Genomic DNA, 57,671 nt, shown 5'->3' on the forward strand with positions numbered 1-57,671 from the left:
ACCGTTTGCACTAAGAAGGGATTCACCTGTAAAAAGTGACGGCACAGCCTTGACTGCGGATGGTAGTTACGGTGCCAATCCTGAAGCGGCATATCAGGTGACCGGTCGCTTTGGACACAAACCGGACGGCTTTGTTTGGAGAAACATGGTCGCCGGGTATACGCATTTGCACTTTGCATCGAACCCGCGTATGGCCCGCCGTTTTGTTGCGTCTTGCCGGGATTACCGAGAGAATGGTGGCTCAGTCCCGTCGACACCCGGGAACGAAGGGAACGAGGTCTCAGACCGACACGGAGGTACGTATGATTAAACGGTTCAGTTTCTTTAGGCAGAGCAAGATGATTGGCGTCTTTGGATTTCTATTGCTTATGAACCTTCTGGCTTGGGTGTTCGTGATACGGGCTGGACATCGGGATTCCCTCCTCGTCTCTCTAGGTACATTGGCGTATGTGTTTGGCCTGCGCCACGCAGTCGATGCGGACCATATTGCCGCGATTGATAATACGACGCGTAAACTCATGCAGACAGGCAAACGCTCATTAACGGTTGGATTGTACTTCTCGCTCGGGCACTCTTCCATTGTTTTTCTGCTTACGCTGTTGGTGGTACTGTCCGTACATTCGGTGCAAGCCACTTTACCGCAATTGGAACACGTGGGCAGTGTGCTCGGCAACACCATCTCTGGAGGTTTTCTCTATCTGATGGCTACCCTGAATTTCGTTATTTTTCTGCAGATGTTTCGCGGGCGACATGAAGAGGTCAGTCTTGATGGATTGGTCGCGAAGCGGGGACTGCTCAATCGACTGTTCCGTCGCGTATTTCGTTTGATCGAGCACAGTTGGCAGATGTATTTTGTCGGTCTGTTGTTTGGACTGGGTTTTGAAACGGCCTCGGAGGTCACGCTGCTCGGGGTCTCTTCGAGTGCGAGCGCTCATGGTACCCCCATGGCAGAGGTTCTGTTGCTGCCACTGTTATTTGCCGCCGGTATGAGTTTGATAGATACACTGGACGGCGTATTTATGACTTACGCATACGGTTGGGCCTTTCAGAATCCGGTTCGAAAACTTTCGTACAATTTATGGGTGACGGGTGTATCCGTGTTGCTCGCGTTTGGTATCGGTTCGATGGAATGGCTCCAGGTATTCGGGCACCTGTCGCAGCAGAACGGAGGACTATGGTCCTGGCTCGATGGAGTGGACTTTGGAACACTTGGCTATGGCATGATCGCACTACTCTCACTGATTTGGGGTGGGGCGATTCTGTGGGCGTTTCTTCGCCGCGGACACAACGGCACTCCGGTGTCCATCGATTTTGGAGACAAAGAGGTGTAGCGATGACTGAACCAAAAAATCGAGAGGAGCAGTGGACGGAGGGAAACTGCTGGCGAGAGCCCGCGGGGCATCACGGACCCAGCCGCAATCCTGACGGAGCGTCAGGACGTGAAGATAAGCAGGGGTTCGGGAATGACCCGTCCATCTACCCGGCTTCGCTGCGTCTTCGGGGACGTCCATGCACCGTGATTGGCGGAGGTGTGGTCGCGGTTCGGAAAGTCGAGTCCCTGCTCGCCGCCGGGGCGAGAGTCCGGGTGATTAGTCCGGTCGCACAAGAGCGGCTGCTCGAACTGGCGGAACGTGGCGCGATTGATTACGAAGCACGGTCCTATTTGCCGGGTGATGCCGCCCGCGGTTTCTTGGTGGTGGCGGCCACGAATCAACGGGAGGTAAACCGACAAATCACGGCGGAGGCAGAGCGGCACGAGCGATTTGTGAATGTGGTGGATGACCCGGACGGTTGTTCCTTGCAGGTACCGGCCAGTTTCACCATGGGGCATCTGAGTGTTGCCGTTTCCACGCATGGCCGGGACCCCAAGGCCGCCAAGCGCTTAAGAGATGTTTTGGCGCAAGACCTCACGCAAGGGTCTAGCGTCTTTCCAAAGGCCGTTCGAGCGTGGCTTGAGTCACAACCAGACATAGGGAGTGGGAGATTTACGTCGTCCGCATGGGGTGACGAGGAACACGAAACGGTTCCCCCGAAGGAGCGTTTACGTATGTTTAGCCCGAATGTGCTGGGACAGCGCCCGGCTGTCCGTGCATTCCGGGATTTAACCTGCGTCAGTTTGACCTCTCACCATACGTTGGTTGCGGCCTGTGAGGCGTTGGCGGGAATTGGGCAACTGCCCATGGATACTGTACGTGCCAGACCAGAGGTGGTCGGGCACTTTGCACTCAGGGTCCCCTTGTTGGAAGTGATCGCGGCGGGGGCGACACCGTTTTTGATGATCCATAATCTTGGAGTTCCTCGCGGCGCATATAGTGACGCCATCTTGGTAGGGATGTATGACTTGGCCGCCACCGTCGGGCTCACAAACCCCGATTCCTTTAATGGCAGCACAGAAGACAATGTCACAGTCGAGCAGACGGGAGTAGGGGTCACGGTCATTGGCAGCACAACGAACCCGCGGTTACAATTGGCAACCTCGCAACCGGGACACCTCCTGGTGTTGGCGGGGTTGCCGAAAAGTGCCCCCAAAGTGGATGTCCGAATGGATGATCCAGAGATTGTGAGTGTTGCAGATGTACAATGGCTGCGCCGACAGCCGGGTGTATTCGATATCGTCCCGGTAGGTTCCCGCGGCATTCGCTATGAGGGAAAGGAAGTGGCCAAGAGCGCCCGACTTTCAGTGGAATGGGCTTCAGTCCCCATCGATCTCGATGTCTCTGGCGGTCCAAGCACATGTGTGCTTTTTGCCGTCCTGCCTGACAGACTACTTGATATTGCACAAACCATGCAGGCGCCAGTCACGGTAATTGGGTGTCTTCGTGGGGAACCGAGGGGGAGACATGGATGACGAGCGAACGGAACGGAAATGCACCTTGGCGCATCGAACGAAATGGGATGAACCCCATTCCGGTTGACGAGCAAACTGGGCGACCCAGTGAGTTGTTTTGGATTTGGTTTGCGGCGAATCTTGGACTTTTAGGACTATTGTATGGAGCGATTTTAGTCAACTATCATTTAAATTTTATCCAGGCGTTGCTAGCCGCTGTTCTGTCGGCGCTATCGTTTTTGATTGTGGGCGTGCTGAGTGTTTCTGGCCGTAACAGTGGGCTGCCCATGTTCGCCGTATCTCGACGGGTATTTGGGCGTTTGGGTAATCTGCCTTTGGTCTTCATCAGTTGGGTGAACCTATTGGGGTGGGAATCCGTCACGGCCATCACGGCAACCTTGTCACTGACGGCGTTGCTGCAGACATGGTTCGGGTTTCCTTCTGGGATATTGGCGACGAGTGTCAGTTTGCTGATGTTCCTGTTGCTGACGGGGTCATTTGGTTTGCTGGGACACGCGACGCTCGTCATCGTGCAGCGTTTGGCGGCTTGGGTACTCGGGGGATTTACCGCGGTAATCGGGGTGTTTTTGTTAGCCGCGTCGAATTGGTCTACCGTATTTCAACAACCTCCCTCTGACTGGATAGGGAATTTCCTCCCTGCAGTTTCGATTTTGGTGGCCGGGACAGGGATCAGTTGGGTGAACGTGGCGGCAGATTACAGTCGCTATCAGTCACGTAGATACTCGAGATCTGCACTCATCTCCGCCGTGACGCTCGGAGCCGGGATCCCATTAGTAAGCCTGATTCTGATAGGTTTTTTAGTATCGGTTGGGCATCCCAAGATTGCATCATCGGCGAATCCGGTCCTGGCCTTGGGGCAGAGACTGCCACCGTGGCTGATGGTCCCATATTTAGTGACAGTGGTTGGAGGCTTGGCTGCGGAGACGGATCTTAGTCTGTATTCATCCGGTCTGAATCTGCTCGTGCTTGGTGTGCGCGTAGCCAGGTACAAGACGATTTTCATGGATGCCCTCGTCATGCTGGGTGTGACGAGCTATTTTCTGTTCGGACATGCCTCTTTGCTGGGGGCTCTCGAGTCCTTTTTAACCGCCATGGGCCTCGCTCTGGCGGCCTGGGCGGGTGTTTTCGTGGTGGCCCCATTATATAGACATGCAAACGAGCAGGCTTCGAAAGAGAAACAGGCGTTTCTTGCAGGCACGCCATTTTTTCACTGGCAGTCCGTCGCAAGTTGGATTGTGGGAGTGATGACAGGCATGCTTTTCTCAAATTTTGGCGTCTATGTGGGTCCATTGGCGAAAGGTCCGTTTTATCAATCCGGGCTGGGTGTCTGTCTTGCATTCTTGGTGAGTCTGATGTCGAATTGGGTTTTGTCTCTTCGGCCAAAGCGACAAGCTCTCTTCGATAACGATTTGTAGGACATCGCCGGACTCCGATTCGAACAGACCGCGCTGTGATGGACGCAGGTCCGCGAGTATACGGAACCTCAGCATCATGGAAAAGGGTGAGTGGCATGCGAAGTTTGATGATTGTGGGGACTGCATCGAGCGTCGGCAAGAGCATTGTGTGCACGGGGCTCTGTCGAATATTTTACCAGGACGGAGTTTCGGTGGCCCCTTTTAAAGCGCAGAACATGTCTCTGAATTCTGCGGTGACTCCGTCGGGGTGTGAAATTGGGAGAGCCCAGGCGGCACAGGCAGAGGCGGCAGGGATCCGACCGAATGAACACATGAATCCCGTTCTTCTAAAACCTACTGGAAATCAGCGAACTCAGATTGTGCTTCAAGGACGTGTTCACGATACCGTATCGGCCCGACACTATTTTCGGAGTTATAAAGAAACCTTATGGCAGGCGGTGGTCGAGTCGTATCAATTTCTCGCGACACGTCATGACGTAATTGTGATGGAGGGGGCGGGAAGTCCCGTTGAAATGAACTTGAAGGAAAGGGATATTGCAAACCTGCGGGCAGCCGAAATGGCGGACGCAGTGGTGGTTCTCGTGGCCGACGTGGATCGTGGGGGTGTCTTTGCTTCGGTCGTGGGTACGCTGCAGTTAATGACCTCGGAAGAACGAAGGCGGTTAAAGGGGATTCTTATCAACCGTTTTCGAGGCGATCCTGAACTGTTTCAAGATGGAGAGCAATGGCTGGAACAATATACTGGCCTCCCGGTTCTTGGCGTCATTCCTTACATTTCAAATATCGGCATTGACGAGGAAGATTCGATGGCCTTTGAATCGGAGCGCTATCGAGGAGCGCATTCAAACTTGCGAAAAGATTCCACTTTTGTCGGGCCACCACAGATCCGGGTGGCCGTCGTAAGACTCCCGCATATTGCAAATTTTACAGATTTTGATCCCCTGTTTCTTGAGCCCGATGTGGAGGCGTTTTTTACAACGGAGCCAGTAGCTTTACAGAGGGCCGACGCGATCATCCTGCCGGGAACGAAGAGTACCATGTCGGACCTCATTTGGCTATTCGAGTACGGGCTTGCTGCCGTGATTCAGCAAGTAAGCCAGATGGGGCGGACGATTCTCGGAATCTGCGGAGGTTATCAAATGCTGGGCCAGCGTGTTTTCGATCCATGGCATCAGGAAGACGAAAGGCACAGTGAATGTGAAGGCATTGGAATATTTTCCTACGAGACTACCATTGCACAAGAAAAGGAAACGATCTTGGTTGAAGGGGATCTGCTGGCTCCTTTCACGGGCGTAAGCGTAAGCGGGTATGAGATCCACATGGGGAAAACAACAGGACTCGAACAGGGTCACGCTTTTGCACGTGTCAGTGCATCCATTGGGGGACCATCTCAAGATCATGCACGGATAGAAGGTGCCGTCTCGGATGATGGACGTATCGTCGGAACGTATCTACACGGCATTTTTCACAACGATGAGTTTCGGACCCGTTGGCTCAATCAAATACGACAGAGCAAAGGCTTGCCACCCAAGGACGATAAGGTCGTCATCCAGAATTCGCGAGAGGACGCGTATGATCGTCTGGCGGATGTAGTTCGAAGCCATTTGAATTTAGCTCGCGTTTACGAATTACTCACTCGTGAAGAGTGAATCGAGTGCCCTTGATTAGACAATGTTGCGGTGAATAACGGAGGACAGATATGAAAATTCACCTTCTACGTCATGGTGAAACGAATTGGAATCGCAATAAACGCCTGCAAGGCCAGAGAGATGTACCCATAAACGATACAGGGAAGCGACAAATTGAGCAGTTTTGCCAACAAACCCGCCAGGATTACACGTTGATTGTCACCAGCCCGCTACGGAGAGCGGTTGAGTCCGCTGAGATTTGTTCCAGGTGGTTTGCACTTCCGAGCGTTGTGGAACCTGCCTTTGCAGAGAGGACTTTTGGGGACCTTGAGGGGATGTGCAAGGATGACATCTGTCGGAAGTTTCTCATTGAGGATGTAGAGGCACTCGAAGCGACTCATAGCGTCGAATCACGAACCGATTTTCAAGCCCGGCTCGAGCTTGGGTTGGAGCGGCTTCGTAGCCATTACCCGAGTGAACGTATTTTACTCGTCACACATGGAAGCGTGATTCGCCTACTTCTGGACAGGATGTCCCCGAATTATAGAGGGCCATGTGCAGGGAAGACAAGGTTGAGTCCATCTTTCGGAGTCGTATCGAATGGGTGCGAGGTAGTGATGGATATATCCTGAGGAACAAGAGGTTTTTAACGTTTGGTCCGACACAGAGGTCGTCTCGACGGAAAACGATAACCACGAGAGAGGGATCAAAGAGACGTTTGGGCGCCAGGGTCGTTCGATTCAGACATTGGATTGCAGGTTCGGATGAGAAGGTCATTTCGATTCTGATTCCATCACCGTATCCTTGCCTCCATCATCGACCAAATCCTTCACTTAGACTGGCGTGACCGTGATGACTAAAGTTTTCCAGATGGTGTCGCGAGTTGCCCAAATTTGAGGATGCATGCGGGGTATGTCGGAAAACGAGGTAAGGAATTGTCCACGATGGGAGGAATGAAAAATGAGAATTTATACGCGCGGTGGGGATAAAGGCAAGACAGCCTTGATTGGTGGAAAGCGAAGATTCAAACACGACACACGCATTGAAGCCTATGGATCGATTGACGAAGCAGGAGCATTTGTAGGCTTAGCGATTGCGGAGTTGGACACACACCGTGACGCAGACATCATGGATCTGCTTTTCCGTGTTCAACAGACGTTGTGGGACGTAGGCGCAGATGTGGCCGCCGCACCCGGAGCGATCCATGCGTTTCGCACCCCTGAGACTGCTGCAGGGGATCTTGAGCCAGAAATTGATAGGTACAAAGAAGAATCGGATGTCATCAAAAAGTTTATATTGCGGGGCGGCTGTCGAGCGTCTGCAAACCTACATGTGGCCTGTACGGTAGTCCGAAGAGCGGAACGCCGACTGGTGGAATTGATGCAGGTTGAGGAGATCCATCTGCCAACACTCAAATACCTCAATCGATTGTCTGACCTACTTTTTGTACTTGCCCGGGCGGTAAACACTCGAAATCATAGGAGCGACGTCTTCTATGAGCACAGTCCAAATGTTTTTCGAGAGTAAGGAGGGATGGATTCGGGGGCTTTGTCCGATGGTTCCATCCATAGTTTGACTGAGCAAGGTCCGGTGCAGTTCGGTGAGAGAACGACCTGGGGACCGAATCGGATCGCAAAAAGCGTACGAGACAATGAAACTTTCGCATTCGTTGCACGAAACTGAAACAGAGAGGGAAGATGAGTTTGGCGATTACGTTCGTGCTTGGCGGCGCGCGTAGCGGCAAGAGTGCCTTTGCCGAGCACTTCGCGTCGAAAGTCTCGAAAAGCTCCGTTGGTGAACCACGTTCCGTCGTCTACCTGGCTACTGCAAAGGTACTCGATGATGAAATGAAAGAACGCATTGCTATCCATCAGGCCGACCGGCCCCGCGATTGGACGACCATCGAAGAGGCGCTAGACCCGCAAAACATATTGCAAAAACTGAGCCAACGGCCGGTGCCGCCCGTTATTCTGATCGATTGTCTGTCCCTGTTATTGAGTAACTGGATGTTTGCACATTGTGACGTTCAGGCTCAAATCGAGTCGTTTCTTGCAGCGTCACTAGAATACCCTGCGCCGCTTATTGTCGTCAGCAATGAGGTGGGGTCTGGTATTGTCCCGGCCGATGCTCTGACGCGAAAGTATCGGGACTGGCTGGGGTGGTTCAATCAGTCTGTGGCCAGAGTAGCAAAGTCTGTTTTGCTCGTGGTGGCCGGGGTTCCAGTCGACTTGCGAAAGCTGGAAGCCAAGTGGTGAGCCACGTCGTGGTCGTCATCCTGGCCCTGGTCGTCGATACAGCAGTTGGCGACCCACAGTGGCTCCCGCATCCAGTCATCTTCATGGGCCGCTGGACTTCCTTCTGGGAGAAGAAGTGGAACCGCCCGCCGTATCAGGAACGTTCAAGCCGCCGCCTGTTCCTGGGTCTTGCCTTGGCTGCATCTACGGTCGGGTTGTCCTGGTTGATTCCGTTCGCACTGTTGCTGTGGTTCTATCACTGGCTGCCGGTCATCGCAGTCCTTCTGAATATCTGGTTCATCTCGACCACGATTGCGTGGAAGAGTCTTATGGACGCTGGTCGTACCGTTCATACAGCTTTAACCAAGCAAGGGCTTCTCGCGGCCCGACGGGAGGTGGGTAAGATTGTGGGTCGGGATACCGACCACCTGAATGACGTAGAAGTGGTACGGGCGACGGTAGAGACCTTGGCTGAAAATATCGTCGATGCGATTGTCTCTCCCGTTCTCTTTGGGCTCATCGGTGGTGCACCGCTTGCGATGGCTTATCGCGCTGTGAATACACTGGATTCGATGGTTGGCTACAAAAATGAACGCTATCAGTTTTTTGGCCGAGTTTCAGCAAGACTGGACGATGTTGTCAACTACCTGCCAGCCAGGCTGACGGTGCTCTTACTATTTGCTGCAATTGGGCTGGCTCACCTTTCCGTTCGACAGGCTTGGTTGGCCCTCCGCCGCGACGCAAGGCATCACCCGAGTCCGAACTCTGGAATTCCGGAAGCCATGGTAGCAGGAGCATTGTCGGTACAACTCGGGGGTACGAATGTGTATCACGGGGTGGCATCGCAACGAGCAACCATGGGTGAAGCTCGACGCCCGCTCGTTTTGAACGATATTTTGCTGGCACTCCGGCTGGTGAACCTTGTGTCGTTATCCATGTTGGTCATTTTGTGTGTGATGGCGGGAGGACTGGTTCTGTGGCAGGATGGATTCAGGTTGTAAACGACAGGATTACAGCCGTGCTGAGGCAAGCGCTTCTCGCGGCACAGTTTTTAACCACCTTTCCACTCCCAAATCTTTCGTACGTCTCTGAAGCGGAGATTCGTCTCAGCAGCATGTTCTTTCCGTTGGTTGGAGTCGTCCTTGGCATCATCTTATGGGCAATGGAGTTTCTTTTGCGCCTGGTGTTCCCCAACCTCGTCAGCACCAGTATTGCACTCACCCTCTATACCCTCCTGACGGGTGCATTGCATTTGGATGGGCTAATGGATACGGCGGACGCGCTTGGCAGTCGAAAGCCTCGAGAACGTGCGCTTGAGATTATGAAGGACAGTCGCGTCGGTGCCATGGGAGTCGTGGCGGCCGTCATCGTTTACAGTGGGAAACTGGCCGTCTTAAGTGCGCTTCCCGTGAGCGCCGTCGGAGTCATTGTCATTCCTCCTGTACTCTCGCGGTTCACGATGGTGCTGGCGATGAGGCTGTCACCGTCTGCGCGAGGAAAGGAAGGATTAGCGGGTCTGTTTGCGCAAAGAATCCCGCGCTCGGCCCTATGGACAGCAGCCATGGTCTCGATTATTTTTTCGCTCGCCTGGAGCCCTGTTTGGCTAGGAGTTGTGATGTGGGTGGGGAGTGTTCTGGTGGCCATTCTCACAACGATCTTTTTCAGTCGGCGGTTCGGAGGCATGACCGGGGATACTTATGGGGCGTTGAACGAGATTATGGAGTGGTTCGGGTGGATACTGGGATTCGGGCTATTCCTGCATCCATGAAACGGGGGATCTCATCGTGGAGGACTTGCACCCAACGGGGACGAGAAATAAAAGAAATTCATCGGCTCCTGATTCACACAGGTTCGATCACGGAGGGCAGGTTCACCGCTACGCCGCCTTACATGGGAGGAATTGGAATGACGTGATTGATTTTAGTGCCAATATTAACCCGCTCGGCCCACCTGTTTCTGTGATGAACGCTCTACAAGGCAGCTTGGCCTTGATTCGTCACTACCCAGACCCGAATCATACCGAGGTAAGGGAAGTTTTGGCACAGCACTTTGGGGTCCATCCTTCACAGGTTTTATGCGGCAACGGCGCGAGTGAGGTGATTGACCTTCTCTTGCAGTCCTTGAAACCGACACGGGTCGTGGTTCTCGAACCGGCGTTTTCGGAGTACCGGAGAGCGGCAGAGCGCCACGGCATACAGGTTCTCTCCATGTCTCTCCTTGGTCCGTGGAATTCGTCCGCTCCATCGTTCCAACTCCCGCTTGATGAGTTGGAACTCGTTTTGCACAGTGGTGACCTTGTCTTCCTGAATAATCCACACAACCCGACCGGTACCTGTGTGAAAGCCCGCGATTGGATAACCCAAGCACATGCGTGGCAGGAGCGGGGAGTCCAAGTGGTTGTCGATGAGTCGTTTCTGGACTTCGTGCCCGATGAGACCGACTATACAGTGATTCCTCACGCGGTGCAGTCTGAATCCTTATTCATCATTCGTTCGGCAACCAAGTTCTACGCCTTGCCCGGATTACGCTTTGGTTTTGCAATTGGCTCTTCTTCGCATTTTCATCGGATTGAACGCCTTCGTGATGGTTGGAGTGTCAATCAACTCGCTCAGATTGCCGCTGCAGAGGCTTACAAGGACAACGGGTTCCAAAAAGATACCTGGGGGTGGCTACATGCGGAGCAGGAGCACGTACGGCGACTCTGGACGAAAGTCCCAGCCGGACGCCCTGCGGTCGCAACGGTTACGTTGCATATGGGACAGGTAAACTTTTTCTTACTTCAATTTCATCATCCTGAAATAGGGCATCTTGTCGAACAACACCTGCAGGGTCGAGGCATGTTGATTCGCCATTGTGCCAGCTTTGTCGGTCTGGAGTCAGGGTTTTATCGGCTTGCCATCCGTACGGCAGCCGAAAATCTCGTTCTGCATCAGGCCGTCATGTCCTACTTCGAGACACTCAAGTGACCAGTTTCGTTCAAGCTTAACAATCTGAATTGCACATGTAGCGACCCTGCGAGGACGGTAGTAATGGCAGCGTGTTGAGGTTGGTAGTCCCGAAACCTGCCAAGCGGTACCTTGTGCAGGAAGCTCAGCCACAACCCAATTACGGCGCCGTGTGTGACCACACAGATATGACCGTCCGGGTGCTGAAGCACAATTTTCCAAAGGGCCCGGTTAAACCGTTTGACGGCCGTGGAACGCCATTCTCCACCAGGGAACGCGAAATCGTCTGTAGAGGAATCCAAGGCCTTATCCATAATCGATTGAAATTGCTCGTAGGCTTGAAAAGAAGAGGCGCCTTCAAATTCACCTAGGTGCAGCTCTTTCAATTCGTCCTGCAGTTGAATGGATGGAAAGTGCTTGTTTTCCGTTGCAATGAGAGTCGCAGTTTCCCTTGCCCTTACCAAAGGACTCGTATAAATGGCTTCAAATTTCACCGATTTGAGCCGCTGGGCTAGGGCTCTTGCCTGTTCCATGCCCGTCGTACCCAGTGAAACGTCGGTCATACCAATCATCTGATAGCGCAGGTTTTCGTCCGTCGCTGCGTGCCGAATCAACCATACAAGGGCCATGTACGCTACTCACGCCTTTCATGGCAGCAAATGTGAACCATGACAAATCAGAAAACAGAGGCGGTCAGGGATAGCCCCTGACCGCCTCGCAGGAGTACCTAGCTCTGATAGATTTGATTTCCTGATTTACGGAATTCTTCGGCTTTCTCATCCATCCCCAGGTGAATCGCCGATTCCGTATCAAGTCCCTTTTCCCTTGCGAACTCTCGAATGTCTTGCGTGATGCGCATACTACAGAACTTAGGTCCACACATGGAACAAAAGTGTGCAGTCTTTGCAGGTTCTGCTGGCAAGGTTTGATCGTGAAATGAGATGGCACGCTGCGGATCTAGGGAGAGATTGAACTGGTCGCGCCAGCGAAATTCAAACCGGGCTTTCGACAAGGCGTTGTCGCGCTGTTGGGCGTTTGGATGCCCTTTCGCCAGGTCCGCCGCGTGCACAGCGATTTTATACGTAATCACCCCTTCTTTGACATCATCCCGATTCGGTAAGCCTAGGTGTTCCTTTGGCGTGACATAGCACAACATAGCGGTACCAAACCATCCAATCATGGCTGCTCCGATAGCCGACGTAATGTGGTCATATCCCGGAGCAATATCCGTTGTCAGGGGCCCGAGAGTATAAAAGGGGGCTTCATGACACACTGCCAACTGTCGATCTACGTTTTCCTTGATTTTGTGCATCGGAACGTGTCCTGGACCCTCAATCATCACCTGTACATCGTGTTTCCAGGCGATTTTTGTTAATTCACCGAGGGTATCCAGCTCGGCAAATTGCGCCTCGTCATTCGCGTCGGCAATGGATCCGGGACGAAGACCGTCACCGAGAGAAAAGGCAACATCGTAGGTTTTCATAATTTCGCAAATTTCCTCGAAGTGAGTATACAGGAAGTTTTCCTGGTGGTGTGCCAGACACCAGGCAGCGAGTATGGAGCCGCCCCGTGAGACAATTCCGGTTACACGTTTTGCCGTCAGAGGAATGTAGCGCAACAGGACCCCGGCATGAATCGTGAAATAGTCGACGCCTTGCTCAGCTTGTTCAATCAGAGTGTCACGGTAGATTTCCCAAGTCAAAGCCTCGGCTTCTCCGCCTACTTTTTCAAGTGCTTGATAAATAGGAACAGTTCCAATTGGAACAGGGGAATTCCGGATGATCCACTCGCGCGTGGTATGGATGTTTTTCCCGGTGGATAGGTCCATCACCGTGTCGGCACCCCAAAGCGTTGCCCACCTCATTTTATTGACTTCTTCCTCAATCGACGACGCGACCGCTGAATTCCCGATGTTGGCATTGATTTTGACGTGAAAATTACGGCCAATAATCATCGGTTCACTCTCTGGGTGATTGATGTTAGATGGAATAATGGCGCGCCCTTCGGCGACCTCCTTGCGGACAAACTCGGCGTCCATACCCTCCCGAATCGCAATAAATTTCATTTCCGACGTGAGAATGCCACGCCTTGCATAGTGCATTTGTGTGACATTCTGACCTGCTCTTGCCCGCAGGGGTTTCCTCACTAATCCTGGGAATACCTCAGCATTGGCATTCCCTTGGCCAGCAGGCAGACCGTTATCGATGGGGAGAATTTGACGGCCCTCATAGGACTCCACATCGCCTCGATTAAGAATCCATCTCTGTCGAAGGGGTGGTAAGCCACGATGGATATCCACGGCAGCATCTAAATCGGTGTATATCCCGCTGGTATCATAGACGCGAACAGGTTCATTTACTTGGTCGCCAAAACGCCCAGTCGTGGGGGACAGGTGAATCTCACGCATCGGGACCTGGATATCCGGTTGCGAACCTTGCAAGTATACCTTCTTACTGTTCGGAAAATATTCGCTGTCGTTGTGGATACTTGGAATCGTTGTGGACATGTTTTGACCTCCTTCGGTCTCGCACCGGACCGTGAGGGGAAAGTCGACCATCAAAAAGACCGCCGGAGAGTGCTCGCGGCGGACTGCACATAAACAAACGGAATGTGCGACAATCCCTACGCTGGCATTATCCAGATCAGGTTGACGGTCGGCGAATTCATTCACCCTCTCAGCCCGGTTTACCGAGCTCCCGTTGAATTTGTTGGATCGTAGTTCCAAGGTATCACGGATACAGGATTTCTACAATGATGAATCTGGAAAGGCGTGTTTCGACCTAGTCCGTGTCCGAGTAGTGGGGGAAATCACCTATGAACATAAACCCTGATTCTCGCGGCCACCGAACAAGAGCGATCGCAAACACGGTGGTTCAATCGTAATTGAACTTAAAATGACACTATTTCAGAAGGAAACTCCGATTGTGACTACAACCTCAACGTTGCCTGGAGTACAGATGAGTTGACTATACCCTCTATAAAATCAATCTACCCGTCGAACCAACTGTTGAATATAGGTCAAGGCAGAAAGAGACGGGTGGCATCTAATCTTCACGGCCATAGGAATATCAGGCTGAAGCTTTCGTCAGAGACATCTATGACTGGCAATAAAATGGTAAAACATAAAAATCTGTTCGGATTTCTATTCCCATTCCCAAGCCAGAGTTAGATTTCAAATGCGGACGGCGTATTAACGAAAGGCATTCCGGAGGCATAACTGTGCTGCTCCTCAGGGCAAAGATGATACCACCACTAACACGATCGATCCGTTGCCTATCCCTTCAGTCGTTGGAATTAAATCGTTAAAAATAGTTAGTGCAATGAAAACTCATAATTTAGGAATGCGCACTTGTTGCTTTGCCCCCAATTTTTTAAGAAACATTTCGGTTGGACACCATCCGGTTAAGTAAGACACAATCAGCATGGTAGCGGGCAACCCACCGATGAGAACCAAATACTTATTGACCAATAAACCTAATAAAATGGATATCCAGAAAAAAAGCCCCGCCAATAAACGGATGGTAGATCCCTTTCCGCTGCATACGTACATCCAATTTTCTCCTTTCAGCCACAAATTTATCCCGGATTTCGACGATTGTGTCCTCGTGCACCGACCTGAATAATTGAAAAGGCGCTCCCCGTAAGGCTAAGATGAGTTTGACTAGAACCACATCGTTTGCCAGAAAGGAGCACCTTTTGGGTGAAACAATCTAATCATACACGAAGTCAGTTCGCTCGGAAAAGCTCTACAATACATACTCGCTACGATCTGAATGCCGCCACCTCCTTTGGCGGTGCAACTGGTCTCATAGATTTCGTTTTGGGAACGGGGATTGACAGGGAATTTTGGGTACATGAATTACGCAAGGGCAGAAACACCCAGTTCCACATGGATGACATGGCTCTGACCATCATACTTGGTTCCTTGCTGGGTCAGGAACGGATTTTCCACTTTGAGGACATCGAACAAGATCCCCTGTTGAAGCTGAAGTTGAATCTACCGAAGCTACCCGATACGACACTGCTGTATAAGGACCTGAAACGGCTCGGTTCCGACACTGGCATCAAAGCGATACGTTCGGCGCATAGACAAATCTTAAAGTCACTTCTCCCCAAAGGACAAGGCATCGTGGTCGATATCGACTCCTCTGTAGAGACGGTTTATGGTGCGCAGCAACAGTCCGCTGTTGGATATAATCCACACCATCACGGACGAGCGAGTTTCCATCCCTTGCTAGCGTTTGATTCACTCACTGGTTGTTGTCTCTATGATGAGTTGCGCTCTGGTGACGCCCATACATCAGATGGATTTGCGGATTTCTACCAGGCGATGAAAGACCAGTTGCCGGATGGCGTCGACATTCGTGCTGTCCGCATGGATAAAGGGTTTACCGGAGAAAAAGTGTTTCAGACATTGGAGCAAGACCAGCGGGATTACGTCATCAAACTGAAGTGGACCAAGCGACTCGCACAGTTGGCGCAAGCGCCAAATCTCCTCTGGCACTGCATCACAGAGAGTGACCGGGAACATTGTGACGTGACTTCCATCATGTATCAGGCAACCTCCTGGGACAAGCCTCGTCGGGTCGTGATTGTGCGTCGCTTAGACATTGACCCCCAGGAGTGCCTGTGTGCGGATTGGCTCTGGGAATACGAGGCGATTGCCACAACGTTTGACTGGAGTGGCGAGGATGTATGGCACTTCTATAACTTTCGTGGTAACGCTGAGAATCACATCAAGGAAGCCAAATATGGATTCGCCATTGACCAATTCTCCAGCCAAAATTTCGACGCCAACAAAGCGCTACAAGGTCTAAAGCTACTTGCGTATAATCTACTCCTGCTGTACAAGCACGTCGCGCTTCAACCAGGTGTGCGGCAGTGGACCGCCGGACGGCTCAGACGAAGACTATTCCATCTACCTGGGATTCTGGTACGTCATGCACGCCAGTGGAGCATTCGTCTTCCCGTGTATGCAAAGCATCGGTCGTTGCTCATGCTTCATGCCGCCACGTAGACTTTTCTTCCAACTGAAAAAGTGGAGTTCATAGCCTGGCTTGGGGAGGGGGGAATTGTGTCCATTGCTCTAGTTCCGTACCATGATTTCGACGTGATCGCTAACAAATCCACCAAATACTTGAAAGCATGCTCCGGTCAATGACCTCAATCACCTAATCGTCGAAATCCGGGTTTATTATTTGTGCAGGTCAAATAATAAACAAACAAACGTCAATTCATCTCCAGTTACACGCGCAGATTCTTTATGTTTAATCGCCAGCAATTTATTTATAAACGAATGGCGCTATGCTCTGCAAGGGATTTTCGCCCCTTCGCGATAACTAGAAATGAGTGGATCCTGTTTTTCAACCCAAGTGAAAATCCGTGTCCGATTTCAACCGATGTTGGATATTTCCGAATAGGTTATGAGCCATTATGTGAATCGGAAGTGTGCCTTATTCTTGGGAACTCGGCTAAGCTCGATTTTTCGCCTCGGGGTTTTTAGACAACTCTAATGCAGAATCAGTTCAGTCAATGATACCATACTACGAATAATGTTTTCTCTCACACATGGTATTTCATTGCAAGGAAGACAAAAAATGCTTTCTTGAAACTGAGGGACAATTTAGTTGTTCTATATTATCTCTGTACACCTAGAGACAAACAATTTCAACATCTGTTAAAGCCGCTATCTATGTTCCCGAATTTGTCGTATGTGGCTCTTAGCACATACTGTGCCCCGCATGGATTGCACTTGATGCTAATTTTGAATCTACGGTGGCGTTGAATTGCTTGACCGTCATCATCTCTATGTTGCGCTTCCATCTCTCTAAACACTCCCCTTAGATCCCCGAAAAGATGTGTACGTAAAATGCAAATAAATTTCGGTCGAGTATCCGGGGTTGCCATTACGGTGTTGTTGCTTCAGGTATCGGGACACAATTTGCATTCAAGTCGTGGATTTGCAGAAGCCTCTTCTTTCACATTCATAATGAGTGTAGGGATTGGACTTATCGGTACGTTCTTGACGGTATCGCGGCTTCTGATGAAGTCAAGGATACTGGCTGCGGCTCCGAAGTCTAAGAGGCGCTACGATTAATGAATGACCTGTGATGGGGAGAATCTCATTTCTTGTAGTTGTGTTCTAGAAGTTAAAGGAAAGAAAATGGGCCTAACATGTTTTTTATTACGCGGCGACCTGTGAAAAATAATAGGAATATATTATCTTCTCGCGTACGTTGGGTGATCATGGGCAGGGATACCATTATTTTTGGGTCCAACTGACAGACGCAGTACTAAATTTTTTACGAACAATCTGGGAAACCCAATGGAGATTCTCTGGGATGACGATTAAATTTTGGTGAGCGATTGGAAAGGCACTGAGTGATAAGGGCGCCGACCGATTGAAGGAAGCTTTAAAGCTTGATGGCGTTAAATCATGCAAATAAAACTATTGACTTGCCAGGTGTATGACGGTCACGATTCTACTCAAATTTCGAATTAGGTTTTTGGTCTTCTTGGCGTTCTCTATCCTCATGACCGTCCGGGTCTCTCTTGTTTCCACCGAGTATTACTCTGACGGCCGTGACCCATATTGTACCAATTAGCATTATGGCAATCATTCCACCCGTTGTCGTGGGTCACGCCCCCTTTCCATGTGTAAACGAATAATAATTTTTGCCTTTTGTCCCGAATGTAAAATTTGAGTTCTTGGAGGGTTCTATTCGCAAATAAGCGGAAGAGAATCTATTTTTTTCTCCGGAATAAGGTAAGCAAGAGATACTTGAGCACGCATGCCACAAATAAACCGTATGTGAGAATTTGCTCGGAATTGCTAAAAAGTCGAAAAAGAATGCCAATAGCAGGCAGGCGTTGGGTATACGCCTTTCAATCAATCCACCGATTGCGGTGAAGACGAGCCCTATGGTTAGTAACACGGAGGCTATAGCCAGCGACAAGGAACCACCTCTTGCATCAGCAAGTTTGACCGACAAACGAATGTGCAGAAAAACATTCAGACATGACTGTAGAAATATTCGGGCCAGTTAAGGGGGCGCGCGCCCCCTAACCCTCGTGGTAAACCAACCAGATTGAGGGTCTATATATGTATTCGAGCCGAATGGAAATCATACGAGGGTCATACCAAAATTGGGTAGAGCACTTTTCGAGTTGATTGCATCATGAGCCACCGTGAAAGTCAAGATGGACCGGGTCAGTCTGACATTGAATGTTAGACAGATTACGCCGGAATAGTAGGAGAAGTTACATTTGATCGATGTCAACCGGTGCCATTGAACGCTTCCTAGACATGGCATTTATGATTTTTCTCTATGAAATAGTAAATACCGAACACGATTCGAGGGCCAAACCCACTACATGGATCACGATGCCGCTCATAAATCGTCTTTTGCGAATTTTTCAGCCGATATAGGTGTACTAAACAAAAAAACTGGATATTCATCACAGTTTTCTTGTTCCAACATAAACAAAAGATCCATATGTTCCACTCCTTTGGAGGGGTTCGCCCTTGACTCTGACTACAGAGTGGTGGTATGGGCGCCACACTACTCCATGAAAACGTCCACGCGACGTAGTGGCGCGAACGGATGGTAGTGGAAATACAGTTATGCAGTACAGTTATGCAGTACAGTTACGATGCTTGGGGTAACATCCTGCGTTCATCGGGAACCTTGGCAAAACCAATCCGGATCTATCTGCGGGATATCGATGGGACAGTGCAATTGGGGTGTACTATTTCAATGCGCCGTACTACGCGCCAATGCGGTTTATTAGCAAGGCTCCTATGACCAACGTATGCTGACGATAACTCTATCATGAGAGTTAATCCAAGCGGCGAAATGCCACAGTGTCTGGTTGCGACGCTATTCGTCGCGTCGATTGCCCTCGACGTCATAGACGATGGGTTTAACGGTTGACTTCGGGATGGTGTTGCCAGGAACGTTATGATTGCAAAAAGAGTGGTGAAAGCCCAGAAGACGTAGCCCTCGCGTCTACCGCAAGTTGTCGGGTCATTCCGATGGTAAGTGAGGTTACAAGGGTAAAGTGGAGGAACCCAATAAGGGATGTAGTACGTTCACAAATCTTAAGAGAGATTTAGGTTCACCAGGAAGGTACCCAGTGGCCTCATATTCTTGAGCAGAGTCGGTAATTCCGCCACAACATCCGAATATCGCAAATTGATTGGACGAATCTCTTTAAAAATGGCCACTCCGTTCGGGGTGGCCATCGACAAGGGTCAGGGTTGAGAAGCATACTCAGACTCTTCCTGAGTTGAATTTTCACCACGTCACACCTTACTAACGTCGACATAGAGGTCATATTGGGCCGGTGAGCCACCGATAATGTCGGCGTAACTTGCGTGCTGGATTTCGGGGTCTAGCGGCAACAGATTATTGACGGAGAACCCTTCGTTGCGTCCCTTTGCCAACCCGATTTCCTCGTGCAGGGGTTGGTTCAAGTCAAACGGTGTCCAGTTGTAACTCTTCGGAGGCTTGACAATTCTTCCGTCAATCCAATACGACTTACCGCCGTACTGTGTATGGCCGTAGTTGTAGGCGGCACCAACGACGCCGGGTTTTATCATCTCCGTGACCAAGACTTCTCCAATCACTTCGTAATTCGCAGCTTTAATACGGACCTTGTCACCCGTCTTTAAACCTCGGCGTGCTGCATCGATGGAGTTCATCCACAGGTAGTTTTCATCTCTCACCTCACGCAACCAGGCGTCTGCCATGGTTCTATGGGAACCGAAATTGCGTGCCTTCCAGTTAATCATTTTCAGTGGGTAGGTCGCTTTGATTGGTTGTCCGAGATATCCGCTGACAGGTTCGAGCCTTGGAAGTCCGTCAAAGAAGGAACCGTCCGCGGAGTTTTTCATACCCGCGACTTTGTCTGCATAGAACTTGACCTGATGTCCCCATTGATGGTTGAGGTACTGGCCCTTATAAGCGTTGTCCAGGGACTCGAAACGACCACCACGATTCAGCACGTAGACGACCTTGCGCCACTCGTTCTGTGCAACCGCTTGTTTCAACGTATTTACGTCAAAATACTTGCCAAGGGCCTTTTTGCGCGCGGTCGTAAACAAGGCGATCTCGTTGCTGGACGCATCCGGAACCGGCTTGCCATCGAAGGCAATGTTTACGACCCGCTTAAGATAAAAGTCCTCCGCACGATTCAGACTTTCGCCACCGACAAACGCATTGACTCCTACCCCAGGCCAATTCATGCGCTTGGCCAGTTCAATATATACATCGTCAATCGATTTTGCGTTCGGAACAATGCGGGTTACAGGCTGAATGACGGAACTTACCTTCGTAGGAAAGTTTTCGAAAATGTTCTCGGCACCCCATCGTTCGAGATAGGCCAAATCAGGAAGGATATAGTCGGCTAAGGCGGTGGTTTCACCCATGACAATGTCGGATACCACCAGCAATGGAACCACTTTTGGGTCCTTCAGTAATTTTTCCTGTAGTGCCCCATTGGGAAAGGACAGGACCGGTGACATGCGACTGATGAACAAGGCCTTGATGGGATATGGATAACCCATTTCCGCACTCGGCAAGACGTCGTAGCTCGTATTCCCGGCCGCTGGAGACCAGCGTCGTCTCGCCGGATAACCGTCTTTCTTAAAGTAGGTGGTTTTCTCATAGGGGACTTGATGACGGTCAATGGGGATCCCCCATGCTTCATTGGCGTGCGGTACACTCATCAAGTCGTAATGTCCAGTAAAGTCACTGAAATGACTTCCACCCGTGAGGGATCCGCCTTTGTAATCGGCGTTGCCAATCAGGTGGTTCAAAACATTGATGGCTCGTACGGCGTAAAAGCCATTGGCGTGTTGGGCTGGACCCCGGTACATCATGATGGCAGCTTTTTTTCCGTGCGACGTGAATTCCTTGGCCAGGGCCTGAATTTGGTTCACAGGGACTTGCGACAACGCAGAGTACTGGGCAATCGACTTTTCCATCACGCGTTGCTTGAACATCGTAAACACACTCTGAACGTGTTTTCCACCGAGAGTCGTATCTACCTCGAGGTTCCCTGAGGTAGCCTTGGACGCAAGAGCCGGCGTGCCCCCTTGCAAAACGACGGGTTCCTCAGTATCTGCGAGTCCTACGTCTTTGGCTGTCAGCAGTGGATAACCTTTGACTGACAAGTCTACGAGGTAAGTCGCATCACTCCACGTTGGTTCACTGGCAGCCTTGGCTGCCTCTTGATTCGGGTTGCGCAGATAGGCTTCATCGTACAGGCGATTCTCCACAATATAGCGGGCCATGCCGAGGGCCAAAGCGATGTCTTGACCGGGCTCAATCGGGATCCACCAATCGGCCTTTTCTGTTGTTTTGCTCATCCTTGGTTCAATCACGGCCATTTTCATGCCTCGCGCCAAAGCGTTCGTAATTGTCGGCGCCACGTAAGTGGGCGCTTTCCCTGCGACCAACGGATCGGTACCCCAAACAATCAGGAACTCCGTGTTCGCAATATCCGCTTGCACCCGTTTCTTTGCTTTCTTCTTGCCGTTCACCATGACGACTTCGTACGACTGCACAGTTCCTGTACCTGTGCTAACACCGCAGACGCCAGAGTGGTCGTAAATGTTCAGGCTGCCAACCTGATTGGTGTAAAAACGGGTCGCGAAGTCACGGCGGTCACCGCTGAAACCGACGATCTGATTGGCCTTCGGTCCGGCATCCGGGTGCTTGGTATCAATCAAAACCTTCTTGTACTTGGCATCAAAGTCGGCGAATGACATTTCCTTGTTCTTTACCTTGGCAAAATCAGCCATGACTTGTTCTTTCGGCACATAGGCCCAGAGGTCACGTAACCCAGGCGTCCCAAGTTTACTGTTACCTTCAATGATATCCTGAAAAACCTGATTCCAGGTGACCGTTTCGAAACGTCCGCTCCCTCTCGGCCCGACACGACGCAATGGGTTTTGAATACGATAGGTGTCGTAGACCGTCTGAATTCCGGCCTGTCCCTTTAGGCATGTACGTCCGCCTCGTAGGCCACGTCCGAGGACGGCCATTTCAGCCGTCGTCAAGCCTTGGATAACTCGGGTGGGTGCGGCATTATAGGGTACTTGACCATAGGGCACGGTATTCAAGGGACTGTAGGCATTCCCGGCGATTTTACGAACGATGGACGAATAGGGGGCCTTCGGATCACCGGGAACCATCAAAGCGCGAATCGTGCAACTCGAATTACACTGTTGACAAGTGGTATAGAGAACATCGGTTGCGTCATAGTTCTGGTCGTCGCCATCAATTCCGTGCGGGGTGTCCGCCCAAGCATCGCCTATCAGCTGATGAAAGGGACCGAGAAAGGCAGGGGCCACAATTCCCACGCCAACTACGGCCGATGCGACTTTGAGAAACTGACGCCGGGATATCCCCTGTTTGTTGTTCCCGGGTTGGTTTTGCGTATCGTCGCGCGGTTCGTCAGACATGCTTCACACCTCCGTCTATGTCGTCGTTGTATTGGTCAATCGGCAACAATTTTTCCCCCAAGGTATAAAGGATCAAACACATCGCAATCAGACCAAAACTTGTAATCCATTCCGATAGGGTTGGGAAGTACTGACCTTCAGGCAACCCTGGCATCACAGGAATAATCTGCATGGGCACAACCATGTTGAAACGTACGCCAACGACGCCGAGGATAGTGGCAATGGAAGCAACGAGAATCCAGCGAACGGATTTACGCGTCGGCAGCGATAGCAATGCGAGCGGAATAAACATCGCCAATCCCAACTGGAAGCCCCAAAACGTCCACCAGTACGGGCCTGTCATGAGTAGGTGTAAAGTCGCCATTTCGTCCGTTTTCAAGCTGTACCAACCAATTAGAATTTCGTACCATTCCAAACCTAGTTCAACGAACAGGAACAAAATTAAAAGAGAGCCTAGTGAACGAACCATGGGCACATCATCGGGTCGCTGAAAAACCCGGTTTTTAATGACGTAGATGGCAATGGATAGTGCCGTACCCGAAACGAGAGCAGACAGGATGAAGATGATCGGAAAGACTCCGGTATTCTGGAACGGACGGGCTTTCAGCACGGCAAAGATGGAACCTGTACCTCCGTGTACGCCGAAAACCGCCAATGGGATGCCTAGCATACCCAGGACCTGAAGGACAGTGCGATCGCGTTTTTCCGCCAATGCCGACAAATCCACGTATCCGAACGTGATCCATCGGTACCAGCGAGCAGATGCTTTGTCGCTTTGGCTCAGCTTCACCAAGTCAGGTCGCATCGAAAAGTAGAGTTCCGTCACCAATAACAGAATGTAAAGGATGTAAAAGTGGATTTCCCAAGCCATGGTGCTCGTTACATTCCAGTAGAAAATGGAGTTGAACACATGATCGGGTCGTCCAATGTCTAGGAAAATGAACGTGATCGCCGTGATCATGGAAACAATGGCCGACAACAAGGCTGAGCGCCCGATGCGTTCGTATTGATGCATGCCAAAGCCGTATATCAAGGTAGAGAGGAGAAACGAACCAGCGCTCATGCCAATGAAATAAATGTAGAATGCAACCCATTCTCCCCACGGGACGACGTTCGTCAGGTTCGTTGAGACCATGCCTTCAAGGAAATACCCTTTCACTAAGGAAACCATACCGACGACAAACACAATGGCAAGGGATACCCACCAGATGCGTTCCAATCTCTGTAGACGGTGTTTTTCCGGCGTCTGCGGAAGCAGATAACTTCCTGTCTTGACCATGGTGCCACTCCTTTCGTTGCAATGAATCATGCCAGGGGCTACAGCAGATAGATGACCCGTGGATCAGTGCCAAGTTCTTCCCGAAGGCGGAACGCACGCGGACTGGCTGCTAACTTAGAAACCTCGCTGTTCGGGTCGCTGAGGTCTCCGAAGTAGCGTGCATCACCGATGCAGGTTTCCACACAGGCTGGTTCTTCGCCGCGCTCGAGACGATGCATGCAGAACGTGCATTTACGAACCGTACCAATGGGCACCTTGCCAGGCTTACGACTGCCGCGGTTCACTCCGTAATCCGCGCCTTGAATCTCGCTGTAACCTTCCATTTCTTGGTCGTAACTCAATCCGAAATCAAAGGAACGGGCCCCATACGGACAAGCCACTTCACAATACCGACAACCAATACAGCGGTCATAGTCAATGGCGACAATCCCATTGTCTAACTTGTAGGAGGCCCGAACAGGACACACTTGGACGCAGGGAGCCTTGTCGCACTGCATGCAAGGTCGAGGCAGGTTGGTGTTCTTGACGTTTGGGAATGTTCCCGTAGTCTGCTCAATTACGACGTTGTAACTCACACCGGGGGGTGTGCGATTTTCTGCCTTACAGGAAACCGTACAGGTGTCGCACCCGACACACTTTGCTAAGTCGATGACCATAGCCCATTTCTTTCCGCCAAACGCCCGGCTCTTGGGGTCATTTTGCGGTTTGGGGCTTTTCGCCAAGGGCTGAAACTGAACCCCAAATTCCGCTTCTACGGCTTCCTTGTATCGTTCGTAAAACTGCTCTTCCGTCAGACTGCCCTGCATAATCTGCTTGGCGTCCGTTGCCATCGCCAGCCCCAAATCCGTGCTGTATTCCACGGAATCGAGTATTACCTTGGGGTTTGGCACCTGCGATTCCATGACGCCATTCCACATTTCCTTGGAAGGTTTCACGGTGTCACCCCTATTCGCGTTTTGAAGTGGTATCGTCCTCTTCGAGGAGGTCACGGGTACTTTTTTTGAATTCTTTGATCGTCTTTCCAAACGCCTTTCCGATTTCAGGAAGTTTACTTGGCCCAAACAGAAGGAGTAGGGCAGCTAGGATAAGAATCAGGCCGGGCATTCCGACATTGGACAGCATAGTCCCACCTCACTAGTAAAATTGTGGAAAATACCTACATGGGTATCTGTTTATGGACTCTATGGTAATTACCAAGGAGGGTCTTCAATAGAGCATCAAGGACGGTTTTATAAAGCACGATAGACTACTTAAGGCCCATTCAGGCACCTAGACGTGCGTAGTATTCATAGACTATCCTGAGTAGTGAGAGTCTTTGTCCATGCATCCGTTTGACAGGTGTCTAATTAAGGGCTTGTGAATCAAGAAGAATGCAGCGAAATGTTCGCGCGTTCAGTGTTAAAGGGCAAGGGCAACTATAAAACGTTTAAACAATTGATTTTCAGTGAGGGATGACTCATTTTCGACCAGCGAGAACCATTGATGATCTTTGATTTTGTTGATAATCCTAGTCGTCTCATATTTTCAAACCCGATCAAGCTAATTTTGGCAGACTCTGTAAACCAAGTGGTCTCAGCCATTCGTGAAGTGGAGCGTTTCGTGAGCCATGGCTACTATGCTGCCGGATATCTTTCGTATGAATCAGCTCCTGCCTTCGATCCGGCTATGGTAGTCTCTTCAAGGCACTCGCTACCTCTCGTATGGTTTGGTATTTTCAAAAGTCCTTCCAATGAGGCTCGACCTTATTCGGCTGCGACATTTGGTTTCGAGACATGGAGGTCTACTATCAGCCAGGAAACCTATAGCAATGCTATTTCACGAATCAGGAATGGCATCTCCCGTGGGCAAACCTATCAAGTCAACTACACCATGAGACTACGGTCTCGGTTTTCGGGTGACGACCTGGGAGCTTATCACCATTTGTTGCAAGCCCAACGAGCGGGTTATTCGGCGTACTTAAATATCGGCCGTTATTCGATTCTCTCCTTTTCCCCAGAACTCTTTTTTCGTTTGCAGGATAGAAATATCGTGACCCGGCCGATGAAAGGAACGGGGAAACGGGGCAGGTGGCCAGAGGAGGATAAAGCCTATGCGATGTGGCTGCGCTCCTCAGAGAAGAATCAGGCTGAAAATGTCATGATTGTTGACTTGTTGCGAAACGACTTGAATCGGATCGCTGAGGTCGGCTCTGTCCATCTTCCTCGTCTCTTCGAAATTGAGAGCTATCCAACCATACATCAAATGACCTCCACGGTCTCTGCCAAGGTGCGACCCGGTACGTCTTTGACAGACGTATTTCAAGCTCTATTCCCGTGCGGCTCCATTACCGGTGCGCCAAAAATCAGTACGATGAAACTGATCTCGGAATTGGAAGAGGAACCAAGAGAGGTTTACTGTGGCACGATTGGTTTCATTCAACCGAATGGCCAGGCTGTGTTCAATGTAGCCATCCGCACCGTGATTCTCGATCAGGAGACTGGATTAGCCGAATATGGTACAGGAGGGGGAATTACTTGGGATTCTGTGGACACCGAAGAATACCATGAAGCGTTAACGAAGGCAGACTTTCTTGGAGTGGAATGCCCATCCTTCGAACTCTTGGAAACCATGAAGTTTGATGGAGAAAGTTTTATACTCCTAGAACGGCACCTGGAACGGTTGGTTAGGTCTGCGCAGTATTTTGGCATCATGGTCGACATGAACAGCATCTTGCAATCTTTACAGGAACACGCCGCACTGCACCAATCCAGAGCAAGGCGGGTTCGCGTACTGGTATCGCAAACAGGGGATGCACGTATCGAAAGCATTGTTCTTAACACTCTCTCCGAATATTCACTACCTGTATGTTTGGCGCAGACCCCCATCTCAAGTGAAAATAAATTTTTATATCACAAGACGACCTATCGCTCTATGTATGACCTCCATCGAGCGCAAAAGGGCAATGTATTTGACACTTTGCTGTGGAATGAATCTGGTGAAATCACCGAATTTACGAACGGAAACATTGTGGTGGAGATTGGGGGATTAAAGCTGACTCCGCCGATTCGAAGTGGCTTACTTCCGGGAACCTTCCGAGCGCAACTACTCGATGACGGTTACATTGAGGAAAGAGTATTAACCCGGCAGGACGTGGAAAGTGCTGAGAAAATGTGGTTCATCAATAGTGTTCGAGGATGGGTTCAGGTGCATTTAATCCATTAAAGTGCGAGCATTGCGGGAATAAATTCCCTGGGTGATAATGTGTTCCTTGTATGGTGGTCGTCATCAATATCTAAGACGGACGGGATAAGCCCAATTGGAGCCGCAGGTGACTTTACTCGGAAACTAGCTACACCGTTGTCCTAGTAATTGGATAAACAACGTCTACACTTGACCCGCCGTAGACGTTCTAACCCTCTCCAGAGAGATCTTGGAGACTGAGATTTTGGGATAGATAGGTTCTTCATTTTTATTCCCATACGTACAGAATCACCCAGCTATATGCAACGTGAGTGATGGAGAACTATCTATGTTGCCAGCCCATTATCTAGCTTGGGCAAATTAGAGTTCGATTCAAACTGTATGCAAGCAGAAGGAGACGTTTTACGAATTTTTGCGTTAATCTCCAGAATAACACCGCACATTGGTTCAGGAAGGTGTCGATATCTGTCAAAACTCACGCTTGCCTACCCACGTATACGAACAACATCTGCTTTGTATGTCGTGGAAAGTATTTGGTTTGGAAGTCGAGTTGGGTGACGAGAAGCCCGGATAGAACGACTCAAAGCCGGTGGTGGCCGATATCCATTATTAAGTCCTGTGTACCCGCGTTTGCCGTTCGGAGGGCTTTCGTAAACCATCGATCGTCATGTGTCACTGGGTCAATATACACTAACATCCATAAATTGGTATGATAGGAGTAGCAACCAGACATGACTACCTCGAGCCAACGTGAAAGTTGGTGGCTTTGAACACTCTCTTCTCAATTGGAGATAAGACTTGTATGATTAAATCGAATCATCTGTAAAGGGGGAATGGTGATGGCTGGAAGACAAGCTACTGGCACTGTATTCGTCAACACGTTTACGAACGGGGTACTTGATCCCGCAAAACCGATGTTGGGCCCGGTGCAGAACGGTGGACACATCGTCGCCAATACGACACCGGGGTGTTGGGGGCCAATGATCACACCTGCACTTCGTGGCGGCCACGAAGTAACACAACCCGTGTATGTGGAAGGTGCGGAGGTGGGGGATGCGATTGCAATACGGATCAAATCCATTGAGGTTACGTCCATCGCTACGGCATCCGGTAACGACCAAACCGTTGAGGGCAGTTTCTTGGGGGATCCGTATTGTGCAGGCAAGTGTCCCAAATGTGGAACGATGTACCCGGAGACACGCATTGAGGGCATCGGACAATCCGCCATACGCTGTACGAACTGCGGTGCGGATGCCACCCCATTCCGCTTCACGAATGGGTATACTATTGCTTTTGATCCCACTCGAACGCTTGGTGTGACCCTACCGCAGGAGGCTGCTGAAAACATCGCTCGAGATGGGCGCAACTATATGGCAACACCCCAAAATTCCGTCCAAAATCCGATTGTAACCTTTGCACCGCATGACATCGTTGGTGTTGTTGCAAGGCTCCGCCCTTTCCTAGGTCAAATCGGAACAACCCCAACACGACCGCTTCCAGACTCACACAACGCTGGTGATTTCGGATTCTTTCTCATCGGTGCCCCACATGAATATGCCGTGACGGCGGAAGAACTGAAGCAGGCGAAGACGGATGGTCACATGGATATCAGCCGAGTACGTGAAGGAGCCATTCTCATATGCCCAGTGAAGGTACCCGGCGGCGGCGTTTATGTGGGGGATATGCATGCACTGCAGGGGGATGGTGAGATTGCTGGCCACACGTGTGACGTGTCTGGCATTGTGAGCCTTCAGGTTCACGTCATCAAGGGGCTCAACATTGACGGCCCAATTCTCTTGCCGAACGAAGAGGACTTGCCGTATCTGGCCAAGCCACTGTCGGCAGCAGAGAAACGGTTAGCAACGGTCGAAGCCGCCAAATGGGGGCTGAAGCAAATTGAGGAGACAGCACCGGTATCGTTTGTTGGGACAGGCGAGACCCTGAATGTGGCTACTGATAATGCGCTAGAGCGTGCAGCAGACCTTCTCGAAATGACCGTTCCTGAGATGAAAAATCGAGCTACCATCACTGGTTCCATAGAGATTGGCAGGCATCCTGGTGTGGTAACGTCGACATTTTTAGCTCCGATAGACAAATTGGAGAAGCTCGGGATTTTGAAGTTTGTGCAAGAACAGTACCACGTATGACAAGTTATAGCTCTGCTTCAAGTTGATTCTGGTACGTATAGTATCCGGTCGCATGAAGCGCGACCGGGTGTTTGTTTTACGCCTGGTATGGGCCGTTTTTCTCGCGTGCGAGTCCGGAACGGGGGTTGGTGATGCACCTACCGTTTAGCTAAGCGCAAAGGTGTCCGCTGTGAGGCGGAATCTGCAGATGGAGGTAAACTCTCGATCCGAGGTATACGAATCGTATTTGAGGTTGTCACAGTCAGACGAGTTGCCAATACACAACACAGTCCCAAGTCGCAAGGGCTGTGGTAGTAGACTGCGGCGGGTGCATAAGAGGAAAGAGACTGCTCGGTTCTGGTGTAAAGATTACGAGCAAAAGTGATTGAGCCATCCATCATATTTACGGTTATGTTCAGGCTCGACCTGTCTTTTTCTTAACATGTATCGTTTCAAACTGCTAACTGTGCGCTTAAGGAAATATCGTGATCTTCTTGATGAATCGATAGTCTTGTTCAACAATGTTATTCAGGTATTTCGTTTGCCGAATTAAGGTTTCGTGCGGTAATACCATTTCGTCTTATAGTTGCTGTAGTGACGGAGGATACGTAGGATATTTATCGATGGTGACGACTCGCGGTGATTGATTATGTGGGGAACAAAATGTCTTTTTAAAGAATCGTTTTGCGACGAGGATATCTCGATTCGCAGGCAGAATGAATTCGATGGTTTGACCCTTGGAGCCCACGGCCCTATAGAGATATTTCCAATGTCCTTTCACTTCAACATAGGTTTTGTTAACCTTGTACGAATCAGTCGTAGGCTTCAAAAAACGGGGAATTCGCTTCTCAAATTCGGGACTATATTGATGAACCCAGGGCATGATTATGGTATGAGTAACCTGAACTCCTCTGTCTTTTTGAAGTTGGACGATGTCCCGCAAACTTAAGCTGTATCGCCAAATACCATCGGACAACCATCAGGATAATATGAGCTTCGAAGTGCTTCCAGTTGAACGCATCCATAACATGCTAGCCTCATTCCACAATTTCATCCGGGAAAATACTAGCATTCCTAGCGTTTTGCACCACAACCTAATCTCTTCCCGAATGGTTGATCTCTTGTATCCAACTATATAACGACTCGGTGGACACCTTTTCTCTGGACTCATTGTCAACCTCAATATATCATGAAGTTAACAAAAAGAATTGAAGGATTTTTATACTTGCGTTGGAGGTGAACGGATGAGTTCAGTTTACAGGGAATTCTATGAAAAAAATCGTGAGTACTTATGGAATCCGTTTACGCAGATGAAAGAGTACCTGGCGGATGACCCCGTCATTATCGAGAACGCTGAAGGCAGGAAGTTGTTTGATGTGGAGGGACGGCAGTACTGGGATGGCGTATCTTCCGTATGGCTCAATGTGCATGGCCATCGCGTTCCAGAGTTGGATGAGGCGATTCGTGAACAGCTCGACAAGGTAGCCCATTCAACATTGCTTGGAATGGCCAATGTGCCGGTCATTTTACTGGCGGAACAACTGGTAAAAATCGCACCACCAGGACTCAAAAAGGTGTTTTACTCGGACTCCGGGGCAGAAGCCGTGGAGATTGCGCTCAAAATGGCGTTTCAGTACTGGCGAAACATTGGCATACCGGGCAAAGAGACATTCCTAACGATGAAAGAGGCCTACCACGGCGACACCATCGGGGCCGTCTCCGTTGGCGCCATCAACCTGTTCCATAGTACCTATACGCCTCTCTTGTTTCCATCCATAAAGATTCCTTATCCGAACGTTTATCGAAATCCATACGGTGTAAGTACGCATGAAGAGGTCATGGCCCGTTCCTTGTCGGAAGTCGAAGCCGTGATGGCGGAAAAGGCGGGGCAATTGGCGGCCGTTATTGTGGAGCCAGTACAGGGAGCTGGCGGAATGGTACCGATGCCCGAAGGATACCTTCGGGAACTTCGCCACCTTTGTGACAAGCACAACATTTTGCTGATTGTCGATGAGGTGGCAACTGGATTTGGACGTACCGGTAAGATGTTCGCTTGTGAACACGACGGAGTGACTCCGGACATCTTGACCATGGCCAAAGGGATCACGGGAGGATACTTGCCGATTGCCGCAACGCTTGCGACGAATAAAATCTATGACGCGTTCTATGCAGACTACGACGAACTGAAGACCCTGTATCACGGACACTCGTATACAGGTAATCAGTTGGGATGTGCCATCGCACTGGCGAACCTGAAACTATTCCGATCTCGCAACCTTATCACCCACGTTTCGCAACTGGCGGAACATGTGACGGACCGACTACACCAATTTCACGAGTTAACCCATGTTGGAGATGTCCGTCAAAAGGGGTTCATGATTGGTATTGAGTTGGTTGAGGACAAGATGAGCAAGCGACCCTATCCCTGGCAACAGAGGATAGGGGGCAAGGTGGCTCGACGTTGCAGGGAACTTGGCTTGCTGCTGCGTCCGTTAACCGACGTGGTCGTATTCATGCCCCCACTCGCCACCACGGCAGACGAACTGGATTCGATGCTGGACATTCTCTATCAGGCCATTTTCGACGTGACGGAAAGGTAGGGGAATCGATATGGAACGGATGGCAAAGGAACTACAACAGATTCGGTCCCACGGCCTGTACCGATCCCTTCGCACCATCGAAAGCGCTCCGGATGCACGGGTACAAATTGAATCCAAGAGTCTCATCATGTGTGCATCCAACAACTACCTCGGGTTGGCGAACCACCCTAGGCTAATTGACGCGGCTTGCAACGCCATTCAGGTCTTTGGTACGGGTTCATCCGGGTCGCGTTTGATCACCGGCAACACCGTATTGCACGAGCAACTAGAAAGTCAACTTGCTGGGCTCAAGGGAACGGAAGCGGCGATTCTATTTAATACGGGCTTTATGGCGAACCTGGCAGTACTGTCAACCTTGCTTGGAGAGGGCGATGTCATCTTTTCAGACGAACTAAACCACGCAAGCATTATCGACGGTTGCAGGTTGTCCAAGGCCAACGTCGTGGTCTATCGCCATAATGATATGGCGGATCTGGAAAAGAAGCTCCTCCAACGGGTCGGCCACGGTGGGAACTCCCGGATACTCATCGTCACAGACGGAGTTTTTTCTATGGACGGGGACATTGCACGGCTCCCTGAGATTGTCGAACTGGCCGATCGGTTTGAGGCGTGGGTCATGGTAGACGACGCCCATGCGACTGGGGTTCTTGGAGCGCATGGGGGCGGTACAGCAGATTATTATGGCTTACCTTCTGACAATGTCCACGTCCAGTTAGGAACCATGTCTAAGGTTTTGGGTGCTGAGGGCGGATTCGTGGCGGGATCCCAGTTGCTGGTGGATTATCTACGTAATCGTGCACGACCATTCATCTTTTCCACCGCACTTTCGCCCAGTGTTATTGCAAGTGCAGGAACTGCGGTTGAACTAGTCTCAAAGGAACCCGAACGGCGAGTGAGACTACACGAAATTGCGCGCCGCGTCAGAGACGGTTTGTCGTATCTCGGGTTTCAGGTGCTCCCAGGAGAGACTCCGATTATTCCTGTCATCCTCGGCGATCCAGAGCGTGCCGTGGAATTTGGTCAGCGGTTGGAGGCAAATGGTGTATTTGCGCCGGCGGTGCGGCCACCAAGCGTTCCCCCCGGTACCTCGCGCATCCGGTTAACCGTGATGGCCACTCAAAGTGATGCAGATATTGCACAGATTTTGAATGCATTTACCCGTGTCGGTCAAGAACTGGGGGTGATAGCGTGAGTGGGCTGTTTATAACAGCAACCGATACCGAGGTAGGGAAAACCGTCGTTGCCGGTGGCTTGACCGCCGCCTTGCGACGACAGGGTTTCGATGTGGGGGTCTATAAGCCGCTGCAAAGTGGACATCTGACGGAGGATCCAAATGGGGATGCAGCGCGGTTGTTGCGATTGTCCGGTGTAGACGATACACTACGCGAAATCTGTCCATTTTCCTTTACCGAGCCGCTAGCTCCGAGACTCGCCATGGAACGAGCAGGATTGTCCGTCTCAACGAGTGATTTGCTGGATCACTATCGGCACCTGCAAAGCAAGCATCAACACGTACTGGTAGAAGGCGCCGGCGGCGTGGCTGTTCCTTATACCCGCGATGGACTGGTGGTAGACTTCGCCAAAGAACTGAACTTGCCGGTTGTCGTTGTGGCCCGTCCCGACCTTGGCACGGTAAATCTCACGACGCTTTCGGTGGAATATGCCAGGACACGGGGGCTAAACGTGATCGGCGTGGTTGTAAATGGCTATGGCAAGTCCCTTCCGGTCTCTGTGGCGGAAGAAAACAACCCTCGCATGATTTCAGAAATCGCACAAATTCCGGTGCTGGGCATCATACCGTGGTTGGGAAATCAGCCTAGGGAAGCAGAAGTTATCGCCACTGTAGAACGATCCATCGACCTGGAGAGAATAAAGACTTATCTTGCAAGTTAAAAATTCTTCTTTGGAGGTAGAGAGTATGTCAGAAACAACAACTGTAAACTGGCTTGAGTTAGCCAACCATGTCAATGACGGGTACGCCATGAAACGTGAAGAGGCATTGGCAATATTACGTTCCGACGACGATGATGTCCTTGAGCTTCTGCATGCGGCTTTCCGCATCCGCCACAAGTATTTCGGCAAAAAAGTGAAATTGAACATGATCATCAACGCTAAGTCGGGCATGTGCCCCGAAGATTGCTTTTATTGCTCCCAATCCATGCTTGCCCAGAATCCCATCGACACGTACCCCCTGTTGTCGAAAGAGACCATTGTAGAGGGAGCGCAAGAGGCGATCTCGCGCAAAGCGGGGACGTATTGCATCGTGATGTCCGGCAGGCGCCCGTCTAGCCGCGAAATCGATCAGGTGGCTGAAGCCGTGGCGGAGATCCGAGCCACGACGAATCTTAAAATCTGTGCCTGCCTAGGACTACTCAGTCCGGAGCACGCACAGCGACTCGTTGACGCGGGCGTCCACCGTTACAATCACAACTTGAATACCAGCGAGGAGAACTATGAACAGATCTGTAGCACGCACACCTTTGACGATCGCGTTAGAACGGTTCAGACGGCCAAAGACGCTGGACTTTCGCCGTGTTCCGGGGCGATCTTTGGGATGGGCGAAGGAGATGACGGAGCTGTCGACATCGCGTTTTCGCTGAAGGAACTTGACACGGATTCCATCACCTGTAACTTCCTCAACCCGATTGACGGCACACCACTCGAAGGCAAGCGCGAATTGACCCCCATAAAGTGCTTAAAAATCCTGGCAATGATGCGTTTTATGAATCCGACCAAAGAAATTCGAGTGTCCGGCGGGCGGGAGATCAATCTCCGGCACCTTCAGGCGCTAGGGCTGTATGCGGCGAACTCCATTTTTGTCGGAGACTATTTAACCACAGTCGGCCAGACGCCAACAGAGGATTGGCAGATGATTGGGGACCTTGGTTTCGATGTGGAGGAACCCATGGTCTAAAACGCCGGGAGAGGCGACTTGAGGTCTAGGTTGCTCTCTTGGTATGAGGCGTCCATGTGTTGGCATGGCAATGCGATAGATACGGATGGTCCCCATCATGGTGCTGCGATGCTTGGCAGCTTCGAGGTGATCATCTTCTTTTGCTCGCTTGTTGCTACGTTCGTCGGTGGTTCTGCGTTTGTAGACATTGCATCACTCGTTGCTGTTGCGGGCAACGAGTGGCACTAAGTGAGGATTATGCTTGGTATGTGTGTGTACGCATCTACCGTAGGGTGAGTAGGAACAGGGCGTATCACGAGTCACCACCCCTTTCACAACGAGCGGACAATAATATTTGGGACGACCTTGTGTACTATCGTATCCACGGTCTTTCATCCCCAATCCTTTTTTGCAAAACGGAATCCCAGTTGAGGAAAAGGTGATGTCATCCTTCTCAAACCCCCTTGCTTCCCGTACTACGCAGGTTTAAATCGAATGGTTTGACGTTGTGCCGCTGAAGGTACTCGTAGTTTGGGAGTGCGTCGTATGAATCGTCTAAAATGTATATTCACGAAAGCGTTCGACGAACTCGTGGGCACTCATCACCTACGAAGTCGCGTCATGCGAGAGGCACTGTTCACGGAACTCGGTGAATACGTCGCCATACTGCGTGGATAATCAGCAGACCATCCGGTCGATGGATTTAATGCGCCACCAACTGGTTTTTCCGAGGAAAACGATAGTTACAAATGGGGGACCTTGGGAGGGGTAAGAAGCCTCGGATATTGAGGCTTCTTATCGAAAGTGTTGGTACCGATTTAACAATCTTCCTCGGTAAAAAGATCCTGCGCAATCTTAAAGCTGTCTAATGCAGCAGGCATTCCACAGTAAGCCGCAGTCTGCAGAAAAACCTCTTGAATTTCTTCTTGAGTAACCCCGTTTCGTAAAGCACCTCGAATATGAAGTTTTAATTCGGTTGGTCGGTTGAGTGCGGTCATTATAGCTAAGTTAAGGAGGCTCCGAGTTTTCGGGTCTAATCCGGGGCGTGTCCAAATCTCACCCCATGCAAAACGGGTAACTAGTTCCTGAAATGGCCTCGTAAAATCAGTGGCGGACGCAAAAGCGTTGTCAACGTAGTCTTCTCCAAGAACTCTACGGCGAATCTCTAATCCAGCCTGAAACTTTGAATCCGGAGTCGTCATGGATCGATCATCCTTTTCTACGTGGTCATCGATGAACCTCTAAGAAAATCATCGAAGACTTTTGAGAATATTCTCTGTTCCTTTAACGAGCTGTAGTACAATATCAAAAGCTGTTGTTTCGGAGCTCAACGATGCGGCCTGCCCGGCCCATAAAGACATGTACTCGGAATTCGATTCACGTACAGCCCAATTCCGCATAGGACGAGTCAACGCGTTTTGAATGGGATATGGAGGAATATCCTCTTTGTAATTTTGCATTGATTTAATAAAAGCGTTCCGAATACCGCGTGCGGGTTTTCCTGAGAATACGTTAGTCATGACCGTATCAGTATCTTGGCTTTGTAAAACAACTTGCTTATATTTGGGATGCGCACCACTTTCGTGACTGCTAAGAAAGGCCGTTCCCATTTGAACTGCAGATGCCCCCAACGCTAAGCTGGCAACAATTCCTCTCCCATCCATGATTCCTCCGGATGCAATTACCGGAATACATACCTTGTCAACAACTTGGGGGACGAGTGCCATTGTCCCAATTAACGAGGATTCATACGGACGTAGGAAAGTCCCCCTATGACCACCCGCTTCAAAACCTTGTACGACAATAGCATCCACATTACTTTTCTCAAGTTGACTAGCCTCTTCAACAGTCGTCGCCGTGCCGATGACAAAAATTCCTTGTTGTTTCAGTTGCTCCGTTTCCTTTTTTCCAAGAACTCCAAAGGTGAAGCTGAAAACCGGGACTTTTTCTCCAAGGACTATTTCAAGTTGCCTCGCAAATTGCTCAGAGAAGTTATTCTCGTATTTAACCTGGGCTGTTTCTTCACCAAACGGTCCTATGTTTTGAAGATGCTCCTTCATTTGAGAAACAACATCGGAATCTACATCGTCGTTTGGTATGAAAAGATTCACCCCAAAAGGTTTATCAGTGAGGTTACGGATTTTACGAACGGACGTTTGTATTGCTTCAGGTGTCATGTAACCGGCTCCGAGTATTCCCATTCCCCCGGCATTTGAAACAGCGGCCACCAATTCAGGGGTCGTTATTCCACCAGCCATGCCGGCTTGGATAATCGGGTATTCAATATGCAGCTTTTGAGTGAGGAAATTTTTATTCCACATGGTGATGTCCCCCTTTGACTAGCGCAAATAGTTTGCAATTGTCTTTCTCTTTGCTGCCTCCGAAACCAAACCTATAACCAAGAGTAAGGCAGCAAGTACAAGAACAATTGTAGCCATGGTTAAAGATAAAGCATAACTGTGAGTTCTTTGAGCCAGAAGACCACCCCCAATCGGACCTAGAACTTGGCCGATTCCATAACAGGCTGTTAAATATCCAATTGCTTGACCGCTTCGCTCCGCATACAGATTTCTTGTAAGGGTAGTAGCCAAGGTAGTAATTCCCATAAAGGTTCCACCGAACAAAAAGGCAGCCAAGTAGATACCAGTCGGACTAAACAAAATGACTGGGATAACAACCCCAATCGCTTGGACGAAGTAAGCTAATACAAGAGATTTTCGGATGCCCCAACGTTTTCCGATCCGAGCCCATAATAGAGTAGAGGGAATGGCACCTATACCTGCAATAATCCAACTCAGTGAAGGGAAGCCTCGGATACTCGGGATCGTACTAGCAATATCGACCAAAAAAGTACCGATCACAATATAACCCATTCCTTCGAAACCATATGAAACAAGCAACCACCCAAAGAATTGTTTGTTTACAACCGAATTGACGTAAGAACTTTGATGTACGCTAATTTCATCACTCGTGTACTCGCGTGTCCAGAACCACGCAAAACAACAAATCAGCACACTTAGTAACATCAAACCCAGCCAAGTTCCTCTCCAGTTCCCGTAGTTATCCAAAAAGGGGACCAAAATCCCCGTTAAAAAAATACCGATACCTACACCGCTATAGAAAATCCCGGACCATGACGTTCTTTTTATTGCAGCCAGGACATCCAGGACTATACTTGACGCGAATACAAACACCATGCCACTCGAGAGTCCTGAGACGAATCGATAGATCGCCCAAACTGGAATCGACGTCGTCGTGGACATAGCGCCAATAGATAGGATGTTCACTACAAGTGAAGCGCGAAAAACTAGTGTTTTCTTGTGCCCCCAAGGTACGATGCCACTTAATAGGGCCCCAATTAGATATCCAAGGTAATTACTTGAGGCTAGGTAACCTGCAGCAGCGTCTGAAAAATGTTGGTTAAATTGCATCAATGGCAAAATAGGAGTATAGGCGAATCTCCCGATACCCATGGCAATTACGAGAGAAGCTATACCTCCGATGACCACATAAACAGGATTCCTCATGTTTTCTGAATTCCTCCAATTGGAACTGAATTTTTGGTTGGGGTAGCTTGTTCCATGATATCCCTGGAAAGGAGGTTCAACATAGCTCTAGCAATAGCATCGGACTCACTAAGCGTTACGGAATTGACGCCCGGGCGAATGCCGGCGGCAGTTACCCAGTGTACACCTTCGGTTGGCACACCAAACGCAAAACGACGTGGATGTTCAATTCCGTTACAATTCTCTATATGGTTCGGTGGTGTGGTGACTGCGAGGCCTCCTGTGATGTATCCGGGACTGAAGGAATTCGAGATGACAAAGGGACGAGCCTGGCCTGTTTGCATGAGGTATGAAAGTAGCGGATCGGTAGTTCGTCGTATATCAATATCAGGAAGGCGTGCCTCAATTAAACCAGTGGCCTCGACTAGATTCTCATTAGTCCAGTGTGAACTGGCTCTAAATCGAGGAGGTTCTTCAATGAGTTCCACATGCATTCCGGGTCCGAGTACATTGAGGATACCTGTTTCGATTAAGGCAATCATTCCTTCGATGCGAGAAGCCGGAGGTCCAATCGATAAAAAAGCGTTTAGTGATGTGTACCAGCCTTGTAAATCATCTCGGTATGAATCGCCACTAATCCCTCCATGGTCTACGATAAGTCGCACTTCGTTGCGTAGATCTCTTAATACATCTAAGGCCGCTTTCAGTGGACCAGAAACATTTCCTCTCCGTGCTTCTGTAAGATCTCTACGTAGATATTCAACCAGCCATGCGCGAAAGGTTTGTTGACTGTCGAGGGATTTGTCAGAGTGTGGATTGCTGAGTTGTTCCCAGTTCCACCGTTCAGTCTGGTCAACTCCAAATTCGTCCAATAAATGCTTCTCCTGTTCACTTCCCCAGGAGTACTTTCGATACTGGCTCTTAAACTTTTCACCTTGGCAGTTACATGAAGTCGAACTAATGAGTGTGGTGTAATACACCGTTTCTACTTCTTTCGCGATGAACGGCCATACTTCTTGCCGAAAATTGATTCTTTCCCCCTTGTTTGACCGGGTACGGAAATTATTAATAACTTCCAATGTAAGAAACAAAGGATCGTGTCGTCCAAACGGTCCCTTTTGGTTCTCTCCACGCGCGTGGTATGGAATACCACGTCGGGAACTCGCATACATTTTCGGCTCACGCCCGGAGGATTCATACATCAATCGACCCTGATTTCGGATAAAGCGACCTCCCCGACCTACAGTTAACAAAGCCATATAGTCAAAAAAGTTCAGACCAAGTCCCCGAAGGATGACCGATTTGCCCGGTTCTATTCTATCTAAATTTACGTCTGCAGGATTAGCAGGCGCGATGTAACATAAATCGTACTTGTCAGCAAAGTTCTGTATACGTCTCTCCTCATTGGATAAAATTGTTGGGGTATGCCCTAATGCCAACACAACCGCATTTACATTTAGAGGTTCTGAACCGTCATCAAGTCGAATTATCTGGCGACCGTCAGGTGCGTCATCTAAGGAAACCGCTCGGGCCTGATGAGAGTGGATGGTTACGTTGTTCGGAGTGTTACGGATTAATAGCTGATATACCCACTTTAAATAGTGACCATAAAAAGCGCGGGTAGGATACGAGTCTGGATCCAACTTACGTGCTTCCTCCAAAACTGACTCATCATATTTTTCCCAGAAATTAATAAGTACAAGAAAACGAGCCCATTCATATAGACTGGGTCCGGATAAGTGAGGTCCTTTACAATCTACGCTAGGATCCGTGAATAGAGTGATTTGTGATGCCACTGTGTTCATGAGTAAGTGTTTGGATTGATCAGTTCTCCACACATTTCCTGCTCCGGCCGGATAAGGATCTACAGCATGAACCTTAATATCCGAATTATGTATTAATCCGGCATTGGCGCACACACGCTCTAAAACTGAAAGCCCACGAGGTCCCATTCCAATAATCGCTATACTTGATTCAGATGTAGCCATCCCTTACCTCCTACTAGGTTGTATGCAAAGAGACGTTCGTCAACTTGTAAAATATCTTCCAACAGAACTATAAACGCTTCCCGATAATACTGTAAAATGATGATATGAGATTGAATCCATCACATAAAATGATGGTGTATACTTAGCAAGGAGATGACGGAGTGGAGATACATGATTTGAGGGTTTTTTTAGCAGTAGCTGAAGAAGGAAATATCACCAGAGCTGCTCAATGCTTGGGTTATGTACAATCGAACGTCACTGCCCGAATACGCCAACTGGAGTCCGAGCTCGATACATCATTGTTTTACCGTCATAGCCGGGGGGTAAGTTTAACTCCAACGGGGGAAACCGTTCTATCGTACGCGAAGAAAATAGTGACCTTATGTAGTGAGGTACAACGAGCAATTCAAGATGAATCAAATCCGAGCGGTCCACTACGAATTGGTTCAATGGAGACCACTGCCGCTATTCGTTTACCAGAAGTCCTTACCGCATACCATGAGGCATATCCAAACGTGGACCTGTATTTAACCACCGGTCCGACAGAGCAACTCCTTCAATCGGTTCTTGAATATAAAATAGACGGGGCATTCGTAGCTGCACCGATTGAACATCCTGAAATTGTCCAGGAAACATTCGTCGAAGAAGAATTAGTTTTGATTTCGAATTCTAAGAAATCCCCACTACTGGCTTTACAAAATATCCAGGAACGTACGCTACTTGTTTTTCGGACAGGGTGTACTTATCGTTCGCAATTGAAAAAATGGTTATATGACGAAGGGATATATCCTGAAAAAGTCATGGAATTTGGCACATTAGATGCAATATTAGGATGTGTCAGAGCGGGTTTAGGGTTCTCTTTAATCCCTAAGTCTGTAATAGAACATGGTGATCGGGACAACTTAATCACGTATCACGAAATTCCTGATAAATATAGGAGAGTTAAAACAATTTTTATTAGACGCCAAGATTCACTCATAACTCCCGCGCTGTATCGATTTTTGCAGGTTATTAGAGAATCTTTTTCAAAGAGCCGGAAGGGAACGGACTGAATATTGACTATCTATCATGCAATACTGCTTTATACGAAGGAAAATACTTAGTCGAAGCAGAACAGGCCTTGGTGGATCTACAGAACCGACTTGAGATACCATACAGGACGCAAGCCAAGTACACGAGGTTGATTCGTAGTCCACTGCCATAGTGGATCGATGGATTACCCAGCTACATTAAGGCATGCTGCCTGGTTAGGACTGCGAGAGTTCAGTTTCTAACGACACGTTCTGCGTACCTACAATATTCAGCAACAGAGGGCATGAACGAATTCGTACTGTCCAAGGCGGGTAACTGTGTCGATAAGGTTCTATGGCTCGTGATCCTTGCGCTGTTCGGTGAAACAGGCGTTGCAATTGCGAGTGCAATCCTTGTCCTAGCCTGCTGAACGACAGTTTACAGAACAAATTCCGTTCCCTGAATCGCTCCTGAGTCACCATACGGATGAAGACAAACAGAAGCCGTAGCCTCCGTTCCAGGTTCATCACCAGGATCTGCATCATGACCACGTTCACGCTGGTCTCCTTGAGCCGTGTCCCGGATCAAGCCTAGCCCGTTGCGCTTGCCTTCGCCGAATTTACCCTCTATCGCATTGCGTTCAGGTGCGTCCTGTCGTTCGATCTGCTTGTGAGTCGGTTCGTCGTCTTTGGCCGGGCGTCCAAGCTTCCGTCCACTCGTTGGATGCCTAGCGCTTTGCAGTACTGCAAGTTTACTCGTGTGCGATACAGTTTGTCTGCCAGCTCTGCTTCTGGATAATATCCATATCGCTCCCAATACCCTTTCCACCGCCCCCTGAAGTGTTAACCCTTCGTTGAAGTTGTCCCAGTCAATTCGCTCAATCCGCGTATCCCCATCCACCCTGCTCACCGCGACCTTCGCCCGAACTCCATCGCCACCTTTGCTTTCCCTCTCACCATCGGTCGCACATGTGGTTGTGAAATACTCACGATTCGGTCTTCCACTCGGTGTTCTCGTTCGTGATACATTTCGATTTGTGGACGAACCAACTCTTGAATCACCAGCAGGGTCTTGTATTGCCATCGGCTGAGTGTGAACAGCGGGGTGATCCGGCCAATTCGGCAATCAACCTTAGATCCCGGCTCGGGTATCGAAGCTGTTGCCCAACCCTTTTTCGGCCTTCTTCAGACTCGCTCGTCTCTGCTTGGCAATCACCAGATACGCTCGTCGTGGTCTCTCTCGGTACGTCCTTGGTTTCTTCTTGGCGCTACGGTGCGGAGCATCGAGTATATCGATGTCTGTGGCCGCTCACATTGTTTGTCGGTGAAATTCCAGGTGTCAATGTCGGCTGGGATTGACGTCTTGTTTGCACGCAGTTTGTCGGTTTGAGGATAAACATGGGTCCTTACAGGCTCGATGAGTGAAGTTTATCTTTGTCTTGATTCGAAATAACCCTGATACTGGAAGTCAAGATGACCGGTCTTGAGATTTTCCCCGTGTCAAATCAGGCGATCTGGTCGCCTCATTTTACGGTCCGGTGAACCCCTCAGCCTTGTCCTGCCAGGTTTTTCTTTAACCTTTCGCATGGTACGCTTCTAGAAGCACTTTTTGTGGGATTTTAGAACAAACTAGGACGAATATCCGGGTACCACGTAACGGAACACCCTGTTTACCGACACCGATGGGGGAAACATGAAACCATGGCCTAATTGCAGGTTCACCTGGTCGCTATGCTTCGCTACTAGGGTCAGACGCTGGTATAATACTGGACACTTCTATCCCGAACATGGAAACCAGGCGGCTGTAGAGCCAAGTCCGGACGTTCCATCTGAACCCATCTCGACACTTGAGTCAACACCTGTTCAATTTGTCCCCGCACACGAGTACCGGCAGAAGCCGTTCAACAAAATTGGGTTAGGATTTGCGACGTCTGTCTAGTTGAGTTCGAAATGTTCATGAAAGTAGAAATGTTAACTGGGGTTGCAGCGTTTGTGCAAAGCGCGAGCTGATATCCACCATGTAGCACAAGTGTATGGAAGAACATCTCTTCTTTAAAAAGAGACTTATCGTCTCGGATTTTAAGAATACCCTCCGACCAAAGCTTCATGTCAAAACCAAATGATCGTGGATCACGCAGTAAACCGATCCCAAGTGCTTTCAGATAGGCTTCTTTTAAGGTCCAAATCTTATAGAGAAATGAAATTAACATGTCATCATGCTTTTTTTTTGCATATTGTATTTCATCTTCGTTCAAGAATTGTCGAGCAAGATCGAAGTCGAGGTATTTTATGTATTCAACATCAATACCAACTCTACCATTTTTGGTGATAGCACAGGCAATCAGGTCACTTGAGTGTGATAAATTAAAATCCCCTCCCCAAAACGGATGATTTTCCAAGTACAACCGTCCATGCTCATCTTTGCTTATTTGCAATGATTCCCTGGGAACGTTCAAAAGCTGGGACAGTTTTGTTTTGGCAAGAACTCGACCTATTAGGCTGGATTGTTGGTCTTGCCAGCGCCGATACATTAGGAGTCGGCTCTGTTCTTCTTTGGCCAGTAACGCTAGCTGCTCCTTTACCCACGTCGACGAAAGGCGATTTCTCCTCTGAACTACAACTACGTCAATCATAGGACTCACTCTCCAGGCAAATCAAGTATGATTATCCTAGACATTGACACGACGAATGTGCCAATCTATCTGGGGACTTTTTATTGACTTCTGACAATGTACAGTATTGTTTTGTATATTAAACCCGGATTTCGACGGTTTTTCTTCGAAGAATTGACCTGAGTAATTGAAAAGGCGCTCCATATATGGCTAAATTGGGTTTGTCCAGAACACAATCCAAGCCAGAGAGGAGCACCTTTTGGGTGAATCATACACCAAAACACCACCGTCGGAAAAGCAGTAAAATACATACCCGCTTCAATCTCCATTCTGTCACCGCTTTTGGCGGTGCGACAGGACTCATAGATTTCGTTCTAGGGACTGGAATTGACAAGAATTTTCGTGTAGAGGGTCTGCGTAAACGAACAGACGCTCAGTTCCAAATGGATGATGTAGCGCTGACATTCATACTGGGCTCCTTGCTGGGTCAGGAACGAATTTTCCACTTCGAGAACATCGAGCAAGATCCCCTTCTTAAGCTCAAACTAGATTTGCCGAAGCTACCCGATACCACTCTGCTGTACAAGGATTTAAAACGGATGGGCTCTTCGGCAGGTATGAAGGCAATTCGCTCAGCGCAGCGTCAAATACTGAAATCCTTGCTCCCTAAAGGACGGGATATTGTCGTGGATATCGACTCTTCCGTAGAAACGGTATATGGAAACCAAGAGAAGTCTGCCGTCGGGTTTAATCCACATCATCACGGCAGAGCTAGTTTCCATCCCTTGCTGGCATTTGACTCGCAGACTGGTTGTTGCATCTATGACGAGTTGCGCTCTGGTGACGCTCACACAGCAGATGGGTTCGCAGACTTTTACGAAGCGATAAAGAAGCAGTTACCCGAAGGCGTCCACATCCGTGCAATCCGTAGCGACAAAGGATTCACCGGGGAGAAAGTATTTCAACCGCTAGAACAAGATGGTCAAGACTATGTCATCAAGCTGAAGTGGACAAAGCGATTGGCAGAGTTTGCACAGGCGCCAAATCTCGCTTGGCGTTGCATCACCCAAAGCGATAACGAACATTGCGATGTCGCCTCCACTATGTATCAGGCAACATCTTGGGAAAAACCTCGACGGGTTGTCATTGTTCGTCGGTTAGATGTTGAACCGGAGGAAGTCCTGTGTGCGGATTGGATGTGGGAGTACGAGGCGATTGCCACAACGCTAGACTGGGGTGGCGAGGATATCTGGCATTTCTACAACTACCGTGGTAACGCTGAGAATCACATTAAGGAAGCGAAGTACGGATTTGCCGTCGACCAATTTTCCAGTCAGAACTACGGTGCCAACCAAGCATTGCAAGGTCTGAAATTGCTGGCGTACAACCTATTCCTGCTGTACAAACAAGTGGCGTTGCAACCAGCGGTTCGTCCGTGGACAGCGGGACGACTTCGCCGCAGGCTTCTGTTCCTACCTGGAATTCTGGTCCGACATGCAAGACAGTGGACCATGCGTCTTCCCGAGTTTGCAGAGCGACTATCGGCGCAAATGCTTCAGACTGTACCGTAGTGATTTCCAAATCGAATATGGGAAAATAGTAGCCTCTGCTGGGGAGGGGGGAAGTGCGTTCAAATACAGAAAAAAGCGTGTAATACCGGCGTGACCGTATACATATTTACCGATATATTGAAATCCTAGCCCTGCCGGGCTGGTTAATGAACAAACCGTCGAAATCCGGGTTAAATTGATAGATTTGTTGATGATTACGATACTTGTCGGTGATTCATTCATCGACATTGACAAAGCAGTGTTGTCTACAATCCGTCAGGTACGTGGCAAGCCAATCGACACCCAGCCTGGTAAAGCCTGAATCCACAGGTGTGTGGACTCGACCACCATGACAAAGTGTAGGTTTATCGATGGCTGTCAAGATGAGACACTGCCAGCCTTACTGCAATAGGAGGCGCGCCGCCAGTCGCATCCTCCCGACAATCAACCATGGGGTTCCTCCGACACACAACCGACAGGTAATTCGAGATATCTGGGTTAAATAAAGCGTGCATAAACAAGATTGGAACGTACATCTGGGGCAGGAGTGTCGCTGGAGTGAGTGTTAACCAGCCACATTCCAATCCTATACTTGGAACACTGCTCCTTATAACGAGCTGAATATAACTACCATATTGTAGAATTTGAAAAAATGAGACGCATGATGGGAACCTGGAATTTCACTTTGTAATCCACTCTAGAAACTCCATTCGATTCCCAAATGGATCATCCACATAAAAACGATTTGCGCCTTCCAGAGAGGTATCATCCTTCACTTTGACGCCGTGCTCAACTAAGCGCTCACGGAGTGAATTGAGGTTGTTCACAAGGAAAGCCGGGTGCGCCTTTTTTGCCGGAACAAAATCATCTTCAATACCGATGTGTAACTGATGATGACCAACTTGAAACCATACGCCACCACGCGCCGCGAGATTGGCCGGCTTTGTAATCTCCGCCATGCCTAATATGTCAATAAAAAAATGTCGCGCTTTCTCTTCTGTTCCTTTTGGGGCTGCCAATTGGACATGATCGATGCCGTCGAATGAAAATGACACGCAAAACCCTCCTTTTGGATTCGTTTACCATGGTAAATCATATCAATCCAAAATTTCAACAGGAACCCTAATTAAAGTTTTCAGCGATCGGACAAGCGTTTATTAGATGTGTCGACAATAACAACAACAAATCTTTCACATTCGACAAACTGTCAATTTGCTACAGGTAGACAAGACGGTAATTACCGGTTTCTTACACACAAATCTAGCGAATTTTGTTGAAAAAAATTTCTTGACCGATCTTACATCAAATTGGTAGGGTCTATATGGGTTTGATTTTTATGCCTATTCTGTATATTCCGCGTATTATATTCCCATTTGGTGATCAACCAGGGCGTTTGCTCCTCAGCTACGTGGAGCTTGGCGTCGAGTTGAGCCAAGGCTATTTCTGGAGTCAGTCACCGCAATCGACACCCAATGAAATACGGCCTTCGCGGGGCGTGAAGCTGATGACTTAGCGAGGCTGCTCGTCATTGTCACCGATCACAGTGTTCTGAATTATGCATGAAGTCTTGCGGCCGCACTTGGCGCCATCTCCGAGTGGAGTGGTTCTGGGTCAACCGGTATGCAGTGTCCAGCGTGTCCAAGACAATCTAAGTTCTACTGCACAACAGAGCAGTCCTACATCCTTGCAAATTCGCGGATGGTTTTCGATTTCCTTCAAGGTAACATTCATTATCTTGGACAATATTCGGTATAGGTGTTACCATCTGTACTCTAGTAAGCTGCTGTGAATTTTTCATCGAGGACACCGTTCGACAGCTAATAACAAGATATAGGTCTATCACTGATTATGAAATCATTTCCATGGATAACCTCGGAAATCTAAGAGACATAAGACAGGGCTACGATTTAAAAAGGGGGCTGGGTATCGAAGCATACACGGGACGTAACGTGGTTCTGCTTTATGTCGTCAATATGAGGGAACATGGGAGGGAGCACGTATCTAATTCTGATTCTACGTACAAGGGGTGAACGAATTGAAAAAGGCTATAATTGAGGTTTAACAGCTCTCTCTTCTCTATGTCTCTTTATTGGGACCGCACAAGCATACTCCTTAGAAGGTCCAAAATGGCAATATCCAATGGATATTACTTGGGCTGATGGAAACGTTGATCAACAAGCTATAAGCCCGGATTTCGACGGTTTTTCTTCGAAGAATTGACCTGAGTAATTGAAAAGGCGCTCCATATATGGCTAAATTGGGTTTGTCCAGAACACAATCCAAGCCAGAGAGGAGCACCTTTTGGGTGAATCATACACCAAAACACCACCGTCGGAAAAGCAGTAAAATACATACCCGCTTCAATCTCCATTCTGTCACCGCTTTTGGCGGTGCGACAGGACTCATAGATTTCGTTCTAGGGACTGGAATTGACAAGAATTTTCGTGTAGAGGGTCTGCGTAAACGAACAGACGCTCAGTTCCAAATGGATGATGTAGCGCTGACATTCATACTGGGCTCCTTGCTGGGTCAGGAACGAATTTTCCACTTCGAGAACATCGAGCAAGATCCCCTTCTTAAGCTCAAACTAGATTTGCCGAAGCTACCCGATACCACTCTGCTGTACAAGGATTTAAAACGGATGGGCTCTTCGGCAGGTATGAAGGCAATTCGCTCAGCGCAGCGTCAAATACTGAAATCCTTGCTCCCTAAAGGACGGGATATTGTCGTGGATATCGACTCTTCCGTAGAAACGGTATATGGAAACCAAGAGAAGTCTGCCGTCGGGTTTAATCCACATCATCACGGCAGAGCTAGTTTCCATCCCTTGCTGGCATTTGACTCGCAGACTGGTTGTTGCATCTATGACGAGTTGCGCTCTGGTGACGCTCACACAGCAGATGGGTTCGCAGACTTTTACGAAGCGATAAAGAAGCAGTTACCCGAAGGCGTCCACATCCGTGCAATCCGTAGCGACAAAGGATTCACCGGGGAGAAAGTATTTCAACCGCTAGAACAAGATGGTCAAGACTATGTCATCAAGCTGAAGTGGACAAAGCGATTGGCAGAGTTTGCACAGGCGCCAAATCTCGCTTGGCGTTGCATCACCCAAAGCGATAACGAACATTGCGATGTCGCCTCCACTATGTATCAGGCAACATCTTGGGAAAAACCTCGACGGGTTGTCATTGTTCGTCGGTTAGATGTTGAACCGGAGGAAGTCCTGTGTGCGGATTGGATGTGGGAGTACGAGGCGATTGCCACAACGCTAGACTGGGGTGGCGAGGATATCTGGCATTTCTACAACTACCGTGGTAACGCTGAGAATCACATTAAGGAAGCGAAGTACGGATTTGCCGTCGACCAATTTTCCAGTCAGAACTACGGTGCCAACCAAGCATTGCAAGGTCTGAAATTGCTGGCGTACAACCTATTCCTGCTGTACAAACAAGTGGCGTTGCAACCAGCGGTTCGTCCGTGGACAGCGGGACGACTTCGCCGCAGGCTTCTGTTCCTACCTGGAATTCTGGTCCGACATGCAAGACAGTGGACCATGCGTCTTCCCGAGTTTGCAGAGCGACTATCGGCGCAAATGCTTCAGACTGTACCGTAGTGATTTCCAAATCGAATATGGGAAAATAGTAGCCTCTGCTGGGGAGGGGGGAAGTGCGTTCAAATACAGAAAAAAGCGTGTAATACCGGCGTGACCGTATACATATTTACCGATATATTGAAATCCTAGCCCTGCCGGGCTGGTTAATGAACAAACCGTCGAAATCCGGGATAAGTGCTACTGACTCTTGGAACAACACCCCCGTAGCAATCATGTTTTATGCGTCCAACTCGAACAGTGCGGATATTCAGACTAGCTATGGTGACTTCGGTAATACCGGTTGGACGGGAAACACCACTTATTATTACACACATATCCACTCTCGTAAGTTCTCTTTGAAAAGTGGAGACTGAGTGGTAAACTCGGTATAGGAACACACGTTCGCATATTGAGGTGGTACTCATGAATCTCTTGGAGTTTACGCAAAAATTCTCTGATGAGAAAGCCTGTGAAGAGCATCTGATTCACCTGCGATGGAAACATGGGTTCACTTGCCCGAAGTGTAGTCATCCTGAAGCCATGCTGGTTCATGCAGCCCACAGACGTGACGCCGACCGCAGAGTGCCACTATTTGAATGCAAACAGTGTCATCGCCAGACTTCTGTTACTGCAGGCACGATCTTTCACAAAAGCAAAACGCCGCTATTCAAGTGGTTCCTTGCTATATACCTGGTCAGCAACGACAAGCGTGGTATTTCTGCGAAAACACTCCAGAGTCACATCGGCGTCTCCTACGATACGGCTTGGAATATGCTCAACAAAATCCGTAATGCGATGGCGGAACGAAATGCCAAGTACAAGCTTGAAGGCATCGTTCAGGTCGATGACTTTTTCCTTGGCGGCAAGAGCAAAGGGAAACGGGGACGTGGCACAACACAGTCGCCCATGGTCATGGGGGTTTCACTGACGAAAGGAAAACCCCAATACTGCTTCATTGAAGCTGTTGGAGACTTGAGTAAGAATTCGATATTGCCAATTTTACAACGCAACCTTGGTACTGATGTTGTCTTGGAAACGGACGGGAATTGGTCATACGGCGCCAGTGCAAAGGAACTGGACATTCCGCATCTGGTAACATTGTCGAGTGACGAGGATGCTCACGAAACATTTCAGTGGGTCGATACATTGATCAGCAATTTGAAAGCGTTTATTGACGGGACATACCATGGACGAGAGCGCTTCAAACAACTGTACGCTGCTGAATTCACCTACCGATTGAACCGTCGACACATGGGGCATAGGCTCGTCGAACGACTTCTAAACACTTGCGCACTGGCGCACCCAATAAATGCAAGGCAAACTGCCTAAGTGGTGGGTCAGCCCAGGTTACTTACGAGAGTGGATATGTGTGTAAAAATACGACCCCATCACCTGTTGGGGCCGCATAAATCGTAATTAGACTTCCTTATCACAATAACTCAGGTTCTTTTCTATTTCTTCGAGTTGAGGTGTTGCTAGGCTTGACTCTGGGTCACGTTAGGGGGTTCTACGTCAGCCAGGGATTCGATGTAGTGATACGCGGTCATGGCTGCAATCGCGCCATCGGAAGCGGCGGTGATGATTTGGCGCAGTCCCTTCGGGCGAACATCTCCAGCGGCGAAAATGCCCGGAATCGACGTCCGCATATCTTCATCCGTGATGACATAGCCGTCTTGGTCAAGAATTTCCTGATTTGAGATGAATGACGTCATGGGTGTAAAGCCGACGTAAATGAACACCCCATGCATTTCAATTTCTTGTTCCTCTCCAGTCTCAACATGCTGAATCCGGATTCCACTGACTCGATTTTGGCCCAAGATCTCTACGACCGTGTGGTTCCAGATGAAGTCCATTTTTTCCGAAGAAAAAGCCCGTTTTTGTAGAATTGGCTGCGCCCGCAGTTTGTCACGGCGGTGAATCACCGAGACAGATTCCCCGAATTTGGTTAAGAATGTGCCTTCCTCAATGGCGCTATCTCCTCCACCTACAACGGCAATCTTCTTGTTCTTGAAGAACGCACCGTCACATACAGCACACCAGCTAACTCCGCGTCCGCTCAAACGGTCTTCACCTGGAATACCCAGTTTCTTCGGCGTGGCCCCCGTCGCAATCAACACTGCTTTCGCTTTGAATTCGCCTTCTGAGGTAAACAGGGTCTTGGGATTTCCATGCATATCTATACTCTGGACATCGGTCATCTTAAATTCCACACCCAGATGATCCGCATGCACGCGCATCGACTCGGACAATTCTGGCCCTAAAATCATTTGAATGCCGGTATAGTTCTCGACTTCCAAGGTGTTTTGCATTTGTCCGCCCGGCAATCCCTTTTCCAGAATTAGCGTCCTTAAGTTTGCCCGGGCTGCATAAACCCCAGCCGACAAGCCTGCGGGACCCCCACCGATAATCACTAAATCATACGTCTCTGTAGTCTGCTTCACGGTTGAAATCCCGGAGAGCATGACTTCCACTTCCCGTTCTTCGTCACGAAGTGTCCCGTTTTCTTCTACTGTACTCATCTTGGTCTCCCCTATCTTGACCCAATTATAGGTATTAAGACTGCGTTGTCTTGGTGAGCTCAATCATAAACTCACGAACGCGGTCCCGTATGGCATCTCGGACTTCCCGAAACTTCTCCATGATTTCTTCTTCTGTACCTGTGGCCCGTGCGGGGTCTTCATACCCCCAGTGCAGGCGCTTCACGTGGGGCGGCGTCACCGGACACCTGTCATACGCGTCACCACATAAGGTAATAGCATAGTCCGACTGGTTCAATACGTCGTTATCGATTAAGTTCGATGTGTGCGAAGACATGTCCACGCCCGCTTCCTGCATTACTTGTATGGCTCTTGGATTCAGACCATGCGCTTCAATTCCGCCACTCACTACAGTTACCTTATCCCCTGCAAAGTGGCGTGCCCAGCCCTCGGCCATTTGTGAGCGACACGAGTTTCCCGTGCAGATAAAGTACACAATCGGTTTTTTCATATCCATCTCTCCTTGGAAGTAAATTTAGGTGCCATCAAACCGTTTCGCGAATTCCCAATCGGTGCAAGAGTTCTTTTACAAGCCCTTCAATCTCATCCCTTGCCCTTCGGAAAGATTCAATATCTAGATCTGAATCTATCTGTGGAATTGGGTCCACGATATCCCATTGCTCATTTTGAATTCCAAATGGGACAATGGGACACCGCTCATGGGCTTCTTCACATAGTTTCACAATGACATTTGAACCGACGAAGGTTTTCATGTTGAGCGTCTTCGACTTGTTTTGCGAGATATCGATTCCAACTTCCTTCATGACTTCGATCGTCTTCGGGTGAATTTCCCTCGCTCCGTCCACACCGGCACTCGATACTTCTACGCGGTCCCCACCGTATTTTTTGGCAAAGGCTTCTGCTATTTGACTCCGAGCTCGATTGAAAATGCAAATAAAGTAGATTTTTACTGGTTCACCCACTTAACATTCCCCCTAAAGCTCTGGTGGATCCTAACCAATGACCGTCATCCAGATATATAGCCCTGACAAAGTGACGAACAACACCGGTACAGTCAAAACAATTCCAGTCTTGAAATACTGTCCCCAGGTGATCTGAATCCCTTTCTTACCGAGTACATGCAACCACAACAAGGTTGCCAAAGACCCAATCGGCGTAATTTTCGGTCCCAAATCGCTGCCAATTACGTTCGCGTATACCAGCGCCTGGTGCATGACTCCCACGGTTTGTGTTGAATGTATCGCCAAGGCATCAATCATGACTGTAGGCATGTTGTTCATGACGCTGGACAATAGGGCCGCAAGGTAGCCCATCGCCAGAGTCCCGACATAAAGTCCACCGGTCGTGGAGGACTGGATCACGTGACCCAAAATCATGGTAAGGCCTACATTACGGAGTCCATACACCACAACATACATGCCAATCGAAAACACCACGATGGCCCAGGGCGCTTCCCGAATGACTTGCCAAGGTCGAATCACCTTTGTCCGGGCACCAACGACCAGAAATACGATGGCGATGACCCCTGCGACGACAGAGACAGGAATGTGTAAGAGTTGGGTAACAATGTATCCCACCAAAAGAACGGTGAGAATGACCCATGAGGCTCGAAACATTCCCTCGTGAACAATGGCTTCACATGGTCGACTTAAGTAGGTAGGGTCATAGGACTTCGGAATCTCTTTGCCAAAGAACAAGTACAACATGAGAACACTCGCAAGGAAGGCGAATAAGTCGGGTACCACCATGTGGGCCGCGTAGTTCAGGAACCCAATATGGAAGTAATCGGCCGAAACGATGTTGACCAGATTGCTGACCACAAGCGGCAGAGAAGTCGTATCGGCAATAAATCCGCTAGCCATAATAAACGGGATCATTCGTTTCATATCAAACCGCAACACGCGAACTTTCTCGAGTACGATGGGGGTTAAAATCAAAGCGGCTCCATCGTTCGCAAAAAACGCGGTTACCAGGGATCCTAAAACCGTGACGTAGAAAAATACCTTACGCCCATCTCCTTTTGCCGCATGAGCCATTTTTAGCGCTGCCCATTCAAAGAAGCCAACTTTGTCCAGAATCGTAGAGATAATAATGATGGCGACGAACGCGAGTGTCGCATCCCAGACGATTCGCGTTACTTCCACCACATCTTTCAAGGTCACGACCCGGAGTACAAAAGCAAGTATGGCACCCCCAAGTGCACTCCATCCTATCGACAATCCCTTGGGCTGCCAAATGACCAAAACCAATGTCAGCAGGAAAATCCCAAATGCCAGGTAAACCATACCGTCGCTCCTAACCGGTTCCTATAAGGTGCACTGCACCCGTAATCCTTGCGATTTTAAGAGTTCAATCTCTTCCTCTACATCTGGCAAGGTGTCTACAATATTCTGCAGTAAAGCGAACTTCGTGTTGTCCAGGGAGTAGTAAACCCATTGTGCTGTTTTGCGTTCCTTGACCAGCCCAGCTTGTTTCAATTTGCGTAGGTGCTGCGAGACGCTGGGTTGTGACATATCCAAAATCGCAACCAATTCACATACACAAAGTTCTTCATGCACTAAGAGGGCTAGCATGTGCAGTCGGGTTTTATCTGCAAGGGCTTTGTAGACTTCTGATAATTCTTCAAACGCATCGATCATGTGCTGTTTTCACCTCCGGAGCATTTTTATACAGAACATCCGTCCGTGTGCCTTTGTGTTCGTAAGGCGCATCTTCCCACGTAAAAAATGCATCTCTTGCACAACATAGTGCTCCTATGGCCGAGAGGAAAAAAACTGTTTTGCAGTCAGTCGTCTTGCATCTGTTTGAGGAGCGCCACGACTTTACTTTTTTCCTGCTTCGAAAGCTGGGCGAGTCGCGAATAATTTCGTTTGGCTACATGCAACCCCGCCGTTGGTCAATCCAGAGTCAATCACAATCGCAATTTTTCCACTCATCGTACAGCCTTCTGCGATGTTTCAAAAATTTCATTCGCGAATCGTTTTAACAACTCCGCGCCAATGATTTCGTCGTCTCGCAGGGTCGCAACAGCAATAGTTCGGCTGGTGTTACGATCTTTCAATCGGTCAATGTGCCCCATTTGTAATTCCAGACGCTTACCAAATAAGCGACTGGTCGCAGCGTCTTCAGGAAGTACCTGATTCACTACAATGCCTTGCGTGTAAATGTGAGTTCGTTCCAAGTCCGCAATCGCACGTTCCATTTCCGCAATCGGCGTCGATTCCGGCAACGTGACGAACAACATCCCCGTTTCTTCTTTATCCTGTAACGTACGGATCGCTGTATTCATCCGAGCCAATTGGGCATCGTCCAAAGCCGCAGTTTCCGTCGTAAAGGCATCCTTATGCTCTAGCTCTTCTTCGTAATCCCAAGTCAACTGCAGAAGGCGGACGGTGTGGCCCGTCGGGGCGGTATCAAACACGGTCACATCGAACTCGTCGCTTAATACGTAGTCAAGAAACTCCTGAAAGACAGCCACTTCTTCTGTGCAGGGGGAATTCAGTTCTTCACTGACGCGTTCGACCGTCTCAGTGTCTTGAAACTGATGTTCCAGCGAATTCAGCACTTGATTTCGGTAGGCGTTAAACGCCATCTTTGGGTCAATTCGCACCAGCCATAGATTCGAGCCGGAAATTTGACGTGGGACTGACGTGACCGTTTCACCGAACACGTTCCCGATGTGCGCCGCTGGATCGGTCGTAACAAGCAATGTCTTGAAGCCTTGATCCGCTGCAAACAACGCCGTTGTAGACGCGAGCGTCGTTTTTCCTACGCCCCCTTTTCCAGCCAGGAAAATTCTCCGGCGCTTATCGCCCCGAGGCAGCAGGAGGTCGGCAGGTAGCTTATCATAGTTGAATGGCATGTTGTAAATCCCTCCCGACTTGCTCCAGCATCGCGATCCCTTTGACCTCATCTGAATAGAGAGGCATGTACCCAATCGAACCCGCAAAGCGAGACCTCAGGTCTTGAATAAACGGTTCTTGCTTCTGCCACCTGCGACTAGAATAGGGGTGAGTACGTTCGTCTTCCGGAATGACCCCGTTCACAATTGCGACCTGATTTGGAATCTCCAGTTTCTGTAGTTCATTGGCCGAACGCAGCATCTCATCCATCGGCAGTCGGGCGGGCTGTGTGACAAACACAAACGTGGTTGTGTCCGGGTCTTGCAGGGCGCGCACCGCGTTGTCATATTGTTCTTTAGAAGCCGCCAGCGCATCCACACTGCCGATACAGGTTTGCCCGCTTCCTTGCGCACTTTCCTCAATGTGTAAACTCCAACTGCTCGGCAATTCCAACAATCGAAGCGTGTGACCCGTGGGTGCCGTATCAAACACCACCCATTCATAGTCAGGCTGATGCATACAAGCTATGAACTGGTCAAAGGTTGCGATTTCCTCCGTACAAGGCCCACTCATCTTTTCTTCCGCAGCCTGCAGGAACTCTTCAGGAAATAACTCTCGAAGAGGAGCCAAGGCCCGGTCTTTATAGGTCTGTAGGGCTTGATTCGGGTTAATCTCCTGAATGAACAAATACGGAACCCCTTGAACCGCTCGGACTTCGAGACCCACTTCTTGCCCAAACACGTCCCCTAAGTTCGAAGCCGGATCCGTGGTGACCAACAACGTCCTCGCACCACGCTTAGCTAACATGACGGCTGTGGCGGAAGAAAGGGAAGTCTTTCCGACACCGCCTTTCCCGGAAAAGAAAAGATACTTGGTCATGATTAAGACTCCCTTGCTGCAAACAATTCGTCCATGTGCGGATAGCGGCCCATGGTTCGAATCTCCCCATCCACGGTTACAATCGGCAATACTTTCATGCCTTGCTTCAACATGGTTTCATATACGTGCTTGTTCGAAGTGAACGCCGCCGAATCCCGGCTCAGCATGTGACGGGCCACGGTGTGGCCGTCCGCCTTGAGCTTCTCCACCATCTCACCTACGCGAATCAATTCCGGGTCTGGAGAGGTGCCACACACCCCGGTAGAGCAACACATTTCAGGATCAAAAAAGTCGATTTTCATTCCCGATTCCTCCTCTTTCAAATATCCTTAATTAAGAGCAACAGCTTCCCGAGCCACACCCGCATGACGAACCTTCCGTCACCACGTTCAATTCCGTTTTCCTGGAACGGAACATGTCCTCCGCAAATTCATCCACCTTCATGGTGGCAGTGAGCTTAACCTGGCGAACCAGAGCAAGGACCTCTTGCAAGTCTCCATCACTTGCTCCCAACTCCCTCGCATTGGGTACGTGATACTCCAAACAGGAAGTACATCCCACAGCCACAGCGGTCGCCACCTGAATCAGTTCCTTTGTGCGTTCATTCACTCCGCACACCATCCTTGAAACGTTATATAAAAATATACTTATATACTATGTGAGACGAATTACCTTTGCAAGACCTGTTTATAAATCAATCTCCTTGCGTTTTACCTCGACGACCTGAAAACGTCCAAGGTATACGTTGAGCAAACATTGCGCCAGTTGGAGGATCATGAAGCCACCGTTATTACCTATTTTACATATAGGGGTCCCGCCAGCAAAAATAACGTAAAACTCACGCTAAGACAATTTTTGGTTGGAGCACGTGCTTATTTCGTACGCTGAGAAAATGGGGTACTGATACATTGATTGTTAAGAATGGAGGACTAAAGTTCGCTTCACTGACGGTTGAGATGTGTCAAAACTGTCATGCTATGCGGGTTGATCTGAGACTGGCGGAACACTCGAATGAAGCTGGTTTGTTACATCCACTTATCTACATAGGGCAGGGGGTAATCTACGTACTCCAGCACCGTAGCTAATCCACTCCGCATGTGCTGCAAATTGTGGCAGTGAAAAAACCAGTTTCCTGAATTGTTCGCTAAAAAATCAATGGTACAGCGTTCCCTCGGTCGTAGGTTAACCACATCCTTCACCAAGGGTCGTGACAGTGCCCTTCCATTGAAGCTGGTGATCTCGAACGAATGTCCATGCAGATGCATCGGATGTTCCATCATGCTCATGTTTTGCATTTCGATACGTACCCGGTCTCCTTTTTTCACACGAAGAGGCGTTGTATTCGGATAGGAGGCTCCGTTTATGGTCCAGTTTGACCCCATCATCATTCCTCCACCAAGCGTCAGTTGAAAGTGTTGAGCCGCTCTAGGCAAAGAACCCATTCCGCCGGAGAAATTGGAATAGGACCAAGAAGGTGCTGACGAAGGAACTGCATTCACTGAACCATTCGTTGAAAAGGGCATTTGGACGGATTCTTGGCCGTTAATTTTCGACCGGAGAAACCATTTTCCCGACT

General features: G+C 49.4%; 48 protein-coding genes and 1 riboswitch (2 of these 49 cut by a window edge). Of the genes, 24 read left to right on the forward strand and 24 right to left on the reverse strand.

Annotated features, from left to right (window positions below; translation table 11 throughout):
* The 11 genes from JC200_RS19835 to JC200_RS19880 all read left to right on the forward strand — a co-directional run.
* Nucleotides 1-310: the final stretch of a cobyrinic acid a,c-diamide synthase CobB gene (locus JC200_RS19835; RefSeq protein ID WP_274433431.1), read on the forward strand. 1,289 nt of this gene lie to the left of the window's left edge; only the last 310 of its 1,599 coding nucleotides appear in the window; the start codon falls outside the window, past its left edge; its stop codon occupies nucleotides 308-310.
* Entirely contained in the window at nucleotides 303-1,331 is a 1,029-nt protein-coding gene (locus tag JC200_RS19840) for a HoxN/HupN/NixA family nickel/cobalt transporter (RefSeq protein WP_274433432.1), read from the forward strand. The genes JC200_RS19835 and JC200_RS19840 overlap by 8 nt, the downstream gene beginning before the upstream one ends.
* A gap of 2 nt (nucleotides 1,332-1,333) precedes the next feature.
* A complete protein-coding gene (locus tag JC200_RS19845) occupies nucleotides 1,334-2,848 on the forward strand; it encodes a precorrin-2 dehydrogenase/sirohydrochlorin ferrochelatase family protein (RefSeq protein WP_274433433.1) in 1,515 nt (504 codons plus the stop codon).
* Nucleotides 2,845-4,263, forward strand: coding sequence for a purine-cytosine permease family protein (locus tag JC200_RS19850; protein ID WP_274433435.1), 1,419 nt, complete (start codon nucleotides 2,845-2,847; stop codon nucleotides 4,261-4,263). The genes JC200_RS19845 and JC200_RS19850 overlap by 4 nt, the downstream gene beginning before the upstream one ends.
* Before the next feature lie 107 nt (nucleotides 4,264-4,370).
* On the forward strand, nucleotides 4,371-5,912 hold the full coding sequence (locus JC200_RS19855) for a cobyric acid synthase (RefSeq protein ID WP_274436606.1): 1,542 nt from the start codon (nucleotides 4,371-4,373) through the stop codon (nucleotides 5,910-5,912).
* A 50-nt stretch (nucleotides 5,913-5,962) separates the two neighbouring features.
* Complete coding sequence (locus JC200_RS24535) at nucleotides 5,963-6,523, forward strand: histidine phosphatase family protein (RefSeq protein WP_443111841.1); 561 nt, start codon at nucleotides 5,963-5,965, stop codon at nucleotides 6,521-6,523.
* 328 nt (nucleotides 6,524-6,851) lie between these two features.
* Complete coding sequence (locus JC200_RS19860; RefSeq protein WP_206652151.1) at nucleotides 6,852-7,418, forward strand: cob(I)yrinic acid a,c-diamide adenosyltransferase; 567 nt, start codon at nucleotides 6,852-6,854, stop codon at nucleotides 7,416-7,418.
* Between the two features lie 176 nt (nucleotides 7,419-7,594).
* Nucleotides 7,595-8,146, forward strand: coding sequence for a bifunctional adenosylcobinamide kinase/adenosylcobinamide-phosphate guanylyltransferase (cobU, locus tag JC200_RS19865; protein ID WP_443111842.1), 552 nt, complete (start codon nucleotides 7,595-7,597; stop codon nucleotides 8,144-8,146).
* The gene (gene cbiB, locus JC200_RS19870; RefSeq protein WP_274433437.1) at nucleotides 8,143-9,126 is read left to right on the forward strand and encodes an adenosylcobinamide-phosphate synthase CbiB; all 984 of its coding nucleotides are present in this window, start codon (nucleotides 8,143-8,145) and stop codon (nucleotides 9,124-9,126) included. The genes cobU and cbiB overlap by 4 nt, the downstream gene beginning before the upstream one ends.
* The gene (cobS, locus tag JC200_RS19875; RefSeq protein ID WP_274433439.1) at nucleotides 9,102-9,893 is read left to right on the forward strand and encodes an adenosylcobinamide-GDP ribazoletransferase; all 792 of its coding nucleotides are present in this window, start codon (nucleotides 9,102-9,104) and stop codon (nucleotides 9,891-9,893) included. Before cbiB ends, cobS begins: the two co-directional genes overlap by 25 nt.
* A gap of 142 nt (nucleotides 9,894-10,035) precedes the next feature.
* On the forward strand, nucleotides 10,036-11,091 hold the full coding sequence (locus JC200_RS19880; protein ID WP_274433440.1) for a pyridoxal phosphate-dependent aminotransferase: 1,056 nt from the start codon (nucleotides 10,036-10,038) through the stop codon (nucleotides 11,089-11,091).
* Here JC200_RS19880 and JC200_RS19885 read toward each other — a convergent pair.
* Complete coding sequence (locus JC200_RS19885) at nucleotides 11,070-11,699, reverse strand: histidine phosphatase family protein (RefSeq protein ID WP_274433441.1); 630 nt, start codon at nucleotides 11,697-11,699, stop codon at nucleotides 11,070-11,072. The two genes, JC200_RS19880 and JC200_RS19885, sit on opposite strands and share 22 nt — an antisense overlap.
* 98 nt (nucleotides 11,700-11,797) lie before the next feature.
* Nucleotides 11,798-13,576, reverse strand: a complete 1,779-nt coding sequence (gene thiC, locus JC200_RS19890) for a phosphomethylpyrimidine synthase ThiC (protein WP_274433442.1) — start codon at nucleotides 13,574-13,576, stop codon at nucleotides 11,798-11,800.
* A 95-nt stretch (nucleotides 13,577-13,671) separates the two neighbouring features.
* Nucleotides 13,672-13,780, reverse strand: a riboswitch (TPP riboswitch).
* Between the two features lie 990 nt (nucleotides 13,781-14,770).
* Between thiC and JC200_RS19895 the strand changes: the two genes are divergently transcribed.
* The gene (locus JC200_RS19895) at nucleotides 14,771-16,087 is read left to right on the forward strand and encodes an IS1380 family transposase (protein ID WP_274433443.1); all 1,317 of its coding nucleotides are present in this window, start codon (nucleotides 14,771-14,773) and stop codon (nucleotides 16,085-16,087) included.
* 3,288 nt (nucleotides 16,088-19,375) lie between these two features.
* Here JC200_RS19895 and JC200_RS19900 read toward each other — a convergent pair.
* From JC200_RS19900 to tatA, 4 genes are read right to left on the reverse strand one after another with little or no spacing between them, the layout of a single operon-like run.
* The gene (locus tag JC200_RS19900) at nucleotides 19,376-22,540 is read right to left on the reverse strand and encodes a molybdopterin-dependent oxidoreductase (RefSeq protein ID WP_274433444.1); all 3,165 of its coding nucleotides are present in this window, start codon (nucleotides 22,538-22,540) and stop codon (nucleotides 19,376-19,378) included.
* Complete coding sequence (gene nrfD, locus JC200_RS19905) at nucleotides 22,533-23,819, reverse strand: NrfD/PsrC family molybdoenzyme membrane anchor subunit (RefSeq protein WP_274433445.1); 1,287 nt, start codon at nucleotides 23,817-23,819, stop codon at nucleotides 22,533-22,535. The genes JC200_RS19900 and nrfD overlap by 8 nt, the downstream gene beginning before the upstream one ends.
* Before the next feature lie 38 nt (nucleotides 23,820-23,857).
* Nucleotides 23,858-24,754: a 4Fe-4S ferredoxin N-terminal domain-containing protein gene (locus tag JC200_RS19910; RefSeq protein WP_274433446.1), complete on the reverse strand. Its 897-nt coding sequence runs from the start codon at nucleotides 24,752-24,754 to the stop codon at nucleotides 23,858-23,860.
* 10 nt (nucleotides 24,755-24,764) lie between these two features.
* Nucleotides 24,765-24,941, reverse strand: coding sequence for a twin-arginine translocase TatA/TatE family subunit (tatA, locus tag JC200_RS19915; protein ID WP_274433447.1), 177 nt, complete (start codon nucleotides 24,939-24,941; stop codon nucleotides 24,765-24,767).
* Nucleotides 24,942-25,301: 360 nt separating this feature from the next.
* Between tatA and pabB the strand changes: the two genes are divergently transcribed.
* Nucleotides 25,302-27,020, forward strand: coding sequence for an aminodeoxychorismate synthase component I (gene pabB, locus JC200_RS19920; RefSeq protein ID WP_274433448.1), 1,719 nt, complete (start codon nucleotides 25,302-25,304; stop codon nucleotides 27,018-27,020).
* A gap of 818 nt (nucleotides 27,021-27,838) precedes the next feature.
* Nucleotides 27,839-29,146: an acetamidase/formamidase family protein gene (locus JC200_RS19925; protein ID WP_274433449.1), complete on the forward strand. Its 1,308-nt coding sequence runs from the start codon at nucleotides 27,839-27,841 to the stop codon at nucleotides 29,144-29,146.
* A gap of 559 nt (nucleotides 29,147-29,705) precedes the next feature.
* Here the strand turns inward: JC200_RS19925 and JC200_RS24540 are convergent.
* Nucleotides 29,706-30,101 (reverse strand): IS6 family transposase, encoded by a 396-nt coding sequence (locus JC200_RS24540; protein WP_443111843.1) that lies wholly within the window; start codon nucleotides 30,099-30,101, stop codon nucleotides 29,706-29,708.
* 268 nt (nucleotides 30,102-30,369) lie between these two features.
* On the opposite strand from JC200_RS24540, the gene bioA reads away from it, so the two are divergent.
* The 6 genes from bioA (at nucleotide 30,370) to JC200_RS19955 (ending at nucleotide 35,296) form a co-directional block, all read left to right on the forward strand.
* Complete coding sequence (gene bioA / locus JC200_RS19930) at nucleotides 30,370-31,725, forward strand: adenosylmethionine--8-amino-7-oxononanoate transaminase (protein ID WP_274433450.1); 1,356 nt, start codon at nucleotides 30,370-30,372, stop codon at nucleotides 31,723-31,725.
* A 10-nt stretch (nucleotides 31,726-31,735) separates the two neighbouring features.
* On the forward strand, nucleotides 31,736-32,917 hold the full coding sequence (bioF, locus tag JC200_RS19935; RefSeq protein ID WP_274433451.1) for an 8-amino-7-oxononanoate synthase: 1,182 nt from the start codon (nucleotides 31,736-31,738) through the stop codon (nucleotides 32,915-32,917).
* On the forward strand, nucleotides 32,914-33,618 hold the full coding sequence (gene bioD, locus JC200_RS19940; protein WP_274433452.1) for a dethiobiotin synthase: 705 nt from the start codon (nucleotides 32,914-32,916) through the stop codon (nucleotides 33,616-33,618). The genes bioF and bioD overlap by 4 nt, the downstream gene beginning before the upstream one ends.
* A 25-nt stretch (nucleotides 33,619-33,643) precedes the next feature.
* Nucleotides 33,644-34,639 carry a biotin synthase BioB gene (bioB, locus tag JC200_RS19945; protein WP_274433453.1) on the forward strand — a complete coding sequence of 332 codons (996 nt, stop codon included), beginning with the start codon at nucleotides 33,644-33,646 and terminating at the stop codon, nucleotides 34,637-34,639.
* A gap of 18 nt (nucleotides 34,640-34,657) precedes the next feature.
* Entirely contained in the window at nucleotides 34,658-34,867 is a 210-nt protein-coding gene (locus JC200_RS19950; protein WP_274433454.1) for a hypothetical protein, read from the forward strand.
* Nucleotides 34,868-35,164: 297 nt separating this feature from the next.
* Complete coding sequence (locus JC200_RS19955; protein WP_274433455.1) at nucleotides 35,165-35,296, forward strand: hypothetical protein; 132 nt, start codon at nucleotides 35,165-35,167, stop codon at nucleotides 35,294-35,296.
* 140 nt (nucleotides 35,297-35,436) lie between these two features.
* On the opposite strand, the gene pcaC is transcribed toward JC200_RS19955, so the two are convergent.
* From pcaC to JC200_RS19975, 4 genes are read right to left on the reverse strand one after another with little or no spacing between them, the layout of a single operon-like run.
* On the reverse strand, nucleotides 35,437-35,820 hold the full coding sequence (pcaC, locus tag JC200_RS19960) for a 4-carboxymuconolactone decarboxylase (RefSeq protein WP_274433456.1): 384 nt from the start codon (nucleotides 35,818-35,820) through the stop codon (nucleotides 35,437-35,439).
* A 48-nt stretch (nucleotides 35,821-35,868) separates the two neighbouring features.
* A complete protein-coding gene (locus tag JC200_RS19965) occupies nucleotides 35,869-36,939 on the reverse strand; it encodes an NAD(P)H-dependent flavin oxidoreductase (RefSeq protein ID WP_274433458.1) in 1,071 nt (356 codons plus the stop codon).
* A gap of 18 nt (nucleotides 36,940-36,957) precedes the next feature.
* Nucleotides 36,958-38,145, reverse strand: a complete 1,188-nt coding sequence (locus JC200_RS19970) for a YbfB/YjiJ family MFS transporter (protein WP_274433459.1) — start codon at nucleotides 38,143-38,145, stop codon at nucleotides 36,958-36,960.
* On the reverse strand, nucleotides 38,142-40,112 hold the full coding sequence (locus JC200_RS19975) for an FAD/NAD(P)-binding protein (RefSeq protein ID WP_274433460.1): 1,971 nt from the start codon (nucleotides 40,110-40,112) through the stop codon (nucleotides 38,142-38,144). The genes JC200_RS19970 and JC200_RS19975 overlap by 4 nt, the downstream gene beginning before the upstream one ends.
* A gap of 161 nt (nucleotides 40,113-40,273) precedes the next feature.
* Between JC200_RS19975 and JC200_RS19980 the strand changes: the two genes are divergently transcribed.
* A complete protein-coding gene (locus JC200_RS19980; RefSeq protein WP_274433461.1) occupies nucleotides 40,274-41,164 on the forward strand; it encodes a LysR family transcriptional regulator in 891 nt (296 codons plus the stop codon).
* Between the two features lie 397 nt (nucleotides 41,165-41,561).
* Here JC200_RS19980 and JC200_RS19985 read toward each other — a convergent pair whose 3' ends face one another.
* Both JC200_RS19985 and JC200_RS19990 read right to left on the reverse strand, forming a co-directional pair.
* Nucleotides 41,562-42,032 (reverse strand): hypothetical protein, encoded by a 471-nt coding sequence (locus JC200_RS19985; RefSeq protein WP_274433462.1) that lies wholly within the window; start codon nucleotides 42,030-42,032, stop codon nucleotides 41,562-41,564.
* A 991-nt stretch (nucleotides 42,033-43,023) separates the two neighbouring features.
* The gene (locus JC200_RS19990; RefSeq protein WP_274433463.1) at nucleotides 43,024-43,755 is read right to left on the reverse strand and encodes a 4'-phosphopantetheinyl transferase family protein; all 732 of its coding nucleotides are present in this window, start codon (nucleotides 43,753-43,755) and stop codon (nucleotides 43,024-43,026) included.
* A gap of 242 nt (nucleotides 43,756-43,997) precedes the next feature.
* Here JC200_RS19990 and JC200_RS19995 point away from each other — a divergent pair, with 242 nt between their 5' ends.
* Complete coding sequence (locus JC200_RS19995) at nucleotides 43,998-45,305, forward strand: IS1380 family transposase (protein WP_274433464.1); 1,308 nt, start codon at nucleotides 43,998-44,000, stop codon at nucleotides 45,303-45,305.
* A gap of 659 nt (nucleotides 45,306-45,964) precedes the next feature.
* Here JC200_RS19995 and JC200_RS20000 read toward each other — a convergent pair.
* On the reverse strand, nucleotides 45,965-46,339 hold the full coding sequence (locus tag JC200_RS20000; RefSeq protein WP_274433465.1) for a VOC family protein: 375 nt from the start codon (nucleotides 46,337-46,339) through the stop codon (nucleotides 45,965-45,967).
* Nucleotides 46,340-47,589: 1,250 nt separating this feature from the next.
* On the opposite strand from JC200_RS20000, the gene JC200_RS20005 reads away from it, so the two are divergent.
* Complete coding sequence (locus JC200_RS20005) at nucleotides 47,590-48,897, forward strand: IS1380 family transposase (RefSeq protein WP_274433464.1); 1,308 nt, start codon at nucleotides 47,590-47,592, stop codon at nucleotides 48,895-48,897.
* 402 nt (nucleotides 48,898-49,299) lie between these two features.
* The gene (locus JC200_RS20010; protein WP_274433466.1) at nucleotides 49,300-50,205 is read left to right on the forward strand and encodes an IS1595 family transposase; all 906 of its coding nucleotides are present in this window, start codon (nucleotides 49,300-49,302) and stop codon (nucleotides 50,203-50,205) included.
* 146 nt (nucleotides 50,206-50,351) lie between these two features.
* Here JC200_RS20010 and trxB read toward each other — a convergent pair whose 3' ends face one another.
* The 10 genes from trxB to JC200_RS20060 all read right to left on the reverse strand — a co-directional run.
* The gene (gene trxB, locus JC200_RS20015) at nucleotides 50,352-51,338 is read right to left on the reverse strand and encodes a thioredoxin-disulfide reductase (RefSeq protein ID WP_274436607.1); all 987 of its coding nucleotides are present in this window, start codon (nucleotides 51,336-51,338) and stop codon (nucleotides 50,352-50,354) included.
* A 91-nt stretch (nucleotides 51,339-51,429) separates the two neighbouring features.
* The gene (arsC, locus tag JC200_RS20020; protein WP_274433467.1) at nucleotides 51,430-51,864 is read right to left on the reverse strand and encodes an arsenate reductase (thioredoxin); all 435 of its coding nucleotides are present in this window, start codon (nucleotides 51,862-51,864) and stop codon (nucleotides 51,430-51,432) included.
* 34 nt (nucleotides 51,865-51,898) lie between these two features.
* Nucleotides 51,899-52,336 (reverse strand): arsenate reductase ArsC, encoded by a 438-nt coding sequence (locus JC200_RS20025; protein WP_274433468.1) that lies wholly within the window; start codon nucleotides 52,334-52,336, stop codon nucleotides 51,899-51,901.
* Nucleotides 52,337-52,366: 30 nt separating this feature from the next.
* Nucleotides 52,367-53,659 carry an arsenic transporter gene (locus JC200_RS20030; RefSeq protein WP_274433469.1) on the reverse strand — a complete coding sequence of 431 codons (1,293 nt, stop codon included), beginning with the start codon at nucleotides 53,657-53,659 and terminating at the stop codon, nucleotides 52,367-52,369.
* 21 nt (nucleotides 53,660-53,680) lie between these two features.
* Complete coding sequence (locus JC200_RS20035; RefSeq protein ID WP_274433471.1) at nucleotides 53,681-54,013, reverse strand: ArsR/SmtB family transcription factor; 333 nt, start codon at nucleotides 54,011-54,013, stop codon at nucleotides 53,681-53,683.
* A 293-nt stretch (nucleotides 54,014-54,306) separates the two neighbouring features.
* Entirely contained in the window at nucleotides 54,307-55,236 is a 930-nt protein-coding gene (locus tag JC200_RS20040) for an ArsA family ATPase (RefSeq protein ID WP_274433473.1), read from the reverse strand.
* A complete protein-coding gene (locus tag JC200_RS20045; protein ID WP_274433475.1) occupies nucleotides 55,220-56,095 on the reverse strand; it encodes an ArsA family ATPase in 876 nt (291 codons plus the stop codon). The genes JC200_RS20040 and JC200_RS20045 overlap by 17 nt, the downstream gene beginning before the upstream one ends.
* Nucleotides 56,096-56,097: 2 nt before the next feature.
* Nucleotides 56,098-56,397: an arsenite efflux transporter metallochaperone ArsD gene (gene arsD / locus JC200_RS20050; RefSeq protein ID WP_274433477.1), complete on the reverse strand. Its 300-nt coding sequence runs from the start codon at nucleotides 56,395-56,397 to the stop codon at nucleotides 56,098-56,100.
* Between the two features lie 31 nt (nucleotides 56,398-56,428).
* Nucleotides 56,429-56,704, reverse strand: a complete 276-nt coding sequence (locus tag JC200_RS20055) for a carboxymuconolactone decarboxylase family protein (protein ID WP_274433478.1) — start codon at nucleotides 56,702-56,704, stop codon at nucleotides 56,429-56,431.
* A 416-nt stretch (nucleotides 56,705-57,120) separates the two neighbouring features.
* Nucleotides 57,121-57,671, reverse strand: the 3' end of a protein-coding gene (locus JC200_RS20060; protein ID WP_274433480.1) for a multicopper oxidase family protein. Its footprint extends 925 nt past the window's final position; only the last 551 of its 1,476 coding nucleotides appear in the window; the start codon falls outside the window, past its right edge — the gene reads right to left on this strand; its stop codon occupies nucleotides 57,121-57,123.

It is taken from the genome of Alicyclobacillus sp. ALC3, assembly GCF_028751195.1.
GTDB lineage: Bacteria > Bacillota > Bacilli > Alicyclobacillales > Alicyclobacillaceae > Alicyclobacillus_L.

Coding starts and splice junctions, on each gene's coding strand:
- JC200_RS19840 (WP_274433432.1), top strand. CDS start 303: ATGATTAAACGGTTCAGTTTCTTTAGGCAGAGCAAGATGATTGGCGTC.
- JC200_RS19845 (WP_274433433.1), top strand. CDS start 1,334: ATGACTGAACCAAAAAATCGAGAGGAGCAGTGGACGGAGGGAAACTGC.
- JC200_RS19850 (WP_274433435.1), top strand. CDS start 2,845: ATGACGAGCGAACGGAACGGAAATGCACCTTGGCGCATCGAACGAAAT.
- JC200_RS19855 (WP_274436606.1), top strand. CDS start 4,371: ATGATTGTGGGGACTGCATCGAGCGTCGGCAAGAGCATTGTGTGCACG.
- JC200_RS24535 (WP_443111841.1), top strand. CDS start 5,963: ATGAAAATTCACCTTCTACGTCATGGTGAAACGAATTGGAATCGCAAT.
- JC200_RS19860 (WP_206652151.1), top strand. CDS start 6,852: ATGAGAATTTATACGCGCGGTGGGGATAAAGGCAAGACAGCCTTGATT.
- JC200_RS19885 (WP_274433441.1), bottom strand. CDS start 11,699: ATGGCCCTTGTATGGTTGATTCGGCACGCAGCGACGGACGAAAACCTG.
- thiC (WP_274433442.1), bottom strand. CDS start 13,576: ATGTCCACAACGATTCCAAGTATCCACAACGACAGCGAATATTTTCCG.
- JC200_RS19900 (WP_274433444.1), bottom strand. CDS start 22,540: ATGTCTGACGAACCGCGCGACGATACGCAAAACCAACCCGGGAACAAC.
- nrfD (WP_274433445.1), bottom strand. CDS start 23,819: ATGGTCAAGACAGGAAGTTATCTGCTTCCGCAGACGCCGGAAAAACAC.
- tatA (WP_274433447.1), bottom strand. CDS start 24,941: ATGCTGTCCAATGTCGGAATGCCCGGCCTGATTCTTATCCTAGCTGCC.
- pabB (WP_274433448.1), top strand. CDS start 25,302: ATGATCTTTGATTTTGTTGATAATCCTAGTCGTCTCATATTTTCAAAC.
- JC200_RS19925 (WP_274433449.1), top strand. CDS start 27,839: ATGGCTGGAAGACAAGCTACTGGCACTGTATTCGTCAACACGTTTACG.
- bioA (WP_274433450.1), top strand. CDS start 30,370: ATGAGTTCAGTTTACAGGGAATTCTATGAAAAAAATCGTGAGTACTTA.
- bioF (WP_274433451.1), top strand. CDS start 31,736: ATGGAACGGATGGCAAAGGAACTACAACAGATTCGGTCCCACGGCCTG.
- bioB (WP_274433453.1), top strand. CDS start 33,644: ATGTCAGAAACAACAACTGTAAACTGGCTTGAGTTAGCCAACCATGTC.
- JC200_RS19955 (WP_274433455.1), top strand. CDS start 35,165: ATGAATCGTCTAAAATGTATATTCACGAAAGCGTTCGACGAACTCGTG.
- pcaC (WP_274433456.1), bottom strand. CDS start 35,820: ATGACGACTCCGGATTCAAAGTTTCAGGCTGGATTAGAGATTCGCCGT.
- JC200_RS19965 (WP_274433458.1), bottom strand. CDS start 36,939: ATGTGGAATAAAAATTTCCTCACTCAAAAGCTGCATATTGAATACCCG.
- JC200_RS19970 (WP_274433459.1), bottom strand. CDS start 38,145: ATGAGGAATCCTGTTTATGTGGTCATCGGAGGTATAGCTTCTCTCGTA.
- JC200_RS19975 (WP_274433460.1), bottom strand. CDS start 40,112: ATGGCTACATCTGAATCAAGTATAGCGATTATTGGAATGGGACCTCGT.
- JC200_RS19990 (WP_274433463.1), bottom strand. CDS start 43,755: ATGATTGACGTAGTTGTAGTTCAGAGGAGAAATCGCCTTTCGTCGACG.
- JC200_RS20010 (WP_274433466.1), top strand. CDS start 49,300: ATGAATCTCTTGGAGTTTACGCAAAAATTCTCTGATGAGAAAGCCTGT.
- trxB (WP_274436607.1), bottom strand. CDS start 51,338: ATGCTCTCCGGGATTTCAACCGTGAAGCAGACTACAGAGACGTATGAT.
- arsC (WP_274433467.1), bottom strand. CDS start 51,864: ATGAAAAAACCGATTGTGTACTTTATCTGCACGGGAAACTCGTGTCGC.
- JC200_RS20030 (WP_274433469.1), bottom strand. CDS start 53,659: ATGGTTTACCTGGCATTTGGGATTTTCCTGCTGACATTGGTTTTGGTC.
- JC200_RS20035 (WP_274433471.1), bottom strand. CDS start 54,013: ATGATCGATGCGTTTGAAGAATTATCAGAAGTCTACAAAGCCCTTGCA.
- JC200_RS20040 (WP_274433473.1), bottom strand. CDS start 55,236: ATGCCATTCAACTATGATAAGCTACCTGCCGACCTCCTGCTGCCTCGG.
- JC200_RS20045 (WP_274433475.1), bottom strand. CDS start 56,095: ATGACCAAGTATCTTTTCTTTTCCGGGAAAGGCGGTGTCGGAAAGACT.
- arsD (WP_274433477.1), bottom strand. CDS start 56,397: ATGAAAATCGACTTTTTTGATCCTGAAATGTGTTGCTCTACCGGGGTG.